The organism is Ensifer sp. ENS03 (assembly GCF_014852035.1).
In the GTDB taxonomy this organism is placed as follows: domain Bacteria; phylum Pseudomonadota; class Alphaproteobacteria; order Rhizobiales; family Rhizobiaceae; genus Ensifer; species Ensifer adhaerens.
In genome coordinates, this window is sequence record NZ_JACVAV010000005.1 from 282,739 (window position 1) to 338,699 (window position 55,961).

At 63.5% G+C, this 55,961-nt stretch carries 55 protein-coding genes (2 of these 55 only partly in view); 27 read left to right on the forward strand and 28 right to left on the reverse strand.

The genetic code is table 11. The annotated features are described in order from the left end of the window. From glgB to nudI, 8 genes are all read left to right on the forward strand, one after another. Positions 1-1,788, forward strand: the 3' portion of a protein-coding gene (gene glgB / locus IB263_RS19785; RefSeq protein ID WP_192438895.1) for a 1,4-alpha-glucan branching protein GlgB. 423 nt of this gene lie to the left of the window's left edge; only the last 1,788 of its 2,211 coding nucleotides appear in the window; its start codon lies off the left edge, out of view; it ends in the stop codon at positions 1,786-1,788. Between the two features lie 112 nt (positions 1,789-1,900). Continuing rightward, positions 1,901-3,163, forward strand: a complete 1,263-nt coding sequence (gene glgC, locus IB263_RS19790) for a glucose-1-phosphate adenylyltransferase (protein WP_034786853.1) — start codon at positions 1,901-1,903, stop codon at positions 3,161-3,163. Between the two features lie 6 nt (positions 3,164-3,169). After that, positions 3,170-4,612, forward strand: coding sequence for a glycogen synthase GlgA (gene glgA / locus IB263_RS19795; RefSeq protein ID WP_192438896.1), 1,443 nt, complete (start codon positions 3,170-3,172; stop codon positions 4,610-4,612). Positions 4,613-4,618: 6 nt separating this feature from the next. Beyond that, positions 4,619-6,247, forward strand: a complete 1,629-nt coding sequence (locus IB263_RS19800) for an alpha-D-glucose phosphate-specific phosphoglucomutase (protein ID WP_192438897.1) — start codon at positions 4,619-4,621, stop codon at positions 6,245-6,247. A gap of 289 nt (positions 6,248-6,536) precedes the next feature. Next, positions 6,537-8,501 (forward strand): glycogen debranching protein GlgX, encoded by a 1,965-nt coding sequence (gene glgX / locus IB263_RS19805; protein ID WP_192438898.1) that lies wholly within the window; start codon positions 6,537-6,539, stop codon positions 8,499-8,501. Positions 8,502-8,575: 74 nt separating this feature from the next. After that, a complete protein-coding gene (locus IB263_RS19810; RefSeq protein WP_034786863.1) occupies positions 8,576-9,064 on the forward strand; it encodes a MaoC family dehydratase in 489 nt (162 codons plus the stop codon). A gap of 23 nt (positions 9,065-9,087) precedes the next feature. Next, positions 9,088-9,627, forward strand: coding sequence for an N-acetyltransferase (locus tag IB263_RS19815; RefSeq protein ID WP_192438899.1), 540 nt, complete (start codon positions 9,088-9,090; stop codon positions 9,625-9,627). Positions 9,628-9,664: 37 nt separating this feature from the next. Beyond that, complete coding sequence (gene nudI, locus IB263_RS19820) at positions 9,665-10,114, forward strand: nucleoside triphosphatase NudI (RefSeq protein WP_210338286.1); 450 nt, start codon at positions 9,665-9,667, stop codon at positions 10,112-10,114. Positions 10,115-10,181: 67 nt separating this feature from the next. Here the strand turns inward: nudI and soxG are convergent, their stop codons facing one another. From soxG to IB263_RS19840, 4 genes are read right to left on the reverse strand one after another with little or no spacing between them, the layout of a single operon-like run. Then, positions 10,182-10,733 carry a sarcosine oxidase subunit gamma family protein gene (soxG, locus tag IB263_RS19825; protein WP_112985146.1) on the reverse strand — a complete coding sequence of 184 codons (552 nt, stop codon included), beginning with the start codon at positions 10,731-10,733 and terminating at the stop codon, positions 10,182-10,184. Beyond that, the gene (locus IB263_RS19830) at positions 10,726-13,719 is read right to left on the reverse strand and encodes a sarcosine oxidase subunit alpha (RefSeq protein WP_060581280.1); all 2,994 of its coding nucleotides are present in this window, start codon (positions 13,717-13,719) and stop codon (positions 10,726-10,728) included. Before IB263_RS19830 ends, soxG begins: the two co-directional genes overlap by 8 nt. Then, on the reverse strand, positions 13,716-14,051 hold the full coding sequence (locus tag IB263_RS19835) for a sarcosine oxidase subunit delta (protein ID WP_034786877.1): 336 nt from the start codon (positions 14,049-14,051) through the stop codon (positions 13,716-13,718). The genes IB263_RS19830 and IB263_RS19835 overlap by 4 nt, the downstream gene beginning before the upstream one ends. A 10-nt stretch (positions 14,052-14,061) precedes the next feature. Continuing rightward, entirely contained in the window at positions 14,062-15,315 is a 1,254-nt protein-coding gene (locus IB263_RS19840) for a sarcosine oxidase subunit beta family protein (protein WP_034786880.1), read from the reverse strand. A gap of 324 nt (positions 15,316-15,639) precedes the next feature. Here IB263_RS19840 and rpsU point away from each other — a divergent pair, with 324 nt between their 5' ends. From rpsU to IB263_RS19855, 3 genes are all read left to right on the forward strand, one after another. Continuing rightward, positions 15,640-15,852 carry a 30S ribosomal protein S21 gene (rpsU, locus tag IB263_RS19845; protein WP_034786884.1) on the forward strand — a complete coding sequence of 71 codons (213 nt, stop codon included), beginning with the start codon at positions 15,640-15,642 and terminating at the stop codon, positions 15,850-15,852. Positions 15,853-16,115: 263 nt separating this feature from the next. Then, entirely contained in the window at positions 16,116-17,003 is an 888-nt protein-coding gene (locus IB263_RS19850; RefSeq protein ID WP_034786887.1) for a tetratricopeptide repeat protein, read from the forward strand. Positions 17,004-17,138: 135 nt separating this feature from the next. Beyond that, positions 17,139-17,615, forward strand: a complete 477-nt coding sequence (locus IB263_RS19855) for a DUF992 domain-containing protein (protein WP_034786890.1) — start codon at positions 17,139-17,141, stop codon at positions 17,613-17,615. Positions 17,616-17,727: 112 nt separating this feature from the next. Here IB263_RS19855 and IB263_RS19860 read toward each other — a convergent pair whose 3' ends face one another. From IB263_RS19860 to IB263_RS19885, 6 genes are all read right to left on the reverse strand, one after another. Beyond that, a complete protein-coding gene (locus IB263_RS19860; RefSeq protein ID WP_060517565.1) occupies positions 17,728-19,128 on the reverse strand; it encodes an NAD(P)(+) transhydrogenase (Re/Si-specific) subunit beta in 1,401 nt (466 codons plus the stop codon). Positions 19,129-19,138: 10 nt separating this feature from the next. Beyond that, positions 19,139-19,549: an NAD(P) transhydrogenase subunit alpha gene (locus IB263_RS19865; protein WP_034786897.1), complete on the reverse strand. Its 411-nt coding sequence runs from the start codon at positions 19,547-19,549 to the stop codon at positions 19,139-19,141. Beyond that, the gene (locus tag IB263_RS19870) at positions 19,549-20,694 is read right to left on the reverse strand and encodes a Re/Si-specific NAD(P)(+) transhydrogenase subunit alpha (RefSeq protein ID WP_060517563.1); all 1,146 of its coding nucleotides are present in this window, start codon (positions 20,692-20,694) and stop codon (positions 19,549-19,551) included. Before IB263_RS19870 ends, IB263_RS19865 begins: the two co-directional genes overlap by 1 nt. Before the next feature lie 387 nt (positions 20,695-21,081). Then, positions 21,082-21,306 carry an aa3-type cytochrome c oxidase subunit IV gene (locus IB263_RS19875; RefSeq protein WP_034786900.1) on the reverse strand — a complete coding sequence of 75 codons (225 nt, stop codon included), beginning with the start codon at positions 21,304-21,306 and terminating at the stop codon, positions 21,082-21,084. A gap of 235 nt (positions 21,307-21,541) precedes the next feature. After that, positions 21,542-22,315: a hypothetical protein gene (locus IB263_RS19880; protein ID WP_060517561.1), complete on the reverse strand. Its 774-nt coding sequence runs from the start codon at positions 22,313-22,315 to the stop codon at positions 21,542-21,544. 232 nt (positions 22,316-22,547) lie between these two features. After that, complete coding sequence (locus IB263_RS19885) at positions 22,548-24,857, reverse strand: bifunctional diguanylate cyclase/phosphodiesterase (RefSeq protein WP_192438900.1); 2,310 nt, start codon at positions 24,855-24,857, stop codon at positions 22,548-22,550. A gap of 429 nt (positions 24,858-25,286) precedes the next feature. Between IB263_RS19885 and IB263_RS19890 the strand changes: the two genes are divergently transcribed. Further along, positions 25,287-26,045, forward strand: a complete 759-nt coding sequence (locus IB263_RS19890) for a gamma-glutamyl-gamma-aminobutyrate hydrolase family protein (RefSeq protein WP_034787271.1) — start codon at positions 25,287-25,289, stop codon at positions 26,043-26,045. A gap of 42 nt (positions 26,046-26,087) precedes the next feature. Here IB263_RS19890 and IB263_RS19895 read toward each other — a convergent pair whose 3' ends face one another. From IB263_RS19895 to IB263_RS19905, 3 genes are all read right to left on the reverse strand, one after another. Continuing rightward, positions 26,088-27,053: a 2-hydroxyacid dehydrogenase gene (locus tag IB263_RS19895; protein ID WP_134886230.1), complete on the reverse strand. Its 966-nt coding sequence runs from the start codon at positions 27,051-27,053 to the stop codon at positions 26,088-26,090. 27 nt (positions 27,054-27,080) lie between these two features. After that, on the reverse strand, positions 27,081-28,103 hold the full coding sequence (locus tag IB263_RS19900; RefSeq protein ID WP_034786913.1) for a LacI family DNA-binding transcriptional regulator: 1,023 nt from the start codon (positions 28,101-28,103) through the stop codon (positions 27,081-27,083). Between the two features lie 169 nt (positions 28,104-28,272). Continuing rightward, positions 28,273-28,770, reverse strand: coding sequence for a MarR family winged helix-turn-helix transcriptional regulator (locus IB263_RS19905; RefSeq protein ID WP_034786917.1), 498 nt, complete (start codon positions 28,768-28,770; stop codon positions 28,273-28,275). 113 nt (positions 28,771-28,883) lie between these two features. Between IB263_RS19905 and IB263_RS19910 the strand changes: the two genes are divergently transcribed. From IB263_RS19910 to IB263_RS19920, 3 genes are all read left to right on the forward strand, one after another. Continuing rightward, positions 28,884-29,675 (forward strand): creatininase family protein, encoded by a 792-nt coding sequence (locus IB263_RS19910; protein ID WP_192438901.1) that lies wholly within the window; start codon positions 28,884-28,886, stop codon positions 29,673-29,675. Positions 29,676-29,754: 79 nt separating this feature from the next. Next, a complete protein-coding gene (locus IB263_RS19915) occupies positions 29,755-31,149 on the forward strand; it encodes a hypothetical protein (protein ID WP_060517553.1) in 1,395 nt (464 codons plus the stop codon). Between the two features lie 77 nt (positions 31,150-31,226). Further along, positions 31,227-32,105, forward strand: coding sequence for a glycosyltransferase family 2 protein (locus tag IB263_RS19920; RefSeq protein ID WP_192438902.1), 879 nt, complete (start codon positions 31,227-31,229; stop codon positions 32,103-32,105). 15 nt (positions 32,106-32,120) lie between these two features. Here the strand turns inward: IB263_RS19920 and IB263_RS19925 are convergent, their stop codons facing one another. Further along, a complete protein-coding gene (locus IB263_RS19925; protein WP_192438903.1) occupies positions 32,121-33,212 on the reverse strand; it encodes a glycosyltransferase family 1 protein in 1,092 nt (363 codons plus the stop codon). 187 nt (positions 33,213-33,399) lie between these two features. On the opposite strand from IB263_RS19925, the gene IB263_RS19930 reads away from it, so the two are divergent. Genes IB263_RS19930 through cysE form a run of 3 tightly spaced genes read left to right on the forward strand, consistent with a single transcriptional unit; the run spans position 33,400 to position 36,341 of the window. After that, the gene (locus tag IB263_RS19930; protein WP_090297959.1) at positions 33,400-34,515 is read left to right on the forward strand and encodes a GTP-binding protein; all 1,116 of its coding nucleotides are present in this window, start codon (positions 33,400-33,402) and stop codon (positions 34,513-34,515) included. After that, a complete protein-coding gene (locus tag IB263_RS19935) occupies positions 34,515-35,504 on the forward strand; it encodes a WD40 repeat domain-containing protein (protein ID WP_060604675.1) in 990 nt (329 codons plus the stop codon). Before IB263_RS19930 ends, IB263_RS19935 begins: the two co-directional genes overlap by 1 nt. 9 nt (positions 35,505-35,513) lie before the next feature. Continuing rightward, positions 35,514-36,341 (forward strand): serine O-acetyltransferase, encoded by an 828-nt coding sequence (gene cysE / locus IB263_RS19940; RefSeq protein WP_192438904.1) that lies wholly within the window; start codon positions 35,514-35,516, stop codon positions 36,339-36,341. 16 nt (positions 36,342-36,357) lie between these two features. Here the strand turns inward: cysE and IB263_RS19945 are convergent, their stop codons facing one another. From IB263_RS19945 to IB263_RS19955, 3 genes are all read right to left on the reverse strand, one after another. Beyond that, positions 36,358-37,542 (reverse strand): metal transporter, encoded by a 1,185-nt coding sequence (locus tag IB263_RS19945; RefSeq protein WP_060581269.1) that lies wholly within the window; start codon positions 37,540-37,542, stop codon positions 36,358-36,360. After that, positions 37,539-38,666, reverse strand: coding sequence for a multicopper oxidase domain-containing protein (locus IB263_RS19950; RefSeq protein WP_192438905.1), 1,128 nt, complete (start codon positions 38,664-38,666; stop codon positions 37,539-37,541). The genes IB263_RS19945 and IB263_RS19950 overlap by 4 nt, the downstream gene beginning before the upstream one ends. 310 nt (positions 38,667-38,976) lie before the next feature. Beyond that, on the reverse strand, positions 38,977-39,423 hold the full coding sequence (locus IB263_RS19955) for a glyoxalase superfamily protein (protein ID WP_089044937.1): 447 nt from the start codon (positions 39,421-39,423) through the stop codon (positions 38,977-38,979). A 274-nt stretch (positions 39,424-39,697) separates the two neighbouring features. On the opposite strand from IB263_RS19955, the gene IB263_RS19960 reads away from it, so the two are divergent. The 3 genes from IB263_RS19960 (at position 39,698) to IB263_RS19970 (ending at position 41,456) form a co-directional block, all read left to right on the forward strand. Further along, positions 39,698-40,330 carry a LysE family translocator gene (locus tag IB263_RS19960; protein ID WP_060581266.1) on the forward strand — a complete coding sequence of 211 codons (633 nt, stop codon included), beginning with the start codon at positions 39,698-39,700 and terminating at the stop codon, positions 40,328-40,330. A 1-nt stretch (position 40,331) separates the two neighbouring features. Beyond that, the gene (locus IB263_RS19965; protein WP_089044935.1) at positions 40,332-40,904 is read left to right on the forward strand and encodes a hypothetical protein; all 573 of its coding nucleotides are present in this window, start codon (positions 40,332-40,334) and stop codon (positions 40,902-40,904) included. Between the two features lie 144 nt (positions 40,905-41,048). Next, positions 41,049-41,456 carry a VOC family protein gene (locus IB263_RS19970; RefSeq protein ID WP_034786961.1) on the forward strand — a complete coding sequence of 136 codons (408 nt, stop codon included), beginning with the start codon at positions 41,049-41,051 and terminating at the stop codon, positions 41,454-41,456. Between the two features lie 6 nt (positions 41,457-41,462). On the opposite strand, the gene IB263_RS19975 is transcribed toward IB263_RS19970, so the two are convergent. The 3 genes from IB263_RS19975 to odc2 form a co-directional block, all read right to left on the reverse strand. Continuing rightward, complete coding sequence (locus IB263_RS19975) at positions 41,463-42,089, reverse strand: LysE family translocator (RefSeq protein WP_034786964.1); 627 nt, start codon at positions 42,087-42,089, stop codon at positions 41,463-41,465. Positions 42,090-42,286: 197 nt separating this feature from the next. After that, positions 42,287-42,877, reverse strand: a complete 591-nt coding sequence (locus tag IB263_RS19980; RefSeq protein WP_034786966.1) for a GNAT family N-acetyltransferase — start codon at positions 42,875-42,877, stop codon at positions 42,287-42,289. 88 nt (positions 42,878-42,965) lie between these two features. Continuing rightward, positions 42,966-44,105: an ornithine/lysine decarboxylase gene (gene odc2 / locus IB263_RS19985; protein ID WP_218686560.1), complete on the reverse strand. Its 1,140-nt coding sequence runs from the start codon at positions 44,103-44,105 to the stop codon at positions 42,966-42,968. 695 nt (positions 44,106-44,800) lie between these two features. Here odc2 and IB263_RS19990 point away from each other — a divergent pair. The 3 genes from IB263_RS19990 to IB263_RS20000 all read left to right on the forward strand — a co-directional run bounded on the left by IB263_RS19990 (position 44,801) and on the right by IB263_RS20000 (position 47,486). Further along, positions 44,801-45,694, forward strand: a complete 894-nt coding sequence (locus IB263_RS19990) for a LysR family transcriptional regulator (RefSeq protein WP_060517532.1) — start codon at positions 44,801-44,803, stop codon at positions 45,692-45,694. A gap of 101 nt (positions 45,695-45,795) precedes the next feature. After that, the gene (locus tag IB263_RS19995; RefSeq protein WP_192438906.1) at positions 45,796-46,440 is read left to right on the forward strand and encodes a DUF1007 family protein; all 645 of its coding nucleotides are present in this window, start codon (positions 45,796-45,798) and stop codon (positions 46,438-46,440) included. After that, positions 46,434-47,486 (forward strand): nickel/cobalt transporter, encoded by a 1,053-nt coding sequence (locus IB263_RS20000; RefSeq protein ID WP_113293568.1) that lies wholly within the window; start codon positions 46,434-46,436, stop codon positions 47,484-47,486. Before IB263_RS19995 ends, IB263_RS20000 begins: the two co-directional genes overlap by 7 nt. A 22-nt stretch (positions 47,487-47,508) precedes the next feature. Here the strand turns inward: IB263_RS20000 and IB263_RS20005 are convergent, their stop codons facing one another. The 4 genes from IB263_RS20005 to IB263_RS20020 all read right to left on the reverse strand — a co-directional run bounded on the left by IB263_RS20005 (position 47,509) and on the right by IB263_RS20020 (position 50,132). Next, positions 47,509-47,715 (reverse strand): hypothetical protein, encoded by a 207-nt coding sequence (locus tag IB263_RS20005; RefSeq protein WP_034786975.1) that lies wholly within the window; start codon positions 47,713-47,715, stop codon positions 47,509-47,511. Positions 47,716-47,757: 42 nt separating this feature from the next. Beyond that, positions 47,758-48,453: a GNAT family N-acetyltransferase gene (locus tag IB263_RS20010; RefSeq protein ID WP_192438907.1), complete on the reverse strand. Its 696-nt coding sequence runs from the start codon at positions 48,451-48,453 to the stop codon at positions 47,758-47,760. A 120-nt stretch (positions 48,454-48,573) separates the two neighbouring features. Further along, positions 48,574-49,287 carry a tellurite resistance TerB family protein gene (locus IB263_RS20015; protein WP_192438908.1) on the reverse strand — a complete coding sequence of 238 codons (714 nt, stop codon included), beginning with the start codon at positions 49,285-49,287 and terminating at the stop codon, positions 48,574-48,576. A 206-nt stretch (positions 49,288-49,493) separates the two neighbouring features. Beyond that, positions 49,494-50,132 (reverse strand): 2-dehydro-3-deoxy-phosphogluconate aldolase, encoded by a 639-nt coding sequence (locus IB263_RS20020; RefSeq protein ID WP_034786978.1) that lies wholly within the window; start codon positions 50,130-50,132, stop codon positions 49,494-49,496. Positions 50,133-50,333: 201 nt separating this feature from the next. Here IB263_RS20020 and IB263_RS20025 point away from each other — a divergent pair, with 201 nt between their 5' ends. The 3 genes from IB263_RS20025 (at position 50,334) to IB263_RS20035 (ending at position 52,778) form a co-directional block, all read left to right on the forward strand. Beyond that, positions 50,334-50,807 carry a CYTH domain-containing protein gene (locus IB263_RS20025; RefSeq protein WP_034786982.1) on the forward strand — a complete coding sequence of 158 codons (474 nt, stop codon included), beginning with the start codon at positions 50,334-50,336 and terminating at the stop codon, positions 50,805-50,807. After that, positions 50,804-51,712 (forward strand): CHAD domain-containing protein, encoded by a 909-nt coding sequence (locus IB263_RS20030; protein ID WP_060604654.1) that lies wholly within the window; start codon positions 50,804-50,806, stop codon positions 51,710-51,712. Before IB263_RS20025 ends, IB263_RS20030 begins: the two co-directional genes overlap by 4 nt. Before the next feature lie 109 nt (positions 51,713-51,821). Continuing rightward, on the forward strand, positions 51,822-52,778 hold the full coding sequence (locus IB263_RS20035) for a rhodanese-related sulfurtransferase (RefSeq protein ID WP_060604650.1): 957 nt from the start codon (positions 51,822-51,824) through the stop codon (positions 52,776-52,778). Positions 52,779-53,041: 263 nt separating this feature from the next. Here the strand turns inward: IB263_RS20035 and IB263_RS20040 are convergent, their stop codons facing one another. The 4 genes from IB263_RS20040 to IB263_RS20055 all read right to left on the reverse strand — a co-directional run. Then, complete coding sequence (locus tag IB263_RS20040) at positions 53,042-53,449, reverse strand: GFA family protein (RefSeq protein ID WP_034786992.1); 408 nt, start codon at positions 53,447-53,449, stop codon at positions 53,042-53,044. A gap of 113 nt (positions 53,450-53,562) precedes the next feature. Then, the gene (locus IB263_RS20045; protein ID WP_034786995.1) at positions 53,563-54,339 is read right to left on the reverse strand and encodes a MetQ/NlpA family ABC transporter substrate-binding protein; all 777 of its coding nucleotides are present in this window, start codon (positions 54,337-54,339) and stop codon (positions 53,563-53,565) included. Positions 54,340-54,375: 36 nt separating this feature from the next. Next, positions 54,376-55,041: a methionine ABC transporter permease gene (locus tag IB263_RS20050; protein ID WP_034786999.1), complete on the reverse strand. Its 666-nt coding sequence runs from the start codon at positions 55,039-55,041 to the stop codon at positions 54,376-54,378. Then, on the reverse strand, positions 55,031-55,961 hold the 3' portion of the coding sequence (locus tag IB263_RS20055; protein ID WP_034787001.1) for a methionine ABC transporter ATP-binding protein. Its footprint extends 152 nt past the window's final position; only the last 931 of its 1,083 coding nucleotides appear in the window; its start codon lies beyond the right edge, outside the window; its stop codon occupies positions 55,031-55,033. The genes IB263_RS20050 and IB263_RS20055 overlap by 11 nt, the downstream gene beginning before the upstream one ends.

The window sequence follows — 55,961 nt, forward strand, 5'->3', positions numbered from 1 at the left end:
CATGACGGTGCCAGCGGCTACCATTTCGCCGTCTGGGCACCCAATGCGAAGCGTGTTTCGGTCGTCGGCCAGTTCAACGACTGGGACGGCCGTCGCCACGTCATGCGGCTGCGCACCGACACCGGCATTTGGGAAATCTTCATTCCCGGCGTCGATGCGGGCCTTGTCTACAAGTACGAGATCCTCGACCGCAACGGCACGCGTCTGCCGCTCAAGGCCGATCCCTTTGCCCGGCGCTCCGAACTGCGCCCGAACACGGCCTCGATGACCACGCCGGAAATCGCGCAGACCTGGGACGACGAGGCACACCGCAAGCATTGGGCCTCGGCCGACGCAAGACGGCAACCGATCTCGATCTACGAAGTGCACGCTGGTTCCTGGCAGCGCCGCGACAATGGCGAGATGCTCTCCTGGGACGAGCTTGCCGACCGGCTGATCCCCTACTGCGTCGACATGGGCTTTACTCATATCGAGTTTCTGCCGATCTCGGAGTTTCCTTTCGACCCCTCCTGGGGCTACCAGACAACCGGTCTTTATGCGCCGACCGCCCGTTTCGGCGAGCCCGAAGGTTTTGCCCGCTTCGTCAACGGCTGCCACAAGGTCGGCATCGGCGTCATCCTCGACTGGGTGCCGGCACATTTCCCGACCGACGAGCACGGCCTGCGCTGGTTCGACGGCACCGCACTCTACGAACACGAGGATCCGCGCCAAGGCTTCCACCCCGACTGGAACACGGCGATCTACAATTTCGGCCGCCAGGAAGTGCTGTCGTTCCTCGTCAACAATGCGCTCTACTGGGCGGAAAAATTCCATGTCGACGGCCTGCGCGTCGATGCGGTCGCCTCGATGCTCTACCTCGACTACTCGCGCAAGCACGGCGAGTGGGTGCCGAACGAATATGGCGGCAACGAGAACCTCGAGGCCGTCCGTTTCCTGCAGACGCTGAACACGGAAATATACGGCTCTCACAGGGGTATCCTGACGATCGCCGAGGAATCGACCTCCTGGCCGAAGGTCTCCCATCCGGTCCATGCGGGGGGTCTCGGGTTCGGCTTCAAGTGGAACATGGGCTTCATGCACGACACGCTGCAATATCTGTCGCGCGAGCCGGTGCACCGCAAGTTCCACCACAACGACCTGACATTCGGCCTGCTTTATGCCTTCAACGAGAACTTCGTGCTGCCGCTGTCCCATGACGAGGTCGTGCACGGCAAGGGCTCGCTGATCGCCAAGATGGCCGGCGACGACTGGCAGAAGTTCGCCAATCTCCGGGCCTACTATGCCTTCATGTGGGGCTATCCCGGCAAGAAGCTCTTGTTCATGGGTCAGGAGTTCGCGCAATGGCGCGAATGGTCCGAGGATCGAGCGCTCGACTGGAACCTGCTCGAATACCATCTGCACGAGGGCATGCGACGGCTGGTGCGTGACTTGAACGGCACCTACCGCGCCAAGCCGGCGCTGCATGCGCGCGATTGCGAAGGCGAAGGTTTCGAATGGCTGCTGGCCGACGACCGCGACAACTCGGTCTTTGCCTGGCTGCGCAAGGCGCCCGGCGAAAAACTCGTCGCCGTCATCACCAATTTCACCCCCGTCTACCGGGAAAGCTACGCCATCCCGCTGCCAGTCAAGGGTCGCTGGAAGGAGATCCTCAACAGCGACGCGGAAATCTATGGAGGAAGCGGCAAGGGCAATGGCGGCGCGGTTTTTGCCGAGAAGAACAGCACGGGAGCGATCATGGCCAACATCACCCTGCCGCCGCTCGCGACACTGATGCTGGAACAGGAGTAATTTATCCGATCCGCCAGCCGAAGGCGGCGGAAGACTGCAAATATCGAGGGCCGCAAGGCGTCGCAGAAGGCCGCCGTGACGACCCCTTAAGGTCAATGAATGGGGAGGACAAATGGTGGAAAAGCGTACGCAACCTCTGGCACGTGATGCCATGGCCTATGTTCTCGCCGGCGGTCGCGGCAGTCGCCTGAAGGAACTGACCGACCGACGGGCGAAGCCGGCGGTCTATTTCGGCGGCAAGGCCCGTATCATCGACTTCGCGCTGTCGAACGCGCTCAACTCCGGTATCCGCCGCATCGGCGTCGCCACCCAGTACAAGGCGCATTCGCTGATCCGCCACCTGCAGCGTGGCTGGAACTTCTTCCGCCCGGAGCGAAACGAAAGCTTCGATATTCTCCCGGCCAGCCAGCGCGTTTCCGAAACGCAATGGTACGAAGGCACGGCCGACGCCGTTTACCAGAACATCGACATCATCGAGGACCATGGCGTCGAATACATGGTGATCCTTGCTGGCGACCATATTTACAAGATGGACTACGAATTGATGCTGCAGCAGCACGTCGATTCCGGCGCCGACGTCACCATCGGCTGCCTCGAGGTGCCGCGCATGGAAGCAACCGGCTTCGGCGTGATGCATGTCGACGAAAAGGACCGCATCATCGCCTTCGTCGAGAAGCCGGCCGATCCGCCGGGCATTCCCGGCAATCCGGAGATGGCGCTTGCCTCCATGGGCATCTATGTCTTCCACACGAAGTTCCTGATGGATCTTCTGCGCCGCGACGCCGCCGATCCGAAATCGAGCCGCGACTTCGGCAAGGACATCATCCCCTACATCGTCGATAACGGCAAAGCCGTCGCCCACCGTTTCGCAGAGTCCTGCGTGCGGTCGGACTTCGAGCGCGAGGCCTACTGGCGCGACGTCGGCACGATCGATGCCTATTGGCAGGCCAATATCGACCTGACCCACGTGACGCCGGAGCTCGACATCTACGACAGCACCTGGCCGATCTGGACCTTTGCCGAGATCAAGCCGCCGGCGAAATTCGTGCATGACGATGAAAACCGCCGCGGCTCGGCAACCTCGTCGCTGATCTCCGGCGACTGCATTATCTCAGGCGCCGCGCTCAACCGCAGCCTGTTGTTCACAGGTGTCCGCGTAAATTCATATTCCCGTCTGGAGAATGCCGTAGTTCTTCCCGATGTGAAGATCGGTCGCCACGCGACGCTGCGCAACGTGGTCATCGACAGCCGTGTCGTGATCCCCGAGGGCCTCGTCGTCGGGGACGATCCGGTGCTCGATGCCAAGCGTTTCCGGCGTTCGGAAAACGGCGTCTGCCTGATCACGCAAACGATGATCGACAAACTGGGAATGTAGGCATCCATGAACGTCCTCTCCGTTGCGTCCGAAGTCTATCCGCTGATCAAGACCGGGGGGCTTGCCGATGTCGTCGGCGCGCTTCCGGCAGCGCTTTTGCCGCACGGCGTCAAGACCCGCACGCTGGTGCCCGGCTATCCGGCCGTGCTGCAGAAGCTGAAGAAGAAAAAGAAGGTCGGCAGTTTCGAAAACCTGTTCGGCAATCCGGCGACAGTTCTCGCCGCCGAAATCGACGGGCTCGATCTGCTGGTCCTCGACCAGCCTGAACTCTACGCCCGAGACGGCGGCCCCTATGTCGATGCCACCGGCCGCGACTACGTCGACAATTTCCGCCGCTTTGCCGCACTCTCGCTTGCGGCGGCCGAAATTGCCGGCGGCGATGTCGTCTCGGGCTGGAAACCCGATATCGTTCACGCCCATGACTGGCAGACGGCGCTGACGCCGGTCTACATGCATTTCGGCCCGGCGGCCGCAACGCCGACGGTGATGACGATCCACAACATCGCCTTCCAGGGCCAGTTCGGCGCCTTAATCTTCCCCGAGCTTGCCCTTCCCGCCGAAGCCTTCTCGATGCAGTTCGTCGAATATTACGGCGACGTCGGCTTCCTGAAGGGCGGCCTGCAGACCGCCGACGCCATTACCACCGTCAGCCCCTCCTATGCGCAGGAAATCCTGACGCCCGAATTCGGCATGGGCCTCGAAGGCCTGTTGAAGAGCCGCGTCGCCGACCTCTCTGGCATCGTCAACGGCATCGACGCCGACATCTGGGATCCGCAGACCGACCCGCACATCGCCCAGCATTTCAGCGCAACGAGCCTGAGGCAGCGCGCTGCCAACCGGCGTGCGCTCGAGGAACGCTTCGGCCTTGAAAAAGGCAACGGCCCGATCTTCTGCGTCGTCAGCCGGCTCACCTGGCAGAAGGGCATGGATCTGGTCGCCGAGATCGCCGACGAGCTCGTCTCCATGGGCGGCAAGCTCGTGGTGCTCGGCTCCGGCGACGCGGCGCTCGAAGGCGCGCTGCTCGCCGCTGCCTCCCGCCATCGCGGCCATATCGGCATGGTCACCGGCTACAACGAGCCGCTGTCGCATCTGATGCAGGCGGGCTCCGACGCCATCCTCATTCCGTCGCGCTTCGAGCCCTGCGGGCTTACCCAGCTCTATGGCCTGCGCTACGGCTGCGTGCCGGTCGTCGCCCGCACCGGCGGGCTTGCCGATACCATCATCGACGCCAACGAGGCCGGGCTTGCGGCCAAGGTCGCGACCGGCTTCCAGTTCACGCCTGTCAATGCCGATGGGTTGCGGCTTGCGATCCGGCGGGTGCTGCGTGCATACAGCGAGCCCAAAGTCTGGTCGAAAATTCAGACCCAGGGCATGAAATCGGACGTTTCCTGGGCCACAAGTGCCGAGCGTTACGTCTCTCTTTATTCCGGACTTCTCGGGAAAGGTTAAGTCAGCATGATAAGAACGGTTACCACAACTCCCTACGGCGACCAGAAGCCTGGCACGTCAGGGCTGCGCAAGAAGGTCCCGGTCTTCCAGCAGAAGAACTATGCCGAGAACTTCATCCAGTCGATCTTCGATTCGCTCGAAGGCTTTCAGGGCGAAACGCTTGTCATCGGCGGCGACGGTCGCTTCTACAACCGCGAAGTCATCCAGATCGCCATCAAGATGGCGGCGGCCAACGGCTTCGGCCGCGTGCTCGTCGGCCGCGGCGGCATCCTGTCGACGCCGGCTGCCTCCAACGTCATCCGCAAGTACAAAGCCTTTGGCGGCATCGTGTTGTCGGCCAGCCACAATCCTGGCGGCCCGACCGAAGACTTCGGCATCAAGTACAACATCGGCAATGGCGGCCCGGCACCGGAGAAGATCACTGACGCGATCTTCGCGCGCAGCAAGGTGATCGACAGCTACAAGATCTCCGATGTCGCCGACATCAACCTTGATGCCGAAGGCACGCAGGACATCGACGGCATGACGATCACCGTCATCGATCCCGTCGCCGATTATGCCGAGTTGATGGAAAGCCTGTTCGACTTCAGCGCGATCCGCAAAATGATTGAAGGTGGCTTCCGCGTCGTCTTCGATGCGATGAGCGCCGTTACCGGTCCCTATGCCAAGGAGATCATCGAAAAGCGACTCGGCGCGCCTAAGGGCTCGGTGATGAACTTCATCCCGCTGCCCGATTTCGGCGGCCACCACCCGGACCCGAACCTGGTTCATGCCCGCGCACTCTATGAGACGATGATGGCGCCCGACGCACCGGATTTCGGCGCCGCTTCCGACGGCGACGGCGACCGCAACCTCGTCATCGGCCGCGGCATCTTCATCACACCGTCCGACAGTCTGGCCATGCTCGCCGCCAACGCGCATCTGGCACCCGGCTATGCCAAGGGTCTTGCAGGTATCGCCCGTTCGATGCCGACCAGTGGTGCTGCCGACCGTGTCGCCGAAAAGCTCGGCATCGGCATCTACGAGACGCCGACCGGCTGGAAGTTCTTCGGCAACCTGCTCGACGAGGGCATGGCGACGATCTGCGGCGAGGAAAGTGCGGGCACCGGCTCCAACCACGTGCGCGAGAAGGACGGGCTCTGGGCAGTCCTGCTGTGGCTCAACATTCTGGCCGTGCGCAAGGAAAGCGCGCTCAACATCGTCAAGAACCATTGGGCGACCTACGGCCGCAACTACTATTCGCGCCACGACTACGAAGAGGTCGATTCTGATGCGGCCAATGGCCTGATCGCCAACCTGCGCGACCAGCTTGCCACGCTGCCCGGCAAGTCCTTCGGCGCGCTCAAGGTCGCGACCGCGGACGACTTCGCCTACAACGATCCGGTCGACCATTCCGTCAGCAAGAACCAGGGCATCCGCATCTTGTTCGAAGGCGGCTCCCGCGTCGTCTTCCGCCTGTCGGGCACCGGCACATCGGGAGCAACGTTGCGCGTCTATATCGAGCGCTTCGAGCCGGACGCCTCGCGTCACGATATCGAGACGCAGACGGCGCTCGCCGATCTCATCGCCGTTGCCGAAGAGATCGCCAGCATCAAGACCCGCACCGGCCGCACCGAGCCGAGCGTCATTACCTGAGATACCGCACTATCGGGGCCGCTTGATGCGGCCCTTTTTCGTTTGCCGCTTACCCCCCTCTGCCCTGCCGGGCATCTCCCCCACAAGGGGGAGATCGATCTGCGGCACGGCCTTGCCCTAAGATGGCGTTGACGTCGCAGGGATCCCCTCGCCCGTAAACCAACGCATCGGTTTATCGGTGGAATGGGAGGATGCCACAAGTCGACCTCCCCCTTGTGGGGCAGATGCCCGGCCGGGCAGAGGGGGGTGGGTCACACACACCGACGACACCACGAAGAGGGCCGCCTTCATGCCGACCAAAGGAAACCCACCCCTCGGTGCCACCATCACCTCCGAAGGCACCGTGTTTTCGGTCTGGTCGCACAATGCCGCCCGTATCGATCTCTGCCTTTTCGACAAATCAGGCGCCAAACAGCTGCGCCAGCTGCCGATGACGCGGAACGGCGACATTCACAGCTTGAAGGTTGCCGACGCGCCGAAAGGAACGCGCTACGGCTTCCGGGCCGATGGCGTCTATTCGCCCGATCACGGTCTCTGGTTCGATCCATCCAAGCTTCTCGTCGATCCCTATGCCATCGAACTCGACCGCCCGTTTGGCCATGATCCGCGCCTGACGATCTTTGGCGAAGACACCGCCGACCTCGTACCGAAAGCGATCGTCACCGAGGTGAAGGCTGCCAAGGTGAAGGCGCCGCTCTTTCGCGCCGGCGGCCTTGTCTACGAAATCGCCGTCAAGCCTTTCACCATCCTCCATCCCGACGTACCCGAAGCCAAGCGCGGCACGGTGGCCGCCCTCGCCGAGCCCGCCATCATCGAACATCTGAAGCGCCTCGGTGTCTCGGCCATCGAGCTGATGCCGATCGTCGCCTGGATCGACGAACGCCATCTGCCACCGCTCGGTCTGAAGAACGGCTGGGGTTACAATCCGATCGCCCCTATGGCACTCGATCCGAGCCTGGTGCCGGGTGGCATCAAGGAGCTGCGAAAGACCGTCGAGGCGCTGCGCAAGGCCGGCATCGGCGTCATCCTCGATCTCGTTTTCAACCACTCCGGTGAAAGCGATCGCTTCGGCACAACGCTGTCGATGCGCGGCCTCGACAACCTGACTTATTATCGTCACGCCACCGACCGCCCGGGCGAGCTGATCAACGATACCGGCTGCGGCAACACGATCGCCTGCGACAATCCGGTGGTCGAGGCACTGATCCTCGACAGCCTGCGCCACTTCGTCAGCGCTGCCGGCGTCGACGGCTTCCGCTTCGATCTCGCTTCGATCCTCGGCCGCGACATGGGCGGCTTCCACCGCGATGCCCCACTCTTCCAGGCGATTGCGGCCGATCCGCTGCTTGCCGACCGGGTGCTGATCGCCGAGCCCTGGGATATCGGTCCCGGTGGCTACCAGCTCGGCAATTTCCCCGCGCCCTTCCTCGAGTGGAACGACCGCGCCCGCGACGACCTCCGCATCTACTGGCGCGGCGACCGCCATTCGATCGGCGCGCTGGCGACAGCGCTTGCCGGCTCCTCAGGCAGTTTCGTCCGCTGGGGTGAGAGCGGCACGCGCACGGTCAACTTCATCGCCGCCCATGACGGCTTCACGCTGGCCGATCTCGTCTCCTATGCCGGCAAGCACAACGAGGCGAACGGCGAGGAAAATCGCGACGGCCACAACGAGAACCATTCCTGGAACAATGGCGCCGAAGGGCCGACCGCGGATCCGGAAATCAAGGCGGCTCGCCGCCATGACGTAATGGCGCTCATCGGCACGCTCTTTGCCACCCGCGGCACGATCATGCTGACCGCCGGCGACGAAGCCGGGCGCAGCCAGCAAGGCAACAACAACGCCTACTGCCAGGACAACGCCATCACCTGGCTCGACTGGACGGCGATGGACGACGAGATCGTCGCCCGTACTGCGGCCCTGTCAGCCATGCGCTCACGCTTCGGCGTTTTCGACGAGACCACCTTCCTGACCGGAAACGGCGACGTCGAGTGGTGCCGTCTCGACGGTCACCCGATGACCGTGAGCGACTGGGAGCATCCGGCAACGGACAATCTGACAATGGTGTTGACCACCCCCGACCGCACCCAGAAGCGGGCAACGCGGCTTGCCGTCGTCATCAATCGCAGCCATGCGCCGCATCCCCTCCGCCTGCCCGACAGCGTCAATGGAAAATGGCAGGATGCGCTCGCAGCGTCATCCCCCGCCGATCACGTGGCGCCGCGCTCCGTTGCCTTCTTCGTCGAGGTTTTCTAAAGCTTTTCCACCACTTGCAGGTTGCAACGGGCGAGCCTATAGATCGCTTGGGGGGCTTGTTTCGAGGCGTTTACATGCTGCACGACATTTCACTTTCTGAGATCAAGGTGCTGGTCGGCAAGGAGGTCGGCGTTTCCGACTGGATCACGGTCACGCAGGAAACAATCGACAAATTCGCCGAGGCAACCAGCGACTATCAGTATATTCACGTCGACCCGGTGCGGGCCGCTGCCGAAACGCCCTTCGGCGGCACGATCGCGCATGGCTTCCTATCGCTCTCATTGCTCTCGGCGATGAACTACAATTGCCTGCCGAAAATCCGCGAACAAACCATGGGCATCAATTACGGCTTCGAGAAAGTGCGCTTCATCGCGCCGGTGAAGAGCGGCGCCAAGGTGCGCGGCCACTTCACCATGGCCGATGCCCGCTTCCGCGGCGCCAGCATGCTGATGATCACCTACGACGTCAGCGTCGAGATCGAAGGCGAGCGCAAGCCGGCGCTGACGGCAACCTGGCAGACGATCATCCAGTTCGATCCCAAGGATCGCCCCGCCGATGCCTGAGGCGGTTTGAGCAGGCAGATCCCATGACAGCAGCAGTCATCGTCGAGCCGGCCGACGGGCGTTTCGTCAGCGACTTTGCCGGCTGCGACTTTTCCTTCGAGGTCACGTCCGAGGCACTGCCGCCCTTCACCGGCCCCGGTCTCGGCGACGTCGCTCCGGTCGAGAGCTACATCAAGACCTATGGATCCGACCCGGACGAGCTTGTGGAGACCGCGGCTGGGCCGGATGCCGCCCTCTTCACAGCGCGTCTCGACGGCCAGCTCGCCGGTTACATTGCACTCTCGAAGGCGTGGAACGGCTATGCCGAGGTGGACGATATCGCCGTCGACAAGGACGCGCGCCGCGCCGGCGTCGCGCGAGCTCTCATGGACAGGGCAGTGTCATGGGCGCGGGAACGGGGCCTGCCGGGGATCAGGCTTGAGACCCAATCGAACAATGTCGCCGCCTGCCGCTTTTACGAGCTCTACGGCTTCGAGCTCGCCGGCCACGACCGACACCTCTATTCGGCATTGACGCCGGGAGCGCACGAGATTGCGCTCTTCTGGTACTTGCGCTTCGCGTAAAAAAGCAAGGCGGCTGTCGTGGTCGCAAGATCAGTAAATGGAGAAGTCATTGCGCCAGCGTATCATCGTCTGCCCGCTCATTCAGAACAAGGGCGCCTACTTGCTCTGCAAGATGCCGCCCGATCGCGGCGTGTTTCCCGGGCAATGGGCGCTTTCGGGTGGCGGCCTCGAGCCGGGCGAACGTCTCGATGAGGGCTTGCGCCGTGAAATCCGGGAAGAGCTCGGAGACCGTCTGGAGATCGGAACGATCAAGCCCTGGACCTTCCGGGACGACATCCGGACAAAGTCCTATGCCGACGGCTCAACCGAGCAGCTTCATATGATCTATCTGATCTTTGACTGTGAGGCCGAAAATCGCGACGTCAGCCTCAACGACGAGTTCGTCGAACATGCCTGGGTCGAACCCGAGCACCTTCAGGATTACGACCTGAACGAAGCGACGAAGCGCACGCTCCTCGAAAAAGGCATCTTGCTCGCTCGGCAATGAGAGCGAGCTGTTTCAAACAGTCTTCGAATGCCGGGAGGTGCTTGCTCGCACCTCCCGGCTTTTTCATTTAGTGGCCGGCGTCAGCAGCACCCTCGGAAAGCAGTCCGAAGACGAAGGGCGAGAACGACCGCCAGCACTCGACCCGGAACTGATCCTCAGCAGTGCGGAAGAGGATGATCTCCGCCTTGCCGAGGATCGTGCGCGAGCAGCCACCAACCGGGAAGATCGCCAGCGACAGATCCTGCGGGCAGCCGCTGTTGATAGCCACGTCGGCGCCCGGACCGCTGACAATGACGGCGACGTTGCGATGAGAAATGTCGACCGCCGAATGCAGCGTGCCGCTCGACGCCGCGGCCGCCAACAGGTCGGCCTCGCTTTCGTCGATGACCAGCCACTCGTCCGGGCCGATCCACAGCGCATGGCGCTGGCCGGAAGAGGCCGAGGTCTTCGGCCGGGTCGGCAGCGTCACGCCAAGTGCGGCCGAAAGGGCCGGCAGTGCGTCGGCGCCGGCGCGCAGCGAAATGCGCGTTGCTGCCGGTGCAGGCGTCAGGATCGCCTCGGCCGAGCCCCCGCGCGCGGTGAGTGCCGCCTTGCGGCTTGCAGTAACCTGGTCAGCCATGGAGGCGGCCCCCTTCCTTGTCAAAGAACACCATGTCGCTCACTTCGACGGCAATGGTGCGATCGGTCATCGGCACGTAGAGCGTCTGGCCGAGGCGCTCGCGGCCACCGGCCACCATGGCCAGCGCAATCGAGCGACCGCAGTTTGCCGACCAGTAGGACGACGTCACGTGACCGAGCATGGTCATCGGCTTCGGCTGGTTCGGGTCGGCGACGATCTGCGCGCCTTCCTCCAGCACCACCTTCGGATCCTTGGTGAGAAGACCGACGAGCTGCTTGCGGCCATCCTTGACGAGATCCGGGCGTTTCAGGCCGCGGATACCGACGAAGTCGGGCTTCTTCTTCGAGACGGCCCAGGAGAGGCCGGCATCGTCCGGCGTCAGCGTACCGTCGGTGTCCTGGCCGACGATGATGTAGCCCTTCTCGGCGCGCAGCACGTGCATGGTTTCCGTGCCATAGGCGCAGGCGCCCATCGGCTCGGCCCGCGCCCAGATCGCTTCCCATACCGCCTGGCCATAGTCCGCCGGCACGTTGACTTCGAAGCCCAGCTCGCCGGTGAACGACATGCGGAAGAGCCGTGTCGGCACGCCGCAGATCCTGCCCTCGGCGACGCTCATGTGCGGGAAGGCCTCGTTGGAGAGGTCGATGCCCTCGACGAGCGGCGCGATGATCTCGCGCGCCTTCGGTCCCTGCACGGCGATGACGGCCCACTGTTCCGTCGTCGAGGTCAGCCACACCTTCAGGTGCGGGAACTCGGTCTGCAGATAGTCTTCCATGTGGTTCATGACGCGCGGCGCACCGCCGGTCGTCGTCGTCACGTGGAAGCGATCCTCCGCCAGGCGACCGACCACGCCGTCGTCATAGACGAAGCCGTCGTCGCGCAGCATGATGCCGTAGCGGCAGCGGCCGGGCTTCAGGTTGTCCCAGGCGTTGGTGTACATGAGATTGAGGAACTGCGCCGCATCCGGGCCAACAACCTCGATCTTGCCGAGCGTCGAGGCGTCGAAGACACCAGCCACGTCGCGCACCGTCTTGCACTCGCGCGCGACCGCCTCATGCATGTCTTCGCCAGAGCGCGGGTAGAACCAGGCGCGCTTCCAGTTGCCGACATCCTCGAACTCGGCGCCATGCGCCTCCTCCCAGGCATGGATCGGCGTCTTGCGCGCGGGGTCGAACAGGGCACCACGCGAGTGGTTGACGATCGCTCCGAAGGTCACCGGCGTGTAGGGCTGGCGGAAGGTCGTCAGACCCACCTGCGGAATGTCCTTGCCAAGCGCTTCGGCGGCGATCGCCAGACCATGCATGTTGGAAAGCTTGCCCTGGTCGGACGCCATGCCGTTGGTGGTGAAGCGCTTGATGTGCTCGATCGAGTGCATGCCTTCGCGCACCGCCAGACGAATGTCCTTGGCGCAGACGTCGTGCTGGAAGTCGATGAAGGCCTTAACCGTGGTATCGGGACCAGCGCCTTCTGCAGCGCCGATCATGCCGCCGGTCCAGCCGTAGCGGTTTTCGCCCGAAAGCGTCACCTGCGCACCGCCCTCTGTACCGGCCGCACGCGCGGTCAGTTCGCCGGCCGCAAGCGCCTCGTCGATGGTTGCCTGCAGGTCGTCGGTGCCGTTGCAGGCGCCGATCGACAGGCAATCCTGCAGGTACGTGCCTGGCAGGAAGCGCTGCGTCGCCGCATCGAACTTCACCTTGCCGCGCGACTGCGAGAACAGGTGCACCGACGGTGTCCAGCCGGCCGAGACCAAAAGCGCGTCGACGGCGAACTTGCGGGCCGAGCCGCCGCCATTGCGGGCGACACTGATCGAGTTGACGCGGAGCTTGCCGCCGGCCTTGATCACCGAATGCCCGGTCAGCACCTCGATGCCGAGCTTGCGCGCTTCGGCCAGCACCGCCTCGCCCGGATTTTCGCGGCAGTCGACGATAACAGGAACCGAAACACCGGCCCGCTTCAGGTCGAAGGCCGCTTCATAGGCCGAGTCATGCGCCGTGTAGACGCCAACCTTGGAGCCGACTGCGACGCCGAAGTGATTGAGATAGGTGCGGCCGGCCGAAGCGAGCATGATGCCCGGGCGGTCGTTGTTGGCGAACACCATGTGCCGCTCGATCTGGCCGTTGGCGAGGATCACCTTCTTGGCGCGCACCTGCCACAGCCGCTCGCGCGGCAGCGACTTGTCGAGGGCCGCCAGATGATCGGTCACGCGCTCGACGAGACCGACGAAATTGTGGTTGTAGTAGCCGAAGCCGGTGGTGCGAGTGAGCACCGTGACGTTGTCCATGGAGGCAAGCGTCTTGCCGGTCTCCTGCGCCCAGTCCCAGCCATCCTTGCCGTCGATGGTCGTGCCGCTCTCGTAGCGAAGCGCACCACCGACTTCCGGCTGCTCGTCGCAGATGATCACCTTGGCGCCGGCCTTGGCAGCGGCAAGTGCTGCGGATAGACCGGCAACACCCGCACCGATGACAAGCACATCGCAATGCGCGTAGCGGCTGGCATAGTGATCCGGATCGGCTTCCGTCGGCGTAACGCCGAGGCCGGCAGCACGGCGGATGAAGGGTTCGTAGATCGCGTGCCAGGCGGCCTTCGGCCACATGAAGGTCTTGTAGTAGAAACCGGCGGCGAAGAACGGTGACATGAGATCATTGAGACCGCCTACGTCGAAGGCGAGCGACGGCCAGCGGTTCTGCGATTCCACCTTCATGCCGTCGAAGACTTCCTGCACCGTGGCGCGCACGTTCGGCTGGCGGCGGGCGGCATCCCGCGAGACGTCGAGCAACGCGTTCGGCTCCTCGGCACCGGCCGAAAGAATGCCGCGCGGGCGGTGGTACTTGAACGAGCGGCCGACGAGATGGATGCCGTTGGCAAGCAGTGCCGAGGCGACCGTGTCGCCCTCGAGCGCCGTCAGCGTGCGGCCATCGAAGGTGAAGCGCGCGGTGCGGGCGGGGGTCAGGCGGCCGACGCCTGGAATGCGATTGGCGCCCATCATTTCGCGGCTCCCTTATCCTGGCCGTTCTTGTCCTGCTCGCTTTGAAGAATGGTGGCGATGTCAGGCTTCGGTTCGCCAGCCTTGTAGGTGGTGTAGAAACGGTCGCTGACCGTGTCGCGGGCGGCGTTGAAGAATCGGCCGCAGCCATGGATGTGGCGCCAGCGTTCGAAGATCAGACCCTTGGGGTTCTGACGCAGGAAGAAATATTCCTCAAACTGTTCGTCGGTGATGTCGGCGATGTTTTCCGGGCGGGCGATATGGGCGTCGCCGGCACCGCGGAACTCGAGCTCGGAACGCTCTTCCTCGCAATAGGGGCAGTAGATCAGAAGCATCTCGAAATCCTCAGTGCGCAACGGCGGCGGCAGCCGCTTCGTCGATGAGCCGGCCGGTGCGGAAGCGCTCCAGCGTCAACCCTGCGGCGAGACGATGCGGCTCGCCCTTGGCGATCAGATGGGCGAAGAGATGGGCCGAGCCCGGCGTCGCCTTGAAGCCGCCCGTACCCCAGCCGGCGTTCAGGTAGAGGCCCGGAACCGGCGTGACGCCCTGGATCGGCGAGCGGTCCTGGGTGACGTCGACGATGCCGCCCCACTGCCGCATCATCTTGACGCGGCGGAACATCGGGAAGAGCTCGCAGATCGCATCGAGCGTATGAGTAATGATCTGCAGGCCGCCGGTCTGCGAATAGGAATTGTACTGGTCGGTGCCGGCGCCGATGACGAACTCGCCCTTGTCGGACTGCGAGATATAGGCATGCACCGAGTTCGACATGACGACGCAGGGGAAGATCGGCTTCAGCGGTTCGGAGACCAGCGCCTGCAGCGGCTGGCTCTGCAGCGGCACGCGCACATCGGCCATCTGCATCAGCACCGAGGTGTGGCCGGCGGCGGAAATGCCGACCTTCTTAGCGCCGATATAGCCGCGATTGGTGTCGACCCCGACGACCCGGCCGGTCTCGTCGCGGCGGATCCCGGTCACTTCGCAGTTCTGGATGATGTGCACGCCGCGGTCGGAGGCCGCACGCGCATAGCCCCAGGCAACCGCATCGTGGCGGGCCGTGCCGCCACGGCGCTGCAGGGCCGCCCCGTTGATCGGGTAGCGCGCAGTCTTGGCGATATCGAGCGGCGGGCAATAGGCCTTGGCCTGCTCCGGCGTCAGCCACTCGTTGTCGATGCCGTAGAGACGGTTGGCATTGATGTGGCGCTTGAACGACTGCTGGTCATGGATGTTGTGCGACAGCATCATCACGCCGCGGGGCGAATACATGACGTTGTAGTTCAGATCCTGCGAGAGGTTTTCCCAGAGCTTCAGCGAATGCTCGTAGATGTCCATGCTCTCTTCATAGAGATAGTTGGACCGGATGATCGTCGTGTTGCGGCCGGTATTGCCGCCGCCGATCCATCCCTTTTCGAGCACCGCGACATTTGTGATGCCGTGCTCCTTGGCAAGGTAATAGGCTGCTCCCAAGCCATGGCCGCCGCCGCCGATGATGATGGCGTCATACTCCTTGCGCGGCTCCGGCGATGCCCAGTGCGGGCCCCATCCCTTGTGGCCGCGCAGCGCCTCGCGCGCCACGGCGAAAACTGAATATTTGCGCATCGGCCCGTTACTCCCGGTGATCATTCTCGTTGGAGTTAGAAATCGCAAATCCGAGACCTGCGCAACGTTTCTTTTGCGACGCATTTGCGTGGACTTGCGCGCAGTTGCGACATGACTATGGATCGGTTAAGCGGCGGGGGATAAGTCGCGCGACACTCGTATCTCAGGTTTTTTTCAGCGCCGCCTCATGTCGTCGCTGGACTTTCGCCTGATGATCTGGTATCCGCTCATCTAATCGTAAAGCTTCCAGCTTAGCGAATGTCACTCTTTTGCCTCCGCACCTGACGGAGCAGCAAACAACACGAACCAAGGAACGGGATTCACGTGCAGGTACTAGTCCGCGATAACAATGTCGATCAGGCGCTCCGCGCTCTCAAGAAGAAGATGCAGCGCGAAGGCATTTTCCGCGAAATGAAGATGCGTGACTACTACGAGAAGCCGTCCCAGAAGCGCGCTCGCGAAAAGGCTGAAGCCGTTCGCCGCGTCCGCAAGCTGGCACGCAAGCGTGCACAGCGCGAAGGCCTCCTGGCTCGCTGATTTGTCGTTTTTTCGACGCTATTCGATGTAAGTCGTGGCGGGGGCGAAATATCGCCACCGCCTTTTTTTGGTATGGACATCTTTTCCGCCGACAGGCTAGCGTGCTCGACGCTGCCACCGACGGACGACCGACCGGAGTGTTTGGACCGGTGGTCTGCCAAGGCCGACTTTGGCCCGGCTTGAGGAGCCCGCAGGGAGTTCAGCGGCTCCAGAAACGGAAAGCCGATGGCTTTCGAGACCTTGTCGATTTGAGGGATCAACCTTTGACACTTGCTGCCATGACTGCGGACGTCTCCGGTTTTAATGTCCATGAGGCGTCTCGCCGCCACCAGCGCAAGCCGAGGCTTGCCGCCATGCTGCTTCTCGGCTCGGCCCTCCTCATCGCCGGCTGCACGACCGACGGTCCGGACTCCGTCACCAACAAGGTCGAGCGCGAACAGGGCTCGCAGGAAAACATCGCCTCGCTTTCGAGCGTCATCGCCTCCAACCCGAGCGATCCGGAAGGCTACAATGTCCGCGGCTCGGCTTACGGCCGCGCCGGCGAATACCGCCGCGCGATTGCCGATTTCGACCAGGCGATCAAGCTGAACCCGCGCTTCTACCAGGCCTATGCCAACCGGGCGCTCGTTCATCGCAACATGGGCAATACCCAGGCAGCGCTTGCCGACTACAACACGGCCCTGCAGCTCAACGCCAACTACGACGTCGCCTATATCGGCCGCGGCAATCTCTACCGCCAGGCCGGCCAGCTCGATTCCGCCTTCAACGATTTCAACAAGGCCATCCAGCTCGATACCACCGATCCGCGCGCCTATCACAATCGCGGCCTGATCTACCAGGCACGCAACCAGCACGGTCAGGCGATCGAAGACTTCTCGACCGCGATCTCGCTGTCGCCGAGCTCGCCGGAACCCTATAACGGCCGCGGCATCTCCTATGTCGCACAAGGCGACGACGACAACGCCTTCTCCGACTTCAACACCGCGATCAACCTGAACGGCAAGGTCGCCGAATCCTGGGCCAACCAGGCGCTGATCTACGAGCGCAAGGGCGACAAGGCCAAAGCGTCGAAATCCTATTCGCACGCGCTGCAGCTCGACCCGAAATACGAGCCGGCCCGCGCAGGCCTTGCCCGCGTCAAGGCATCCTGAGCCAACCCGATCACGCATTTCGAAACGCCCGCGACCGCATCGCGGGCGTTTTCGTTTGCAGGCATTGCCCCCTGCACAGCGGAACCTTCCTGCCCGCCATCCGTTTGCTTGAAGCATCAAGAACGGAGACTAGCCATGATCAAACGAACCCTCGTCACTGCGCTGGCGCTCGCCGCGCTTGCCACGGGCCCGGCCGCCGCGCAAAACTATGTCGCCCTTGGCCGCCTCGTTTGTGGTTCGGAAGGCGGCACTGGCATGATCCTGACCTCAACCAAGAACCTGATGTGCACCTTCACGCCCACCAATGGCGCACCGAAGGCCGTCTATGCCGGCACGATCCGCAAGATCGGCATCGACATCGGCAAGACGGGAAAGAGCACGATGATCTGGGACGTGCTTGCCAAGACAGGCACACCGATCAGCGAATTCGCGCTTGCCGGTGAGTATTACGGCGTCGGCGCCGATGCGAGTCTCGCCGTCGGCGGTGGCGCCAAGGTGATCGGCGGCGGCACCAACAAGGCGTTTATGCTACAGCCGGTCAATGTCCAGGTGCAGGAAGGCCTGAACCTCGCCGTCGGCATTGACGAGCTGACACTGGCACCGGCTGGCTAAGTCGACCTGGACTAAAGCTCGACACATCGCCGCATACGGCGCGCGCATCTCCTTCAACGCAAAACGCCCGCCGAAAGGCGGGCGTTTCTTTATCGGTCGATGCGAGCAGCCCTCAGGCGTGCAGCGCCTTGACGATGTCTTCCGTCACCTTCTTGGCGTCGCCGAGCAGCATCATCGTGCCGTCCTTGTAGAACAGCGTGTTGTCGATGCCGGCATAGCCGGAGCCGAGCGAACGCTTGACGAACAGGCAGGTCTTGGCCTTGTCGACGTCAAGGATCGGCATGCCGTAGATCGGCGAGGACTTGTCGTCGCGCGCCGCCGGGTTGGTAACGTCATTGGCGCCGATGACATAGGCGACATCGGCCTGCGCGAACTCGGAATTGATATCCTCGAGCTCGAACACTTCGTCATAGGGAACGTTTGCTTCCGCCAGCAGAACGTTCATATGGCCGGGCATGCGGCCCGCGACCGGATGGATCGCATATTTGACCTCGACGCCGGCCGCCTTCAGCTGATCGGCCATTTCGCGCAGCGCATGCTGCGCCTGAGCAACCGCCATGCCGTAGCCGGGCACGATGATCACTTTGGAGGCGTTCGCCATCAGGAAGGCCGCGTCATCGGCCGAGCCCTGCTTGACCGTGCGCTGGACGCCGTCGTCACTGCCGGCCGCTGCTGTCTCACCGCCGAAGCCGCCGAGGATGACCGAGATGAACGAGCGGTTCATGCCCTTGCACATGATGTAGGAGAGGATCGCACCGGACGAACCGACGAGCGCCCCGGTGATGATCAGCGCCAGGTTGCCGAGCGTAAAGCCGATGCCGGCCGCCGCCCAACCCGAATAGGAGTTGAGCATCGAGACCACCACCGGCATGTCGGCGCCGCCGATCGGAATGATGATCAACACGCCGAGCGCCAGCGACAGTACGACGATCAGCCAGAACACCGTCGTGCTTTGGGTCAGGACCAGCATGATCACCAGCACGACGAGCGCGGCGGCCAGGCCGGCATTGATCGCATGCCGACCCGAAAGCATGATCGGCTTGCCGGACATGCGACCGTCGAGCTTTAGGAAGGCGATGACCGAGCCGGTAAAGGTGATCGCGCCGATGGCGACGCCGAGCGACATTTCGACCAGCGCCTGCGCGTGGATGTCACCGATCGTACCGATGCCGAAGCTTTCCGGCGCATACATGGCGGCAGCCGCCACCATGACGGCCGCAAGACCGACCAGCGAGTGAAAGGCAGCAACAAGTTGCGGCATCGACGTCATGGCGATGCGGCGGGCGATGAACGCACCGATACCGCCGCCGATGGCAAGGCCGAGCACGATCAGCATCAGGCCACCGAAGCTCGGCTTGGCAAGCAGCAGCGTCGTGACGATGGCAATGCCCATGCCGACCATGCCGTAGGTGTTGCCCTTGCGGCTGGTGGTCGGATGCGAGAGGCCGCGCAGCGCCATGATGAACAGGACGCCGGAGACGAGATAGAGGAAGGCTGCGAAGTTGGCGTTCATCGGGCCGGCCTCACTTGTCTTTTTTCTTGTACATGGCGAGCATGCGCTGGGTGACGAGGAAGCCGCCGAAGATGTTGACCGAGGCGAGCACCAGCGCGATGAAGCCAAAGCCGGTCGCCAGCCCCGAGGCGGAAATGCCGACCGCCAGCAGGGCGCCGACGACGATGACCGAGGAGATCGCGTTGGTGACCGCCATCAGCGGCGTGTGCAGCGCCGGCGTCACCGACCAGACGACGTAATAGCCGACGAAGATCGCCAGCACGAAGATCGCCAGGCGAAAGACGAAGGGGTCGATCGCCCCGCCGGTGGCGCCATGGGCGACGGCACCGGCCGCATCCGGCACGTATTCGGCGGCGGTGCGGACCGCTTCCACAGCCCTGTCGAGATCGGCGAGCGCCTTGTCGAGAAGTTCATTCGCCATCACTTGTCCCCCTTGCTGGCGCCGAAGTTCGGATGCACGACTTGACCGCCATGGGTGAGCGCCGTCGCCTTGACGAGCTCGTCTTCCATGTTGAGCGCGAGCGCCTTGGTCTCCTTGGAGACCATCGTCTCCAGGAAGGTGACGAGGTTCTTGGCATAAAGCCCGGAGGCGGAAGCGGCGATGCGGCCCGGCACATTCAGATGGCCGATAACCTTGACGCCTTCGACCTCGGCGACCTTGCCGGCCTCTGCCCCCTCGACGTTGCCGCCGCGCTCGACCGCAAGATCGACCGCGATCGAACCGGGCTTCATGCTCTTCAGCATCTCGCGGGTAACGAGCCGCGGCGCCGGGCGGCCGGGGATAAGCGCCGTGGTAATAACGATGTCCTGCTTGGCGATATGCTCGGCGACAAGTGCTGCCTGCTTGGCCTGATAGTCCTTGGACATTTCCTTGGCGTAGCCGCCGGCGGTCTCAGCCGCCTTGAACTCGTCGTCCTCGACGGCGATGAACTTGGCCCCGAGCGAGGCGACCTGCTCCTTGGCGGCGGGACGCACGTCGGTTGCCGAGACCACAGCCCCGAGACGGCGGGCCGTCGCGATCGCCTGCAGACCGGCAACGCCGGCGCCCATGACGAAGACCTTGGCGGCAGGAACCGTGCCGGCCGCCGTCATCATCATCGGCAGCGCCCGGTCATATTCGTAGGCCGCGTCGATGACCGCCTGATAGCCGGCGAGGTTGGCCTGGCTGGACAGCACGTCCATCGACTGCGCGCGCGTGATGCGCGGCATCAGTTCCATCGCAAAAGCGGTCAATCCGGCATTCGCCATCTCGGCGATCGCCGCCTCGTTGCCGTAGGGATCCATGATGGCGATGACGATGGCGCCGGACCTGTAGCCGGCAATCTCGGCACTCGTCGGCCGACGGACCTTGAGCACGACATCCGCCGTCCTGGCGTCTGCCGTCGTGCCGATCCGGGCTCCGGACTTTTCGAACTCGGCATCCGGAATGCGCGACAGAAACCCGGCGCCCGCCTCGACGACGACGTCGAAGCCGAGACCTTTCAGTTTCTTCACAGTATCCGGTGATGCGGCAACGCGACCCTCGTTCGGATCCGTTTCCTTGGCGACGAAGACGATCTCGCTCACAAGTCCCCCCTCCTGGCCGCAATCGAGCCAGGGCCGGAATGCGGGCATTCTCTCCGACTGCAAAGCGGGTGGCCTACCGGGCCGACACGCCCTCATGTGCGCGGCACACCTGTGCCCGGCGCAATCGTCTGGAGCAAGCCATCGCCTGGATGCGGGACCTTTGGCGATCCACCGGCATCGAGCCGCAATCGGGCTCTGCGGGCCTGCTGTCCACTCCTCCCTCACTCGGGTGAGGATTATCCACCCCTGCCCTACGACGGGCATCCGGGCCTCAAGCCATATGCGTCGGCACCTCCAGCCGGCGACATGCAGCTTCTTCCGGGCAAACGCCCGGTCGCCGAGGAAGCACGGTCTGCGCTCCCTCAACAGTCGGTTTGGTCGCGCCGATTAGCGAAGGAAGAAGAAACCGGCGACGTTGATCAGAATGAAAAGCACGATCGAGGAGATCAGGCCCATCGTCGTGAAGAAGCCGGCAGCCATCGCGATCAGCAGGGCGACGCAGAAAAGCGTGCCGTACTTCGAGGCACTCAGGAACATGAGGTAGGTCTTCTCGTGTTCCGGATAGTCCATCGGAGCGCCCACATCGACCGGTCCAGAATGATGCTCAGCCATCGTTCAAAATTCTCCCTGAATGCCGCGGCGCCACCTTGGGGTCATCGCCGCCCCTATCGAAGCATGGTCTCGCGAAAAGCCGCGAAACCCTTATAGCTGCCCTTACACAATGCGCACGGCTGGCGCAACGAAAACCCGTTCTTTAGCCGTACCTGATGGGGCGAAATGTCACGCCACACAGCAAGGTGCGGCGCGCCTCGACGCGCCCCGAATTCGCATGCGCAATCAAGGCCGCTTACCGGAAGACGGACATCCGGTAGGAGCGGCCGTAGCCGGTCTGCGCCATGCGCGCGGTCGGCAGGATCGTCAGCGGCGCAAACGGCACCTCGCTGCGGTCGGCAAACATCATGCGGCGTTCGAACGGTTCGGAATCGAAGACCGGGTAGCGGTCGAGGATCGACGGCCGCTGCCCCCGCACCTGTGCCACCAGAAGCGCGCCGTCGGCATTGTAGACACCGAGGTTCTCGCGCTTGGCGACAACCGTCTCCGACGCAAAGATGCGCTTGTAGAAAGCCGCGTGGCGCGGACGGCAGGCCGTCAGGCAGCGGTCGGCAGCGAAATACTCGCAGGCCATCGCGACCGGTCGCAGCGTCAGATAGGGAAGCGCCCGCATCTCGTCGCCGATCACGTCAGGATCGACCGCCAACCGGCCGGGATCGACCAGCACCATGCCGGCATCGAGGAACGCGTCGATCTCAGGAGCGAAGATCATGCCCGACGTGCTGGCGCGATGATCCGGCGTCACATGATGAACGCGCACGGTGCTGACAAGCACTTCGTCTAGATAGAGACCGAAGACATAGGCGTGACTGTCGAAATCGAGATCGTCGATCAGCGTCGAGCCGGTCAACTCCATCAGATTGACGGACTTGTAGGACTTGTAGCGCAGCCGCGCGATGTCCTCCATGTCCTCGCCGGTTTCGACCCGCCTGTATTCGACGCGATCGAGCAATTGCATCAGTTTTTCAGAAAAGCGCCCAGGCTCAGCCTGGTGAACCGTCTCACCCATACTCAACACCTCATGGTTAACAAATCGTTAACCTATTGACGGGTGATGGGGCGGCAACCGCAAATCGAAACAGTTCACCGTTAACTTTTCGTTAACCATAAAAATTCGTGAACTTATTTGCTCGATTTGAAATCAAGCGCACCAAAGCGGGATCAATTTGGCGCACCTAATCAATGACTTGCTACCGGAAAACCAGTAGTAAAACAGGACAGTTTCAAGAAGATTTCAGGGGTTAGGCGATGCGCTTGCTGGTGGTTTTTGTGCCTCGTTTTGGCACACCATTCTTGCAAAGCGTAGCAATGGCCGAAGCCGGCATGGGTGCGGCAAAGACGAAGCCCTGTATCAGATCGGCACAATTGTGCTCGTTGATAAGTTGTAGCTGGTCCGCCGTCTCGACACCTTCGACGACGATGCGCAGGCCGAGCGCGCGGGCAAGGTTGGCGGTCCCGCGCAGAAGCTTGAAGCGCCGAGAATCCTCGCGGATGTTGCGCACGAAGGAACGGTCGATCTTGATGATGTCGACCGGCAGGGCATCGAGATAGCTGAGGCTCGAGTAGCCGGTGCCGAAATCGTCGATGGCGATCGTGATGCCCAGTCCGCGCAGTTCGCGCAGGATCGCCTGCACCTTCAGCGGCTCGTCCATCAGGCAGCTTTCCGTCACTTCCAGATGCAGCCGCGCGGCATCGAGACCGGTTACGCGAAGTGCGTCCGTGACCATGACCACGATTTCGCTGCTGCGAAGGTCGAGCACCGACAGGTTGACCGACACCGATACGTCGCCCGGCCAGTTCATGCAGTCCCGGCACGCCTGGTCGAGAACAAAGCGGGTGATTTCCGTGACCAGCCCGAGCTCTTCGGCAAGCTGGATGAATACGTTCGGCGGCACCGGCCCGCGTTCGGGATGGGTCCACCGCGCCAACGCCTCGCAGCACTCCACGCGCCCGCCGTTCGGGGCGAACATCGGCTGGTAGGAGAGCGTCAGGCTGCGGGCGTTGATCGCCTCGCGCAGGTCCGCCTTCAGCTTCTGGCGATCGACGTAGCGCGCATCCATCTCGGCCTCGAAGGCCGTGCAGCCACCGCGGTTGCGCAGCTTTGTTTCCGAAAGCGCAAGATCCGCCTTGATCTGCAAGTCCTCGAGCTTGAGGTCGAGGCTCGAAGCGATGACGATGCCAGCGCTCATCGTCATGCTGAAGGTGAAGCCGCCGGCTTCGTAAGTATCGCGCAGATCGGCATGAAGTCCGCGCATCCGCTCTTCGAGTGCAATAGCGTCACTGCCACCGGGAATGAACACGACGAACTCGTCGCCCATCAGCCGCGCGACGATCGCATCGTCACCGGCAAGCACCCTTAGCCGGCCGGCAATCGCATGAAGCAGTCTGTCGCCGACGATATGGCCGCGCATGTCATTGACGTGCTTGAATTCCGTTACGTCGAGAACCATCAACCCGACCAACCGTTCGGCCGTGTCGTCCGCGCTCACCGTCGCCTGCACCAGCTCCCCGAAATAGTCGCGGCTCGGCAGCTGCGTCAGCTTGTCGAACCGCACCATATGCAGGATCTGCTTTTCCGCCTGGACGCGCGCGGTCACGTCTTCAAAAATCAGCACCGTGTCGCCGTTATCGCGGCGGCTCGCCGAAAATTCCAGATGCAGCTCTTCGCTGACGGGGATCAGCACCTGCGGCCGCTTGCCCTTGAGCAGGAGGTCGAGCTGGCGCGAAATGACCTTGGTCTTGTCCGGATCGAGCCGCATGCGCCGGGCGCCGCGCCGGATCACATCATCGAGCAACCAGCCCTTGAGTTCGGTGCGGTCGCCGAGGGCCAGCAATTCGCAGGCCCGCTCGTTGGCGACGACCACCCGGCCATCGGCATCAAGCATGAACAGCCCATGCGTCATGTTGTTGAGCGCCGTGTCGAACTGGCCGGCGATCGTGGCGATCTCGCGCGCTGCCATCACGTTTTCATAGAGGAAGGCGCGCACATTGTTGGCCATCATCCAGGTGGACAGGATGAAGGGCAGGATCAGCACGGCAAGCGCCAGCATGAACACGTCCTGCAGCGTGATCAGGCCGATGACGATCGGCAGGCAGGCCGAGGAAGACAAGAGGAGCACGGCCCGCTCGGAGCCGTAATTGCGCCCGACGAGCGAAATCATCGACGCAAGCGTCACCGAAATGGTGGCGAGCTCGGAAAAGGAGTCCTGGCTGATGGCGATGGCGTAGCCACAGGCAATACCGCAGGTGAGCGTGACGCTGACGCCGCCGACGATGTAGCGGTTCTCCCACTTGCGGACCATCGCCCGATCGGCATTGGAGAAATCCTGCCGGTCGAACCGCGCCATGTCGAGATTGCGCAGCGCCCAGAGGACGAAGATCACACCGGAGCAGGCGAGATAGAGCGGATCACTGGTTTTCAGATAGACGAGCAGGAACGTCACGACATGCGACAGCATGCCGATCACCAGCGTTTTGCGATGTTCGTAGAGCGAGCTCACGGATGACAGATACACGTCAGTCGGAAGAGCGCTCTGTCCAAGTCGCATCATGAACCAAGCTCCGGTTTACCGGATTGTTAGGGGTGATGACTTAACGAAAGATTTCGTCTAACGCCCCGAAAAATGTACCGAATCCCAGCAAAACCACGGGTCTTCACCGGCATCGCCCAAGAGTTCAACTCAGTAGTGCGAACCGCACGGGACAATACTCGGTTTCTACAACCAAACATAGGCATTCGCACAATAAAACGGCTTGATCGCAACTTCGACAATTCTGCGACGCCCGTAGATGATCCCAAACTTGCGCCTGTGATGGTTACTCGTTCTTGAAGAAATACCTGCGATTTCCTGCCGTTTCGGATCGCTCCTCCTGTCTCGCTGCCCGGGATCGGCGCGACGATCGCGCTCACCACCTTCTCAGTTGACTTTCATCTGCAACTGAAGGCAAGGCTTTTCTCAAGCATCCAACGGAGCCTGATGATGTCGAAACCTGTCGTTGCCATCCCGTGCGATTTCCGCGAATTCGACGGCAATGTCTGGCATGTCGTTGCCCATCAATATGTCCGCGCCGCCGTCGAAGGCGCCGGCGTCATGCCCTTCCTCATCCCGGCACTCGAGACCGGCAACGACATCGACGAGATCCTCGACCGGGTCGACGGCGTGCTGGCAAGTGGCGCCCGCTCGAACGTCCATCCCTCGCTCTATGGAGCCGAGGCCAAGGAGAGTGATGGCCCCTTCGATCCCGGCCGCGACGCGACCAGCCTGCCGCTCATCACCCGCGCGCTGGAGCGCGGCGTGCCGCTTCTTGCCATCTGTCGCGGCATTCAGGAACTGAACGTCGCACTCGGCGGCACGCTCGCCTCCGAAATTCAGGACCAACCGGGCATCTGGGATCACCGCAAGCCCGACGTGAAGGAACTCGACGTCGCCTACGGCATCCGCCAGGACGTGATCGTCAAGGAAGGAAGCTGCCTCGCACCGGTGCTCGGCGCCGGCCGCATCCGCGTCAACTCGCTCCATCGCCAGGCGATCGGCGCTGCCGCGCCCCGTCTTGCGGTCGAAGCGGTTGCCGACGACGGCACGATCGAAGCCGTCTCGGTGATCGGCTCCAAGGCCTTTGCCGTCGGCGTGCAATGGCATCCGGAATATTGGGTGCGCACGGACACGCCGTCCGCGAGCCTGTTCAAGGCGTTCGGCGATGCGGTCAGAACCTACGCCGCCGGTCGTCTGGCCGCCTGAGCTATCTGTTTGACCGTGCGCCTGGCGCGTCGACGTCGGGCCTTAGTCCGCGCGTCGCGTGAACGGTGTTTCCGGCACGGGCGTCAGCGCTTTGCCGGTCGAGAACCACGCCACGACGTTGTCGGCGACGAGGTCGGCCATGGCGTTGCGCGTCACCACCGAGGCAGAGGCCACGTGCGGCAGGAGCGAAACATTCGGCAGCGCCACAAGCGCCTCCGGCACCTGCGGCTCGTTCTCGAAGACATCGAGACCGGCACCGGCGATCACGCCCGCCTGAAGCGCCGCGATCAAGGCCTGTTCGTCGACCGTCGAGCCGCGTCCGACATTGATCAGCACCCCATTGCCGCCAAGCGCGGCAAGCACCTCCGCATTGACCGTCCGCCGCGTCGCCTCGGTGCCGGGTACGATGACAACAAGCGTGTCGACCGCAGCTGCGAGCCCCGTCAGCGTCGAATGGTAGGCATAGGCAAGGCCTTCGCGCGGGCTGCGCGTATGATAGGCGATCGATACGCCGAAGGCTTCGAGCCGCTTGGCAATCGCAAGACCGATGCGTCCGAGACCGTAAAGACCGACGCTTCGACCCCGCAGCGACAGCGGCGATAGCGGGAACGCGCCCTCGCGGCTCCAGCGACCCTGGCGCAGCCATTGCTCCGCCTGCGGCAATTGACGGAGCGTGTTGAGCAGCAGCCCGACCGCGGTATCGGCCACTTCTTCCGTCAGGACGTCGGGCGTGTTGCTGACGGCAATTCCCTTGGCCGCGGCATGCCCGACCTCCACCCCGTCGTAGCCGACGCCGAAATTGGCGATGATCTCAAGTTCAGGCAGGGCGTCCATCAGTGCAGCCGGCACGCGCCCGGAAACGGCGATCGCCTTGACGTCCTGCATCTGCGGCGTCACCAGCGTCGCATCGGCACCTTCGATCCGCACCACGTCGAACCGTTCCGCCAGACGATCGATCACCCGCGGATTGATTTTTCCGGGCACGAGAACGCGAATGCGGGCAGACATGGCAATTTTCCTTGCGGGTGATGGGCCTCAGGCGATGACCCGCAAGGGGCCGGTCGACTGCCGGATGCGCATCTCCGGCTTGATCAGGTGAATTCCGTCCGGCTCATGGCTGCCGGAGAGCTTGTCGAGTAGTGCGCGGGCAGCACTGCGGCCGACATCGGCCTGCCCATTCCAGACGGTGGTGAGCGCCGGCGTCGCGATCGACGCCTCTTCCAGGTCGTCGTAGCCGGTAACCGAGATGTCGACGCCCGGCACGAGACCGGCGCGCGCGATGCCGTTCATCATGCCGATCGCCACGAGGTCGTTCCAACAGACGACCGCGGTCGGCTTCTGCGGCAACGAAAGCAGGTGCACTGCGGCCTCGAAGCCGCCCTGCTTCGTGCGGGGCCCGGGAATGCGCAGTTCCGGATCGACCTCGATGTTCGCCTTGCGCAGCGCGTTGACGTAGCCCTGGTAGCGGTCGCGTCCGGTGGAGGTCTCGTCCGTGCCGCCGACCATGGCGATGCAGCGGTGGCCAAGGCCGATCAGGTGGTTGGCGGCAAGCGAGATGCCGTAGGCGTCGTCGCCGCGGAAGATCGGCACGTCCACACCCTCGATCGAGCGGGCGATCAGGATCGCCGGCATGCCGTTGTCCTCGGCAAGCTGGATATCCTCCAGCGGCGTGCCGATCGCCGGCGACATGATGACGCCGTCGCCGCCGAGCTGCAGCAGCGTCTCGATGAAATCGCGCTGCTTGTCGACGGAATCGTAGTGATTGGAAAGAATGAAGGTCTGCTTGTCGCGGTCGAGTTCGGCCTCGATCGCCTTGAGGATTTCCCCGTAGAACGGGTTCATGATGTCGTGCACGACGACGCCGATGATGCCCGATCGCGATGTCCTGAGACTGGCAGCGCGGCGGTTGTAGATATAGCCGAGCGCGCGCGCCTGTTCCTTGATCTTGTCGCGGGTGACGGTCGCCACCAGCGGGCTGTCACGCAGGGCCAGGGATACCGTCGCCGTCGAAAGACCGAGTGTTTCCGCGATCGTCGAAAGCTTCACCTTTTGCGCCACGATGCCACCTGTAAGCCCTGTTTCGCCCCATCCGCACGAACCCCAGCCAGGAGCGGTGCGTCAAGCCGTTCGACATCCTTCGCGCGCCTTTGAGACGGCACGCGTGCCATAAATTTAAATCCCTATTTAAACTGTTTAAATCGCCGCGGCAATATGCGGCAAATCCGGTTCAATCGGCCGCGCGCGCAGCCTGAAGATTGCTGTCGACGGCGCGCAGCAGCTTCATCAGCGTGCGAACCTGCTTATCGGTCAGGCCGCGGGTCGCGAGCTTTTCCGAGTGCTGTCCGGCCTCGGCGATCGTCTGCAGCCGGTTGCGGCCGGGCTCAGTGAGATAGACCTTCGTGAGCCGGGCATCATCGTCGTCCGGACGCCGCTCGAGAAAGCCCTGCGCTTCCATGCGGCCGATGGTGCGGGTCATGGTCGGCGCCTTGACGCCGAGCTTGACCGCGAGCCCGCCGGCCGTCAGGCCATCGGTCTCGGCCAGCGCCAGCATGACGCCATCCTGTCCGGCATAGAGGCCGCTTTCAAGCAAATTGCGGGAGAGCACGGTGCGCATGGACCGCGCAGCCTGGACAAGGACGGCGGCAAGATCGTGCGGCTCGATCAGGAGCTCGTCCTTCTTCTTGCCGTTCTTGCCCTTCTTTTCGGCCTTGTTCTTCTTGCCCATTGGACCTCCTGCCGAATCCCGTCTCGAACACTTATAACAATACAGCTTGCGATTACGAACTGTATGACTCAAATAACAATTTTACGACAATTGACGTGGAGGATCGAAGAGAAATGTCGATGCCCGAGCCGCGATGGCAGGACAATCCGGCCGATCTTCCGCCTGACGCCCGTCGCGACTGGATCGCGGTGCTGCCGCTCGGCGCGCATGAGCAGCACGGACCTCACCTGCCCTTCGAAACCGACACGCTGATTGCCGAGGGGATCGTCTCCCGCACCATCGCCGTCCTTCCCGCCGATCTGCCTGTAACCTTCCTGCCGGCCGAGCCGGTCGGCTACTCGATCGAGCACATGGATGTCGCCGGCACCCGCACGCTCGCCTATGACGAGGCCGTGGAGCGCTGGCTCGGCATCGCCGGGGATCTCCATGGCCTTGGTATTCGCAAGCTCGTGATGCTGAACGCCCACGGCGGCAATTCGCCGTTGATGACGATCGTCGCGACCGAAGCGCGCGTGCGCTTGAACATGCTGGCGGTCGCGACCAGCTGGACCCGCTTCGGCCAGCCGGACGGCTGGATCGCGCCAGAAGACAAGGCCTTCGACATTCACGGCGGCGATATCGAGACTTCGGTGATGCTGGCGCTGCATCCCGACAAGGTGGACACGACAAAAGCGTCCGATTTCCCCTCGCGTCAGCGCGACTTTGCCGGTCGCTTCAAGCATCTGCGTGCCTACGGCCCGCATGCCTTCGGCTGGAAGATGCGCGACCTCAACGCCGATGGCGTTGCCGGCAACGCGTCAGCCGCAACGGCTGCGCGCGGCGAGGCGCTGCTTGCCCATGCCGTCAAAGGCCTTGTCGAACTGCTCGAAGACGTCAGGGATTTCGACCCGTCTGAACTCGCCTGACGCGTGAACCGACGCCCGGCAAACACTTTCTTTGCGGTTTTGCGCTATCAAGGACGTCCGTTGGAAGAGCAGAGAACCCATGGCGAAGATCATAGCGCTCGGCGCCTATTTTTATCAGGCCGTCATCGCCTTCGGCCTGCTGATCATCGTCGCCCATTGGCTGGCGCCTGCGGACTACGCCAGCTATTCGCTGTTCGTCTCGATCTGCCAATTCGCAGCGATCGCCGCTTTCGAATGGGTGCGCTTCGCCTGCACCCGCTTCTATCCGGGGCCGGACGCTGACAGCGAGGCGGCTGAGCGGCGCACGATCCTCGTTGAAGCGACGGTCTGCGCAGCACTCTGCCTGGCCGCAGCCTCGATAGCCGTGTTCTTCGGCGTGCCGCCGGTCGTCGCCCTTGTCGGCGGTCTAGTGTCGATCGCGCAAGGGGGCAGCGACCTGCATCTGACGATGCTGCGGTTTCGTCAGGACTTTCGCGCCTTTTCCGTGTTGCAGGGATCACGCGCCACAATTCTCGCAGTCGGCACGCTCGCCGGGGCATTGGCCTCGCCCACCTTCCTCTCAACGGTCACGGGGCTTCTGGCCGGCTACGCTGCCTACGGCCTGCTCGCCTCGGTTCTTTCCCGCAGCCCGGCAGCGCGACCGACCGTTGCACTGGAGACTGCGCGCTTCCGCAAGCACCTCGTCTATGGCAGCGTTTCGGCCGGCGCTGCAACGGCCGCCATGTTCGCGCCGCTCGCCCTCAAGACGCTGCTGACATCCGTTCTCGGAGCGACGGGTGCCGCCGGCGCGCTGTTGGCGCTCGACCTTTTGCAGCGGCCCTTCGTGCTCATCGTTTCGGCGCTTCAGGCGATCCAGTACCCCGAAATCGTCGCCGCCCACGACCGGACCGACAACCGCGCGGACCTCGCCCGGACGCTCGGGCAATACTATGCCCTGCTTGCCAGCTTCGCGCTGATGATGGCGGCCGGCATCTTTGCAGTGCTCCTGCCGGTCACGTGGGTCGTCATCAGCCCGGACCTGCAGCAGGGGTTCCTCGCCACGGCGCCCGCGATCATCCTCATTTCGCTTGCCCGCACGCTGACGCAGATCATGTTGCCGACGCCGCTGCACCTGAAGCAGCGTCTTGCGCTGATCCTTCTGCTCGCCGTCATCGACTGCCTGCTGCTGAACCTCGGGGCGCTCGCGGCGCTGGTTGTCGCAGGCCCGAGCGATACGGCGCTTGCGACCGGTGGTGCGATCGGCGCGGTCCTTGCGACCGCCTTCGGTCTGCGCCTGATGGCGGTGCTTCCCTTCGACCTCCCCTGGTCGCCGGTGCTTCTTGCCGCCGCAGGGCTCGCCACGGCTGGTTTCGCCTTCGCGCTCGCCGGCGAAACCAGCTATCTCGCGATCGGCGCCGGCATCCTCGGGGGCGGCGTCCTGTGCCTGCTCGCACTCAACCAATTGCGGCTGATGATGCGGGCTCCGGCCCCATAGGGCTGGAAACAATTGCGCTAAGAAAAACTGCACGAATTTCCGGTTAGATCGCCGCCGAAACGTTCGGAGAGTCCGCCATGAACATCGTCGTCGGCATAGCGACCGCAGGCCGCCGCGAAGTCCTTTCGGAGACCCTGCTGCATCTGACGCGGCAGACCCGCTTGCCGGACTCCATCCTGGTCTGCCCGAGCGCGCCCGAGGACATCGACGAAAACCGCCTCAGTGCCCTCGCAGTCGACGTCCGCGTCGTTAAGGGCAGCAAAGGCTCGAGCGCGCAGCGCAATGCGATCCTCGACCACGCGACGACCGCCGACCTGATCGTCTTCTTCGACGACGACTTCCTGCCACACCACGACTTTCTCGCAGAGACCGAGCGATTGTTTGCGCGCGAGGCGGATATCGTCGTTGCAACCGGCCTGGTTCTGGCAGACGGCATTCACGGACCCGGCATTTCGGTGGCCGATGCGAAGGCGATCCTCGATGGCGACGCCGGTCCCGCGCCCGAGGATCAAATCACGCCCGCCTTCAATGCCTACGGCTGCAACATGGCCTTCCGTGTTGCGGCGATCGCCGTCGAGCACACCCGCTTCGACGAGCGCCTGCCGCTCTACGGCTGGCAGGAGGACGTCGATTTCTGCCGGCAGCTTGCGTCACGCGGGCGCATCGTCAAGTCGCCGAGATTGCGCGGCGTCCATCTCGGCAACAAGCGCGGCCGCACCTCGGGTTTGCGTTTCGGCTACTCGCAGGTCGCCAATCCGCTCTATCTGCGCAACAAGGGCACGGTCGGCCTCAAATGGGCGCTGCGTCTGATGGGGGGCAACGTCGCTGCCAACATCCTCGGCAGCGTCAGGTCGCAAGGCCTCATCGACCGCCGCGGTCGGCTGAAGGGCAACGTCATCGCCGTCTTGGATATGCTGCGCGGACGGTTGGACCCGATGCGCGTGCTCGACCTCTAACGCCCTCCGCAGCCATCAAGCCCGGCTGGCAGCCAGCATGTTGAGCAGCAGGACCGCGCTTCCATCCCAGGAAAAGCGCTTGGCATTGTCGTAACCGGCATGCGTCAACTCACGGCGCAAAGTCGCGTCGACGGAGATCGTCCGCATGGCCTCGACCAGCGTTTCCGTCTTCAACGGATCGAAGTAGCGCACCGCATCGCCGCAGGCCTCGCGCACCGGTGGAATGTCGGCGGCCAGCACCGGGCAGCCTTGCGTCATCGCTTCGAGCGGCGGGATGCCGAAACCTTCGTAGAGGCTCGGAAAGACGAAGGCGACAGCGCGGCGTTGCAGCCCGGCGATCTCCGCGTCGGTCAGGCGCCCCGGAAAGATCAGATTGCCCTTCGACGTCGGCGCGATCGCGCGAAACACGTTGGGATCGGTGCCGCCCACCACGACCAGCTTGTGGTCACCGGCACCCAAGGCCTCGAAGGCGCGCACGGCAAACTCGACATTCTTGTTGGGTTTCAGCGTGCCGACCAGAAGGAAGAAGGGTGTATCGGTCAGCCCGAGCCGCGCGATGACACCGTCGTCCGGCTGAAGGCCGGCGAAGTGATCGGTTGCATTGTAGATCACGTCGATACCGGCCGAAGGCACGCGGAAGACGTCGGCTAGTTCCTTGCGCGAGAAGTTCGAGACCGTGCCGATCTTCGCCCTCCGCGCAAGAAGATAGCCGAGCGTTCCGTGGAACAGTCGGTAGCCGCGGCCAAAGGAGGCCGGATGGCGAAATAGCGTAACGTCGTGGATCACCACCACCTGGTCGCCATGCAGCACCGGCCCGCTGCCGCCGAAGCCGATGAGCGTGTCGCGGCGTGACCGCCAGAAGAGTGGCCCCTGCTCCCACAGATGGCCCGGGCCGGAGCCGAAGTGCTCCACCGAAATCGCCTTGAGGCCGAGATCATCGACAGCCTTGCCGGGAGAAAGGAGCCGCCAGCGCACGCCCTTCAGCGCATGCGGCACGGCACCCGAAGCGATGCGCTGATCGAGCGCCCGGATCATCTCGCGGGCGAAGCGCTGCACGCCCGTAAGCGGCTGGGTCAGGAACCGGCCGTTGATGGAAATCGTCTTCACGTGCGCACCCCTTCGATGTGCTGCGCACTCTCGCCGATCTTGATGAAAGGAGGGTTATCGGGATCGCAGCGATCAACGCCGCCCGACCGGCAAAATCGCCTGCGCCATTTGCGCATCGCCGCCGCATCTCCTATATGAGACGCGACTAGGATGCCTGCTCCCGCATCCGGAAATCCCAGAGGTTCCCATGACCGAAACATCCCCGCAGAAGCCGATCCCCGTCACCGTGCTCACCGGCTATCTCGGCGCCGGCAAGACGACGCTTTTGAACCGCATCCTCAGCGAGAACCATGGCCGCAAATACGCGGTCATCGTCAACGAGTTCGGCGAGATCGGCATCGACAACGACTTGATCGTGGAATCCGACGAGGAAATCTACGAGATGAACAACGGCTGCGTCTGCTGCACCGTGCGCGGCGACCTGATCCGCGTGGTGGAAGGCCTGATGCGCCGCCCCGGCCGCTTCGATGCGATCATCGTCGAGACCACGGGCCTTGCCGACCCGGTCCCGGTCGCCCAGACCTTCTTCATGGACGACGACGTGCGCGCCAAGACCGAGCTTGACGCCGTCGTCGCGCTGGTCGACGCCAAGCACCTGCCGCTGCGCCTCAAGGACAGCCGCGAGGCCGAAGACCAGATCGCCTTCGCCGATGTCGTTCTGCTCAACAAGACCGACCTCGTCACGCCCGAGGAACTGGAGCGCATCGAGGCGACCGTGCGCGTCATCAATCCGTCGGCCCGCATCTATCGCACCCAGCGCTCCGAGATCGATCTCGCCAAGGTCCTCGACCAGGGCGCCTTCAATCTCGAAAAGGCGCTGGAAAACGATCCGCACTTCCTCGACCAGGACGATCACGAACACGATCACACCTGCGGTCCGGATTGCGGCCACGATCATCACCATCACCACCATGATCATGATCACGACCACCATCATCATGATCATGACCACGATCACGACCATCATCACCACCACGATGCCCCCTCGCCGATCCACGACGTGACGGTGCAGTCGATCTCGCTGCGCGGCGGCGAGATGAACCCGGATCGCTTCTTCCCCTGGATCCAGAAGATCACCCAGACGGACGGCCCGAACATCCTGCGCCTGAAGGGCATCATCGCCTTTGCTGGCGACGCCGAGCGTTACGTCGTTCAGGGCGTGCACATGATCATCGAGGGCGATCACCAGCGTGCGTGGAAGGAAGGCGAAAAGCGCGAAAGCCGCCTCGTCTTCATCGGCCGTGACCTCGACCGCGAAAAGCTCGAGCGCACCTTCAAGGCCTGCGAGGCGCAGCCGAACTGATGCCGACTGTCGCTCCCCTCGATCTCGAAGGTCACGTCGTCGGCGTGGCCTTTCTCAAAGGCGTCCCCTTCTTCGCCGAAGCCACCGGCGCCATCCACCGCCTCGACCTCGGCCACAAGACGACGGAGGTCCACGAAGGCCTGCTCTCGCTCGTGGTCGACGAAGCCAACGATACGCTGCTGACCGGCGGCGAAGATGGCAAGGTCATGCGCACGGCCGCCGACGGTACCACGGCGCTGGTCGCCGAAGCGCCGCGCAAGTGGATCGCCCAGGTTGCCGCCGGCCCGCAAGGTGCCGTTGGCTATGCCTATGGCAAGACCACGCACGTGAAGCTTGCCGACGGCACGACGAAGGAATTCGCCGAGCAACGCACGGTCGAAGGCCTCGCCTTCGCGCCGAAAGGCCTTCGCGTCGCCGCAGCGCGCTACAACGGCGTGTCGTTGCATTGGGTCGGCACATCGGGCCAGCCGATCGACCTCGAATGGAAGGGCGCCCACACCGGCGTCACCTTCTCGCCCGACGGCCGCTTCCTCGTCACCACGATGCAGGAAAACGCGCTCCACGGCTGGAAGCTCGACGCCAAGCCCGGCGCCGAAGCGCGCCACATGCGCATGACCGGCTATCCGGCCAAGGTGAAGTCCTTTTCCTGGTCGGCCAAGGGCAAGTGGCTCGCATCCTCGGGCGCGCCAGCTGCCATCGTATGGCCCTTCCAGGGCAAGGACGGCCCGATGGGCAAGGCGCCGCTCGAACTCGGCACCCGCGCCGACATCATGGTGACCTCCGTCTGCTGCCATCCGGCTGAAGATATCGTCGCCATCGGCTATCAGGACGGCATGATCCTCGGCGCACGCTTTGCCGACAGCAAGGAAGTGCTGCTGCGCCGTCCCGGCAAGGGCGCAATCACCGCCATGGCGTGGAACAAGGATGGCCGGCAGCTGGCCTTCGGCTCGGCCGAGGGCGACTGCGGCGTCGTCGATATCGCGGGATAAACGGTGGGCATGACCGCATTGATTGAGACGCTACGGTACGAAGGCTCGCTTGCGGCACCGCTCGCCGATGGCGCGGTCTGGAGCCTGATCCGGGCGGAAGCGCGCGCGCTTGCCGCACGTGAACCGGTCATGGCGCCCGCCCTGATGCCGATCATCGATGCCGGATCGGATGCCGAATTGCTGGCCGGCGTGCTCTCAGCCGGCTTGGCCGTCGCGCGCGTCGACGAACGCTCGCTTGCGCAGCTGCTCGCCGACGTCTTCAAGGCAAACCCTCAGATCCTGCTGGCGACCGAAGCCGATCTTCAGGCGGTGAAAGAGCGTGACCCGGCCTGCCCGGGCCTCAAGCATGTGCTGGTGAACCTCAAGGGCTTTCAGGCACTGCAGACCTACCGCGCTGCTCACCAGCTCTGGGTCGACGGCCGCCGTGAGGTCGCGAGCTGGCTTTCGAACCTCGCCTCGCTCGTCTTCGGACCTGACATTCATCCGGCCGCCTGCATCGGCAAGGCTGTCATGCTCGACCATGGCTCCGGCATCGTCATCGGAGAAACCTCGGTCATCGAAGATCAGGTCTCGATCCTGCAGAACGTCACGCTCGGCGGTACCGGCAAGGAAACCGGAGACCGCCACCCGAAGATCGGCCGCGGCGTGATGCTCGGCGCCGGAGCCAAGATCCTCGGCAATATCGAGGTCGGCGCCTATAGCAAGGTCGCCGCCGGCAGCGTCGTCCTCAAGACCGTTCCGCCGCGCACCACCGTCGCGGGCGTGCCGGCAACCGTCGTGCGCATCCATCGCGTCGATGAAATTCCGGCAGCGGAGATGGACCAGACGATCGTCTGACCCATCCTGTTGCCTGTCAGATCTTCACCAGCGCCGCGGTGGCATACATGAATGCCGCACCGGCTGCGAGGCCGGCCAGAACCGGCGGCGTCAGGAACACGTCGCTCCTGCGCTCGCTCTGGCGCATCAGATAGGCGCCCACTTCGACGATCACCTGCAGGATCGCGCCCGCCCCGATCGCCAGCGCCAAGGCGGACCATTGCGCCGAGGCGGCAAGGCTCCCGAGCCACATGCCGATGACGGCCGGGCTGCCCGCCAGCAGCGTCAAACCGACGAAGACCGAGAGCGGCGGCCTCTTCTTCAGGATCGGCGCGGCGATGCCGATGCCTTCTGTGACATTGTGGAGCGCAAAGCCGAGCACGAGGAAGGTGCCGAGCCCGGCCGAGCCGGCCGCAAAGGCGGCCCCGATCGCCAGCCCCTCGCCAAGATTGTGCAGGCCGATGCCGAGCGCGATGTAGGTGGAGAGCGCCAGCCCGGTCGGCGCACCGCTTCGCCGGCCGATTGCCATCAGCAGGAGGAAACTGCTTAAAGCCGCCAGCACCACCATGACTGGCCCCTGGAAGATCGCCGCGGCTTCGCCGGCAAGCTCGAGCGCCTCGCCACTCGCATCGACCAGCAGGAAGCCGAGCAGGCCGATCGTCAGCGACAGCAGAAAGGCCATGCCCTCGCGCCCAACACCACGCAGCACCGGATAGAACATCAGCCCGACGGCCACGGGCACGATGCCGACGATGATGCCGACCAGGGCTTGCAGCCGCAATTGGCCCGTCGTCGCCTGGGGCGTCGGCACGGCAACCGCAATGTCATGCGCAAAGGTGGCGCCGGTGTTGGTCACCACCTTCACGGCATGCGCCTCACCGAGCATCCAGGGAAATGGCAGTTTCAGCCATGCGGCCCCACCGCGTGCGATCGGCCCCGGCGGGTCCTGGGCGAATTGCCAATAGGCGTCGTCCACCTGGACCTGTGCCACCGTCATCGGTTCCGATCCGCCGGCGCGAACAAGCAGACTGAGACCACTATCGTCGAGAACGGTTCTTTCGAAGGTGAGGTTTTCGACCGGCGGCGCACCGTTGCGAAAGCCCGACAACGGATCGGTCGATACGAGCCAGGCAACGGCGATGCCAAAGACGATAAGGGGCAACGCCAGCCACACCAGGTTGGTCTTTGCCGCGCGAATGGCAGCTCTTGGCATCTCGTTCATGCGAGCGCCTCCACCACGTCGAACATGCCGACCCAACCGAGCTCAGTGAACTCGGTCTGGTGCGGGTGGAACATGTAGAGGCCGGGTTCGTGCTCAGCGAAGGTGAATTCGAGGATGCCGCGCTGCGCCTGGCACTGGGTGATGAGATCGACGGTTTTCAAGGTCGGCGTCAACGTCGTGCCCTGGTCGTAATAGTCGAAGAAATTGGCGTGCAGGTGGAAGGAGTTGATCGGGTCGAATTCGATGACGTTGATGAGATAGATGCGCACCGGCCTGCCCTTCACGATCCGGATTGGCCGTTTCATGAAGGCGTGCGCGATGGTGTTGACCGCATAGAATTCGTTCTCGGCATCGAAATTGGTGTCGAAGGCGTTCATCACCATCACCAGTTCCTGCCAGCCGGCATTCTCTGGTGTGCCGAGCAGCCTGGAGCGGGCGACCTCCACATGCTCCGGCCGGCGCTCCGGGTCGGGATCGATCACGAAGGCGCCGTACATGCCCTTGTGGATGTGCCGGCGCAACGGCATCGCATGGCAGTGGTAGAGATGGCAGCCGAAGGGCTTGGCATCGAACTCATAGATAAATTCGTCACCCGGATCGACCACGCCGGCCCCAGGAACGCCGTCCATGCGCGCCGCGTGAATACCGTGGAAATGGATCGAGTGCGGATGCGAAGCATAGTTGCGAAAGACGATCCGCAGCCGCTCGCCTTCTTTGGCCCGCAGCGCCGGCCCCGGCACGCGGCCGTTATAGGTCCAGGCGGGAAATTTGATGCCGGGCGCGATTTCGATCTCTCGATCCTCCGCCGTCATCTCGAAGGTGCGCAGCGTCCGTCCGTCCGGCAGCGTCGAAACCGTGCCCGTGTCCCAATCTGTGAGCATCTCTGTCGGGTCGAAGCCGTTGACGGCGCTATCGACCTCGCCGACCGTCATCATCGCGCCATGCCCCATGGCGGGCATCGGCTCCTGTCCCGCCGCTCCCGATGGCGCGGCATGACCGACATGGCTCGCCTGTTGTTGACCCAAGGCGGCGCTGGTGCAGATCGCCGTTCCACCGGCTGCCGCCAGCCCGCCCATCAGCAGACTGCGCCTTCGCAGCAGGTCCGGTCTTGTCGGCTTGTCCATATTCGCCCCTCTCCCTCATTGGGTAACACGCACCGCACCGCGCCTGACTGGGGCCAGCAACGATCCACCTGCTTCTGCAAATCATTTGCAACAACATCAATAGTGCAAATGCATCCCATTCGCAACTGACTTGGGAAGCGTGATGTCCGAAGGGGCCGGCAGGACCGCGCGCTCAGCACGGCGCGCCCGTCATCATCCCGGAAACCAAAACGTCCCCGGAAGGCGCCGGCCTCGGGGACGTTGGGTTGAACTTCGGCGCCGGACCGGAAACGGACATGTCCGCAGGGCCTCGGAAGGCGGTGCTCGCGCCTCACCATTCAAGTTCGAGTTGCGGGATCCCGTTGGAGGTTTTTTCGATCGTGCGGCCGCTCTCGTCCACCGTCGCGGTAACCCGCTGGCGGAAGGCCGAGAAGCTCTCGAAGGTGACGACGTCGACCGGCTGGTCGAATTTCATCGTCAGACGATAGCGTCCCGGCTGCGCCGCGATCGCCTGGACGCCCAGGATCTCGCCTTCGAAGGCCTGGCCGAGATAGCGCCCCTTCACGCGGGACCCGAGCATCCAGGGATTGAAGGGCGGCCGGTTGCCGGCGGCGGCATGCAGCGTGTTCCAGTCGCGATAGCCGTACTGGGCGGCGATCAGTTCGAGCGAGCGGGAATGGCCGATGGTTTCGCCTTCGGATGCGAGGCGGATGCGCAGACGCTTGGCCTGGTCTTTCAGGGCGTCGAGCGAGGGAAGCGGGATTGATCCGCGCGTCATGAGAAGGTCTCCTGCAGCGGCATGCATTCCTTGAAGATGGGAGCCCGCATTGCCACCGGTTCGCATGCCGTTTCGGCTGACCGTGTCTCAAAAGAAGGACTTCACCAAAGCATGACGCTCGCGGACGGCAGGGACCTTCACCCTGCCGCTTCCATAGGGGATGCCGCCTCGACTGTCAAACCAGGCCCGGAAATGCGGCTGCGTCCGCGCGAAACACGATTGCGCACGCGCAACAGCTGTGGGACGACTGAAGGAGACGACGAGGGAGGAACTCATGACCGAAATGACGATACTCGCATTTGCGCTGGTTGCCTTCATCGGCATCGCGACACCGGGCCCGACGGTCCTCCTCGCACTCACCAACGGATCGCGCTACGGGGTGCGGCGCGCAACCGCGGGCATGGTCGGCGCCGTGCTCTCCGATTTCGTGCTGATCGGCGCGGTCGCGCTTGGCCTCGGCGCGCTGCTGGCGGCCTCCGAATTCTGGTTTACCGTCGTCAAATGGCTGGGCGCGGGCTATCTGGCCTTTCTCGGCATCATGCTGCTGCGGTCGAAAGGGACGATCCAGGTGGCAAACGAAGCCGGCGGCGCGGCTCCCGTTTCCTCTGCCGCGATTTTCCTCAAAAGCTTCCTGGTCGCTGTCACCAATCCCAAGGGTTACCTGTTCTTCACCGCCTTCCTGCCGCAGTTCATCGATCCGACGGCACCACAGGCGTCGCAATACGCCATGCTTGCGCTCGTCTTCGCAGTCGTCGATTTCACCGTGATGTTCGGCTATGCGCTGCTCGGCGCGAAGGCTGCAGCCTTCCTCAAGCGCTCCGGCGCCGTCTGGCTCGACCGCCTCTGCGGCGGCGCGTTGCTGGCGCTCGCCGGCTCGCTCGCCCTCTATCGCCGCGCCACCGCCTGAAATGCTGTTTCGCCAAAACGTGCTCGCTGGCATCGCCAGCGGCGACGTAACCTTGGCCTTCCGGCGTTGGACCAAGCCGACTGTCAAGGCCGGCGGTAGCTTGCGCACCGCAGTCGGTGTTCTCGCCATCGATGCCGTCGACGAGATCGACGAAGGCGCGATTACCGACAGCGATGCCCGCAAAGCCGGCTTTGCCGATCGCGCCGCCCTCGCGAAGGAGCTTACCGCGCGCACCGAAGGGCGCTGCTATCGCATCGCCTTCCACCGTGCCGGCGACGATCCACGCATCGCCCTGCGGGAAGCGGCTGACCTCGACGGTGAAGGACGGGCAGAAATCGACCGCAAGCTCGCGCGCTTCGACGACAGCGCCGGCATGGGCTGGACGCGTCCGGTACTGCAGCTGATCGCCGTCCGTGACGGGACGACCGCAGCGGAGCTGAGCGCCGCCATCGGCATGGAGAAACTGAAGCTCAAGGCGCGCATCCGCAAATTGAAGGAGCTCGGCCTCACCGAAAGCCTCGATGTCGGCTATCGCCTGTCCGGCCGCGGGCGCGCCTATCTCGACGGCGAATAGCCCGCGTGAAAAAGCGGGCGGTGACGCGGACACGATCGGTCATTCCTTCCAATCCCGATCGCCGCTGTTGCGTGCCTAGAGCAGGTGTGAGACGACTTGCCACCGAAACGGACCACCCCCATCAGGCAAGGCGAGGAGACAGGCATGATCGGCTACACCATGGTCGGAACGGCGGACCTGAGGCGCGCAGAGCGCTTCTACGATCCGGTGATGGCGCTGATCGGCCAGGAGCGCTGCTACTGCGACGAGCAGGTTTCCTCCTGGGGTCGAAAGGATGATGACAAGGCGCCGCGTTTCTTTGCCTGCCACCCCTTCGACGGGAAAGCCGCCTCGGTCGGCAACGGTGCGATGACCGCCTTCCTGGTGGAAAGCGCGGAGGTCATCGACCGGCTGTTCGAGACCGCCATGGCGCGCGGCGGCAGCGAAGAGGGAAAACCAGGCTTCCGTCCGCAATATGGCGATGGCTTCTACGCGGCCTATGTGCGTGATCCCGACGGCAACAAGCTGGCCTTCGTCTGCTACGACGCCCGTGAGGTCGAGAGCCCGTCCTGATCGGTCCTAGCGTCGCGTCGACCAGCCGAACCAGATCGCCACGGCCGCAAGCATCAGCGCGAGCACACGCCGCACCAACCGTTCGCGTGCCGGCGAGTTGAGGACCGGCTCCAACGCCCCGGCCAGAAGCACGATCGCGGCATGAACCGCGGTCGCGACCCCCACATAGAGCGCGGCAAGCGTCAGGTTCTGGGGCAAGAGCGGGCGTGTATCGTCGACGAAGGTCGGAAGCACGGTGACGAAGAACAGCGCCGCCTTCGGATTGAGCAGATTTGTGATCAGGCCACGCCGGAAATAGAAGGATGCGGGCTTGCCGCTCGGCCCCGCCTCCTCACCGTCACCGTTCCAGGCCTCGAAGGCGAGATAGAGCAGGAAGCCGACGCCTGCCCAGCGAAGCGCCCCATAGAGCATGTCCGACTGGCCGACGAACTCGGCGACCCCGAAGGATGCGGCAAGGCCGACGATCGCCAGGCCGAGCGCCACGCCGGCGACGGTCGCCATGCCGGGCCTGCGCCCCTCCGAGGCCGCGACCATGGCGAGGTAGGCCATGTTCGGTCCCGGCGTCAGTTCGATGATGAAGGATGTCAGTAGAAAGGGCAGCAGGGTCGCTGCCCCGAAAATGAACGGATCCATGCGCGAGACTTCCATCCGCCTGCAACGAGGCCTTGCCGCAAGGACAGGTCAGCGGTGCCGCATTGTCAAGGAAGATCACAAACCCATCAGCAGGGAGCGCCCGGCATGTCATGCGTCTGCCCCCTCGCCGATCAGATCGGACCAGCGAGGGAGCAGCGAAAAATCCGCCACCGCAGGGTTGGCGGCGGAAAGAGAGCTCAGGCGGCGCGGCGAACCGGCGGCATGGCGAGCTTGCGGCCGCTGGCGACGATCAGGCCGGCAGTGCCCTCGAGCCAGTTGTCCCGAAGCTCGAGCGCCAGGAACCGGTCGCGTTCGAACGGCCCTGGCATCACCAGATGCTGGGTGCGGCTGGCAAAGAAGCCGAAGCGCTCGTAATAGGCAGCATCACCGACGAGCAGGATCGCGCCATGGCCGCGGTTCTTGGCCTCTTCGATCGCGGCCCGCATCAGCATGCCGCCGATGCCCTTGCCCTCATGGGCGGGGTCGACTGCGAGCGGACCGAGCAGCAGCGCCGGCACGGCATGGCCCTCACGGCTGACGCCGGCCTCGACGTTCCAGAGCCGGACCGTGCCGATCACGTGACCATCGACATCGCGGGCGACGAAGGCAAGGCCTTCGGCCGGCAGCCGGCCGCTGCGCAGCTTCTCCGACGACTTGCGGCGGCGCTCCGGCCCCATGGCACGGTCGAGCAGGTTCTCGCGCGCGACGACGTCGCCCGGATTCTCGGCATCGATTACAAATGTAGTGGGCGCGAAAAACGCGCGCAGGGCGTCAACAACAGCGGCCATCGGGGCCTCCCGTCATCAAAACCGCTTCAGGCGGACCGAACGAAAATTGTGAAGTGGCGCTCCCGCCCGAGGACGGGAGCAGGCCGGATCAGATCACATAGGCCTTCAGCGGCTCGAAGCCGTTGAAGGCGACGGCCGAGTAGGTCGTCGTATAGGCGCCGGTACCTTCGATCAGAACCTCGTCGCCGATCGAAAGGGTGATCGGCAGCGGATACATGTTCTTCTCATAGAGCACGTCGGCCGAATCGCAGGTCGGGCCGGCGAGCACGCAAGGCTCCATTTCGTCGCCATCGCGCGCCGTACGGATCGGGTAGCGGATCGCTTCGTCCATGGTTTCGGCGAGTCCGCCGAACTTGCCGATGTCGAGGAACACCCAGCGATGGGCGTCGTTGTCCGACTTCTTCGAGACGAGAACGACTTCCGCCTTGATCACGCCGGCGTTGCCGACCATGCCGCGACCGGGCTCGATGATCGTTTCCGGGATGTGGTTGCCGAAGTGCTTCTTCAGCGCGCCGAAGATCGCCTGGCCGTAGGCTTCCGCCGTCGGCACGTCCTTCAGGTACTTCGTCGGGAAGCCACCGCCCATGTTGACCATCTTGAGCTCGATGCCCTGCTTGGCCAGTTGCACGAAGACGCGCTTGGCATCGGCAAGGGCCTGATCCCAGGCATCCAGCTTCGTCATCTGCGAACCGACATGGAACGAGACGCCGTAGGAAACGAGGCCATGCTGGTGGGCGTAGACGAGCACGTCGACGGCCATCTGCGGGACGCAGCCGAACTTGCGCGACAGCGGCCATTCGGCGCCTTCACCATCGGTCAGGACGCGGCAGAACACGCGAGCGCCGGGGGCTGCGCGGGCAACCTTCTCCACTTCCTCGTGGCTGTCGACCGCGAACAGGTTGACCCCAAGCGCGTGGGCGCGGGCAATGTCGCGCTCCTTCTTGATGGTGTTGCCATAGGAGACGCGGCTCGCGGTCGCACCGGCGTCGAGCGCCATTTCGATTTCGGCGACGGACGCGCAATCGAAGGAAGAGCCCATACCGGCGAGCAGGCGCAGGATTTCCGGCGCCGGGTTTGCCTTGACCGCATAATAGATCGAGCTGTCCGGCATCGCATGGCGGAAAGCCTTGAAATTGTTGCGCACGACGTCGAGGTCGACAACAAGGCACGGGCCTTCCGGTCGTCGGGTGTTGATGAAGTCGATGATGCGAGCCGTGGTCATGGCCATATTCCCCTGATCCAAGATGCCCCGCTTTCGCGGAGGACAAAGGGCATACGCGCACATGCTCTGGAACCAGCCGGTGGAGACCCCGGAACCATGCATGCGCTCGATGCGCGAACGGTGAATCAAAGCCCGCCTAGGCTTCAATTCGGCTTTGTCTGCCATGGATTGGAGGGAATAACCCAACCGCACTTCCGGCAATGAAGGTGTGCCTCTTCAGTAACCCCGGCTGTTGGAAAGCCGGCAGACACCAGAAAGGCCCGCACCGTCGTTGCTTCAAGATGTCCTCGCATTTCCCGGTTGGCCGGAATAGCGACTGGAGGGGTTAGTTCCAGGTACCTTACCGATACCCTCACCTAATCGAGGGTCGGCGGACACCCACAGGCACGTGCGACTTTGGGCAAGGGCGTAGGTAAGAAAAAAGCCCGTCGTAATCAAGAGTTTTTTCACAACCGCGGTTGAATTTTTTTCCAGCCGGGCAAAACTGTCGATGCTCACAAATTTTGAACGCTTGGCGCCAGATCGTCCACAACGCTAAAGCATTGAAAGAAGACTATTATTTATAAGAACAGGCACTGAAGGCAGAACCCGGCGCAATGACGCAAGCGACGGACAATCTGCCGTCTGCATTATCGACGCGGAAAGAGGCCTTCGCCGGCGAATCGGCGAAGCACGATTGAGAGCACGAAAGAAAGATCGCCATGGACACACTCACCCGCATCCGCGCCTTTATCGATGTCGTGGACGCCGAGGGGTTCTCGGCCGCCGCAAGGCGTGTCGGCAAGTCGAAGGCGCTGCTTTCGAAATATGTGCGCGAGCTCGAGGATGAACTCGGTGCGCTGCTCCTCAACCGCACGACACGGCAGTTCTCGCTGACCGAGGCTGGCCACACCTACTATCGCACCGCGTCGGAAATCCTGAAGGAGATCGACAATCTCGCCGATCTCGTGCGCGCCAACAATTCCGACCTGAAGGGACGGCTACGCATCACTGCGCCGCGTACCTTCGTCGATGCCGACATCGGCCAGTCGCTGGTCGATTTCGGCAAGCAGCATCCCGAACTCTCGCTCGAAATCATCTCCGACGACCGTTTCGTCGATCTGGTCGAGGAAGGCTTCGACGTCGCCATCCGCATCACCCGGCTCGAAGATTCGACGCTGATCGCCCGCAAGCTCGACGATTTCCAGGTGCTGATCTGCGCTGCCCCGGAATTCCTGGAAAAATCTGGCCCCATCGCTCACCCGACGGACCTTTCCAAGCTGCCCTGCATTCTCGATACCAATGGCCGCTCCTACTCCAACTGGCGCTTCGTCGAGCCCGATGGTTCGGCCTTCACCGTGCCCGTCAGCGGCCCGATCGAGGTCAACAGCCCGCTTGCAGCCCTCAGAGCCACCGTCTCCGGCCTCGGCGTATCGATCATCCCGGATTTCATCGCCCGCCCGAAAATCGCTACCGGCGAACTCGTCACGCTGTTCGACGATTTCCTCCCCCGCGACCGCGGCATCTATGCGATCTATCCGCATCGCCGCTACCTCCCGGCCAAAGTCAGAACCCTCGTCGACTTCCTGCACGCCTGGTTTCGCAAGCCACGGTGATCGGGCGCCGGCACCTCAAAGTCCCAATTCCGTCCCATTTCCGGTACATTCCCGGAAACGAATCGCGGAGCGATCGCTCCAGCCGAAAGGATTGCCGCCACATGAGAACCAAACGCCTCGTCATGGCCGGCCTTGCCACCCTGGCTGCCCCGTCGCTGGCCTTTGCCCACCCGCACATCTTTGCGGAAGCGCGCCTCGAGGTCGTCTCCGACGACAAGGACGAGATCAGCGAACTCAGGAACGTCTGGCGCTTCGACGAACTGTTCTCCTCCAGCGTGGTGCTCGATTTCGACAAGAACTCGAACGCGACGCTCGATCCGGATGAATTGGCCGAAGTCGGGCAGACGGTGATGGAGTCCCTGTCCGAGTACAATTATTACACGACGATCCTCGACAACGGCAAAACCATCAAGGTCAAAAAGCCGGATCACATCACCGTCGACTACAAGGACGGGCAATTGCTGATGATGTTCGCGGTCAAGCCGGCCGAGCCGATGCCGCTCAAGGGCAAGCTCTCCTTCGGCGTCTACGATCCAACGATGTATACGGCCATGGACTTCGCCACCGACGATGACCTGACCGTCGTCGGCGACAAGATCAATGCCTGTGAGCACAAGGTCGTCCGCCCTGATCCCGACGAAGTTCTCGCCGAGAACAAGGACACCTTGACCGACGCCTTCTGGAGCGACCCGACGGGCACCGACATGTCGAAGCTGTTTGCAACCAGGATCGAGATCACATGCTGAACACCCGCGGGATCGTACGTCTGGTCACGGCCGCGCTCGTCGTCACGGCGCTTTCTGCAACGATCGCCGCGGCGCAGTCGCCCCTCGGCATCGGCACGGCCGAGCCCGCGTTCAAGACGACCGGTTTTCTCGGCGGCTTCTTCGCCTGGATCAACATGGAGCAGCAGGGCTTCTACCGGCTGATGACCAATGCGCTGAAGGGGATGCGTGAGAACCCCTGGCAGCTCTGGTCGCTGGTCGGCCTGTCCTTCACCTATGGCGTACTGCATGCCGCCGGCCCCGGCCACGGCAAGGCGGTGATCTCGTCCTACATGATCGCCAACGAGACGGAACTGAAGCGCGGCGTGCTGCTCTCCTTCCTGTCCTCGCTGCTGCAGGGCGTGGTCGCGATCCTCCTGATCGGCGCCGTTTACCTCATCCTGCGCGGTACCTCGATCAGCATGACGAGCGCAACGCGCTGGCTGGAGATCGCAAGTTACGCGCTGATCGCCGCCTTCGGCGGCTGGCTTCTCCTGCGCAAGCTACGGTCGATGCTGCGTCCGGTTGCCTTGGCTTCCGTTGCCGGCGGCGGGCACGTCCAGCTCGCGGACGATCACCATCACGATCATCACGATCATCATCATAGCCACCATCATGATCACCACGGGCACAGCCATGGCCCGGGCGAAGTCTGCTCAAGCTGTGGCCATGCGCATGCGCCCGACCCGTCGATGCTGAAAGGGGATCGTTTTGCGCTCCGCGAAGCTTGGTCAGCGGTCATCGCCGTCGGCCTGCGCCCGTGCTCCGGCGCACTCATCGTGCTGTCCTTCGCACTCCTGAACGGGCTTTACCTCGGCGGCGTGCTTTCGGTCTTCGCCATGTCGATCGGTACGGCGATCACCGTCTCAATCCTCGCGACCATGGCCGTCACCGCCAAGGGCGTTGCGCTGCGCTATGCGGCAAACGGCGCGGCGGCTGCCCGGATCTCGAACGGCATCGAGATCGCCGGCGCTGCCCTGGTTCTGTTGCTGGGATTGGCGCTGCTCGGCGCGGCTCTGCAGAGCTGACGCACGCGGCCTGATCGGGCCGTCAGAGCCCGCGCTTGCGCTGGTAGCGGGCTCGGAGCCAGAAGAGCAGGAAGAAGCCGAGCACGAAGATCACGCCGAAGGCGGCGGCCAGCCAGGGCGAGATATCGCCGAGCTTGAGCATGATCGACGGCAGAACGAAGAAGCCGAGACCGGCGACGACGAGAATGATCGCAGCGGCGATCGCCGGTGACTTTTCCTTGTTCTGCATGACTTCCCTGTTGTTGTCTGCTGCGGCTTAAGCAGCCTGCGCCTATTTCGACGCCTGCCGCTCCAGATCCGAACGTATATCTTCAAGGCGCCGCTTCTGGCGACCGTCTTCATCGAAATTATCAGCTGCAAGCCAAGTTTCGAATGCGGCATTGAGCAGCGGCCATTCGCTGTCGATCATCGAAAACCAGGCCGTATCACGGTTGCCGCCCTTGGATATCATGTGCTGGCGGAAGATGCCCTCGAAGGTAAAACCGAGCCGGGCGGCGGTCTTGCGGCTCGCCATGTTCTCGCTATGGCATTTCCACTCGTAGCGGCGATAGCCGAGACCCTCGAAGGCGTGCTTCGCCATCAGGTAATGCACTTCGGTCGAGAGCGGCGAGCGGGCCATGGCGGCGCCGTGTGCCACGGAGCCGACTTCGACGACGCCGTTGGCGGGATCGGCACGCATGTAATTGGCCATGCCGACGACGATGCCGGTCGCCTTGTCGCGGAAGACCTCTGTAACCCAGCCGGATTTCTCCTGCGCCGCCGTCAGCCAGGCATCGAAAGCGTCGATATCCCTAAAATCCGGCTGCGTGAAGTATTTGAGCAGCGGGTTGATCGCCATACCGCCGAGGCCGTCCCAGAGGTCCTGCAGATGCCGGTCGCGCTCATAGGCCTCGAGCTTGACGAAACGCCCTTCGAGCGCGACGCCCTTCGGCGCCGGGCACCCTTTCCAGTTCTTCAGATCCTGCATCGGCCGCTCCTCCTTCATCCCTGCCCTTCGGCATAGGCCAGAGTGGCGGCCGACACAAATTCAAACTGGTGATGAACCCTGTTCGAACCGGTGATGAAACCATGCCCGCCGAACGGTATCCTACGCGGTGGCCGGCACCTTGGCGGCCGAGACCGTCGCCTCGATGTGATCGACCAGCGCGTCGGGAAGTCCGAGGCGTCCGGCGAGCAGGTCAAGATAGCCGCGCTCCGCACGGGTTTCCGGCTCGATCGTCAGGCGCGACGCGGTGTAGATCTCCACGCGCTCCTCTTCGGTCTTTGCCGCGCCGACGATCGCGTCGATATCGACCGGGTTGACAAGCTCGCCTTCGAGGAAGGCCGCGGCATCGGCCGAGAGGCCCGAGACCGACAGCTTGTCCATGATGTGCTGGCGCTCGGCCTCGTCGATATGGCCGTCGGCACGCGAAGCGGCGATCATTGCGCGCACGAGGGTCAGCGCAAAATCATGGCTGACGGCTTCGGGAGCAGAGGCGAAGCCGGAATCGGCCGGCGGCGGCAGAAGTTCCGGCTCGCCCTTGGCAACCGTCGCACCGCCCGGCGTATTGCCGGCCTGATAATTCTTGTAGGCTTGGTAGCCGAGACCGGCGATCGCCGCGAGACCGCCAAGCACGGCGGCGTTGCCGGCCAGCTGGCGACCCGACTTGGTGCCGAGCAGAACAGCGGCAATGGCGCCGCTCGCCAGTGGATTGTCCTTGGCAAGCTGCGTCGCCTGGGTGGCGCGATCGCGCACCGTGCCGCCGGCACCGGGCACCTGCGATCCCAGAAACTGATCCAGCAATTTCTTCGCGTCGAACATCGGGTTTCGCTCCTTGTCGGTTCCGGGCGGTTGAAGGCGAGCTCAAGGGTGCGCCGCCCGCGCGCCCGTCGCTGAATGGATTGAGACATAGGAACGTTGCAGGGAAAATACAAATTCGCGCCAGAGGCGAGCGACGCCGTACAGCCAAAGAAAAAGGCCGGGCTCTCCACCCGGCCTTTCAAAAAACGGAAGGCGTTGCTTGCCGCTCAGCCCTTGAGCACGAAGGCTTCTGCCGCAAGCTTGGTGATGCCGGCCCAGTCGCCCTTGGCAACCAGTTCCTTCGGCGCAACCCAGGAGCCGCCGACACAAACGACGTTGGGCAGCGTCAGATAGTCGCGCGCATTGGCAAGGGAAATGCCGCCCGTCGGGCAGAAGAGCGTGCCGGCAAGCGGCGAGGACAGCGACTTGAGGTAGGCGGCGCCGCCGGCCTGCTCGGCCGGGAAGAACTTCATGACGTCGTAGCCTTCTTCACGCAGACCCATGACTTCGCTCGCCGTCGCCGCACCCGGCAAAAGCGGCACCTCGTGGTCGTTGGCCACATCGATCAGCTCCTGCGTCGTGCCGGGGCTGACGATGAACTTCGAGCCGGCTTCGACCGCGGCTTCGAACTGGGCGGCGTTGAGGATCGTACCGGCGCCGGCAACAGCGCCTTCGACTTCGTTGGCAACGGCGCGGATCGCTTCGAGTGCGGCCGGCGTGCGCAATGTGATCTCGATCGCCTTCAACCCGCCGGCAACGAGCGCGCGCGCCAGGGGAACGGCGGTCGCCACGTCGTCGATCACCAGCACCGGAACAACCGGCGCCAGTTTGAGGGTTGAAAGAAGCCTGTCGGATTTCGCGCTCATGCCGATCGTCCTTTTTAAAACGATTGAATATGCCCTCCGCATACTCCCCCGGCCACCGGTTGTCGAGACCCAAGGCGGCGGGAGCGCGGCTTTCGCATGTAAGGCAACGGTAATATGCAACTTGCGACAAAGAGATGACTTGAGCCTTTGCGTGAAAGCGATAGGTTGAAGGCCGCGGGCCCTCGAAATGGCGGATTTTCCATGGCGAAGGAAATAGAGCGCAAGTTTCTGGTCGCTTCCGATGGGTGGCGAGAGCGTGCGGACAAGGGCATTGACCTCAGGCAGGCCTATGTCGTGACCATGGACGACCGCTCGCTGCGCGTGCGCATCCACGGCGACAAATGGGCGCGGCTGACCATCAAGATCGGCAAGTCGGCACTGGTCAGAAACGAATACGAGTACGACCTGCCGATGGACGATGCCCGCGAGATGCTGACCCAGGCGGTCGGGATCGTCATCGAGAAGAGGCGCTACCGGGTGCCGCACAAGGGGTTCACCTGGGAAGTCGACGTCTATGGAGGCGCGCTCAAAGGCCTCGTCGTTGCGGAAGTCGAGATGAAGCGCGAAACCGACATGCCGGCGCTGCCCGATTGGGTCGGGCAGGAAATCACGGGCGATCGCCGCTACTCCAACCAGTCCCTCGCCACAGAAGGACTGACGGAACCGCAACCATGACTTACGCCTTCGAACCTGGACGGCCTTTTTCCGAAGACTTCCGCACGATCGCCGCCGAACAGCTCACACAGGCGGTGATGACACTCGAGGATCGGCCTGACGGGGTGCACGAGGCGATCCATGACGCCCGCAAGAATTTCAAGCGCCTGCGCTCGCTGTACCGTCTCGTCGCAGCGGACGTGCCGCTTTTTCAGAAGCATGAGAATGCGCGCATCCGCGACATGGCCCGCAACCTCTCAACCGTTCGGGACGCGGCCGCACTGGTCGAGAACGCCCATTACCTCAAGGCAGCCGCGTGCAACGAGGAGGAAGAACGGGCGCTCGACCATGTCTGCGAGCGGCTGACGACACGCCGGGACCGCATCACGGCAAGCGCGACCGATATCGAGGACCGCGTGGCAGCCACCATCGTGCGCTGCGAGCAGGCACTGCAGGCCCTCAGCCAAGTGACATTCGACGATCGACGCCGCAAGACCGCAGACCGGCTGACGAAGGGATGGCGGCGCACTCTGAGGCGGGCCAAGCGCGCCAGGCAGGCATGCAGCGAGACTTCGGAAGCCCCGGCGTTCCACGAGCTGCGAAAGCGGGCGCAGGACTACCGCATGCATCTCGGCCTGATGCACGCGGTCTGGCCTTCCGCCCTGCAGGCCAAGCGCGCCGAGGCTAAAGCGCTGGTCGACACGCTCGGGCACCTCAACGATCTCGCGGTCATGACCCAGTTGATCAACGAGGATCCGGGGCTTGCCGGTAACAGTCAGGATCAGGCCCACCTCATCGCGGCCGTCATCGACCGACAGGGAAGCTTGCGCAAGCACGCTCTTGATCTCGCCGCCGAGGTCTTCCAGGAGGAACCGGACGACGAAAGCCGAACGATCCGGTTGCTCTGGCTCGACGCCGCGCGCTGATGTTTCGGCGAAATTTCGGCGGGCGGACCGACTGTCCGCGCCGCGACAGAGTGCCCCTGGGCCCCGCCGCGATTGCGCTTGCGGCGCGAAAGCTGTATTTGCACGGGCCATGACCGACATTTTCACGACCCCGCGCCCTGAGCCCCATGGTGAGACGCATGGCCAGTTTCTGGTGGCCGCGCTCTATCATTTCGCACGCTTCCCGCGTTTCGCCGATTTTCGCGAACCGCTGCAGGCCGTCTGCGACGAAAACGGCGTCAAGGGAACGCTGCTTCTGGCGCATGAAGGCATCAACGGCACGATCGCCGGCACGGATGCCGGCATCGCCGCGGTGCTCTCGTTCCTGCGCGTGCAGCCCGAATTCGGCGCACTGGAGCACAAGGAAAGCCGTGCATCGTCCATGCCGTTCCTGCGCATGAAGGTGCGGTTGAAGAAGGAAATCGTCACCATGGGCGTCGAGGATATCGACCCCAACAAGATCGTCGGCACCTATGTCGATCCGAAGGATTGGAATGCACTGATCTCCGATCCCGAGACGATCGTCATCGATACGCGCAACGACTACGAAACCGCCATCGGCATCTTCAAGGGTGCGGTCGATCCGAACACCAAAACTTTCCGCGAATTTCCCGATTGGGTGCGCAACAACACCGGCCTGCACAACAAGCCGAAGATCGCCATGTACTGCACCGGTGGCATCCGCTGCGAGAAGGCGACCGCCTTCATGAAGGAGCAGGGCTTTGATGAGGTGTACCACCTCAAGGGCGGCATCCTGAAATATCTCGAGGAAGTGCCCCAGGAAGAAAGCCTCTGGGAAGGCGCCTGCTTCGTCTTCGACGATCGCGTCTCCGTCACCCATGGCCTCGAGGAAGGCGAGCACACGCTCTGCCACGCCTGCCGCCAGCCGCTGACCAAGGCGGACCTCGCTTCACCGCACCACGAGGACGGCGTCTCCTGCATCCATTGCCACGAGGTCCGCACCGACGAGGACCGCGAACGCTACCGCCAGCGCCAACGGCAGATCGAACTTGCCAAGAAGCGCGGCGAGCGCCACCTCGGTAGCTGACATACGCTTTGGCATCCGCCCGTCGCTCGTGCGAGCGGGAAGCACCCCTCATCCGCCTGCCGGCACCTTCTCCCCGCAGCGGGGCGAAGGGACTTGTGGCACCGCCCCAGCCGACAACGCTAACTCCAGCTTACGGCTGCGACTTGCACGCAGTTCCCCGGGTACCGAGAGCTGCGTTCCGCGGCGCCCCAGCGTGGCACGTCCCCTCGCCCCGCTTGCGGGGAGAGGGTTGGGGTGAGCGGCGGTTTCACTCGCGAACGCAGTCAGCCCGGCAACGCCTCGCATTCCTCAAGTGCCAATGCACTGCGGTCCCATTCATGGCGGCTGCGGGTGAAAATGGCGTCTGTCGGTCGAAATACCGACGGGTCGTCGAGCGTGCCGGCATAGATCGACACACGCGGATCGTCCGGCGGGCCGGAGCCATAAACCTGGCTGCCGCAGGTTTCGCAAAAATAGCGGATCGAAGGATTGCCGTTTTCAGCGCGCGTCTCGTAACCGCGGCCGGTTCCCGACATCGTCACATCGGCCCGCTCGAAGATCATGTAACAGCAATGACCGGTGCCTGTCGTGCGCTGGCAATCGCGGCAATGGCAGAAACCGGAAAAGAGCGGCTCACGGTTCAGCTCATACCGGATTGCACCGCAGAGACATCCGCCTTTCAAGACGCTCATGGTTCGTCCTCCTCGAAGTGCCAGGAGGATAGCCAAGCAAGCCACACGGTCAAAGAAAAACCGCGCGCCGCAAGTTGCAGCGCGCGTTCCATGTTTCTCTTTACCAGAGACGCTTACCAGCTCGGGATCAGCGCGCCCTTGAAGGTGTCGTTGATGAAGGCCTTCACCTTTTCGTCGTGGTAGGATTCGACCAGGGTCTTCACCCACGGAGCATCCTTGTCGGCCTTGCGCACGGCAATGACGTTGGCGTAGGGCGACTTCTCGCCTTCGATCGCGATCGCGTCCTTTTTCGGGTGCAGGCCGGCTTCCATCGCGTAGTTGGTGTTGATGACGGCGGCATCGACGTCCTGCAGCGAGCGCGGCAACTGGGCAGCGTCAAGCTCGGCAAACGTGATGTTCTTCGGGTTCTCGGTGATGTCGGCCGGCGTGACCTTGAGGCCGACCTCTTCCTTGACCTTGATCAGGCCCTTCGACGCCAGAACCAGCAGCGCGCGGCCGCCGTTCGTCGGGTCGTTCGGAATGGCGATCGTGGCGCCGTCCTTGAGCTCGTCGAGGCTCTTCACCTTCTGCGAATAGACGCCCATCGGGGTGGTGATGGTGGTGCCGACGCTGACGATGTCGAAACCACGATCGGCGATCTGGTTGTCGAGATAGGGCTGGTGCTGGAACGAGTTGGCGTTGAGGTCGCCGTCAGCCAGAGCCTGGTTCGGGACGACATAGTCGGAGAATTCGAGGATCTCGATATCGAGGCCCTTGGGAGCTGCGATTTCCTTCACCTTCTCCATGATCTGGGCGTGTTCGCCCGGCGTGACGCCGACCTTGATGGTTTCGGCGAGTGCCGTGCCGGCGGAAAGAGCGGCAATCGCTGCCGCGATGATAAGCTTCTTCATGGTCGTCTCCTTGTTCACGTTCAGTCTTGGGAGGAATCAGGTCTTGCGGTTTTTCTTGTCGAAGCGCCGCGCCAGCCCGTCGCCGGCGCTCTGGACGAGCTGCACCAGCACGATCAGCACGATGACGACAACGAGCATCACGTCGGGCATGAAGCGCTGGTAGCCGTAGCGGATGCCGAGGTCGCCGAGCCCGCCGCCGCCGACGGCACCGACCATCGCCGAATAGCCGATGAGGCTGACGGCGGTCATGGTGAGCGCCAAGGTGAGCGCGGGCCGCGCTTCGGCGAGCAGCACCTTGAAGACGATCTGCATCGGGGTCGCGCCCATGGCGCGCGCCGCCTCGATCAGCCCCTTGTCGATCTCGCGGATCGCCGCTTCCACCAGCCGCGCGACAAAGGGAATGGTGGCAATCGTCAAGGGCACAATCGCAGCCTTCGTACCGATGGAGGTGCCGGTGAGCAGTCGGGTAAACGGAATGATGGCGACGACGAGGATGATGAACGGCGTCGAGCGCGTGGCGTTGACGATCAGCCCGATGATGCGGTTGAGCGTCGGTGCCGGGAAGAGTTCACCCTTGCCGCTGGTGGCGAGGAAGATGCCGATTGGCCCGCCGATCAGCGAGCCGATCAGGCCGGCGATGGCGACCATATAGATCGTGTCGACGGTGGCCCCGCCGATGCGCAGGAGAATATCAGGCGACATAACCGAGCACCTCCGTGACCAGACCGTTTTCGACAAAGAAGCGTTCGGCGCGGCCGGACGTCTCGGCATCCGCGCCATAGGCGACGACCAGCGAGCCATAGGGCGCGCCGCCGATCTCGTCGATCGTGCCGGCGATGATGTTGACCTCGGCGCCGACAGACTTGATCAGCTGCGAGATCAGCGGCTTCTCGGCCGCAGCCCCGAAGAAGGTGAGCCGCACGACGGCGCGATCGCCGGCCGCGGGTGCAGGCTTCAGGGCGCGGGCGACCGCGTCTGGAAGCTTCGACCCCGGCAGCCCCGAGAGCAGCGCCCGCGTCGTCTCGTGCTTCGGATGGGTGAAGACGTCGAAGGTGTGGCCACGCTCGACGATGCGGCCATGATCGATGACGGCGACGTCTGAGGTCACCGCCTTCACCACTTCCATCTCGTGGGTGATAAGCAGCACCGTCAGGCCGAGATCGGCATTGATGCGCTTCAAAAGCTCCAGGATCGACTGGGTCGTTTCCGGATCGAGCGCCGAGGTCGCCTCGTCGGAGAGCAGGAGCTTCGGCTCGGTCGCAAGCGCCCGGGCGATGCCGATGCGCTGTTTCTGGCCGCCTGAAAGTTCGGCCGGATAGCGCCCGTGCTTGTCGGCGAGACCGACGAGATCGAGCAGCGGCCGAACGCGCTGTTCGATCGCGCGCTTGTCCATGCCGGATATTTCGAGCGGCAGCGCGACGTTTCCGAACACGGTGCGCGAGGACAGCAGGTTGAAGTGCTGGAAGATCATGCCGACGGAGCGGCGAAGGCTGCGCAGCGCCGCCTCGTCGAGCCCGCCGACATCGACGCCGTCAACCAGCACCTTGCCGCCCGTCGGCTTTTCGAGCCCGTTGACCAGTCGGATCAGCGTCGACTTGCCAGCGCCGGAGCGGCCGATGATG

Excerpts from the sequence above, each read along its gene's own strand:
- cysE (WP_192438904.1), top strand. The coding sequence starts at position 35,514 with ATGACCGCATTGATTGAGACGCTACGGTACGAAGGCTCGCTTGCGGCA.
- IB263_RS19980 (WP_034786966.1), bottom strand. The coding sequence starts at position 42,877 with ATGGCCGCTGTTGTTGACGCCCTGCGCGCGTTTTTCGCGCCCACTACA.
- IB263_RS19855 (WP_034786890.1), top strand. The coding sequence starts at position 17,139 with ATGATCAAACGAACCCTCGTCACTGCGCTGGCGCTCGCCGCGCTTGCC.
- IB263_RS19975 (WP_034786964.1), bottom strand. The coding sequence starts at position 42,089 with ATGGATCCGTTCATTTTCGGGGCAGCGACCCTGCTGCCCTTTCTACTG.
- IB263_RS19910 (WP_192438901.1), top strand. The coding sequence starts at position 28,884 with ATGTCGATGCCCGAGCCGCGATGGCAGGACAATCCGGCCGATCTTCCG.
- IB263_RS19995 (WP_192438906.1), top strand. The coding sequence starts at position 45,796 with ATGAGAACCAAACGCCTCGTCATGGCCGGCCTTGCCACCCTGGCTGCC.
- IB263_RS19960 (WP_060581266.1), top strand. The coding sequence starts at position 39,698 with ATGACCGAAATGACGATACTCGCATTTGCGCTGGTTGCCTTCATCGGC.
- nudI (WP_210338286.1), top strand. The coding sequence starts at position 9,665 with ATGGAGAAGTCATTGCGCCAGCGTATCATCGTCTGCCCGCTCATTCAG.
- glgC (WP_034786853.1), top strand. The coding sequence starts at position 1,901 with ATGGTGGAAAAGCGTACGCAACCTCTGGCACGTGATGCCATGGCCTAT.
- IB263_RS20010 (WP_192438907.1), bottom strand. The coding sequence starts at position 48,453 with ATGCAGGATCTGAAGAACTGGAAAGGGTGCCCGGCGCCGAAGGGCGTC.
- IB263_RS19835 (WP_034786877.1), bottom strand. The coding sequence starts at position 14,051 with ATGCTTCTGATCTACTGCCCCTATTGCGAGGAAGAGCGTTCCGAGCTC.
- IB263_RS19950 (WP_192438905.1), bottom strand. The coding sequence starts at position 38,666 with ATGGACAAGCCGACAAGACCGGACCTGCTGCGAAGGCGCAGTCTGCTG.
- IB263_RS19815 (WP_192438899.1), top strand. The coding sequence starts at position 9,088 with ATGACAGCAGCAGTCATCGTCGAGCCGGCCGACGGGCGTTTCGTCAGC.
- IB263_RS20020 (WP_034786978.1), bottom strand. The coding sequence starts at position 50,132 with ATGAGCGCGAAATCCGACAGGCTTCTTTCAACCCTCAAACTGGCGCCG.
- IB263_RS19990 (WP_060517532.1), top strand. The coding sequence starts at position 44,801 with ATGGACACACTCACCCGCATCCGCGCCTTTATCGATGTCGTGGACGCC.
- IB263_RS19965 (WP_089044935.1), top strand. The coding sequence starts at position 40,332 with ATGCTGTTTCGCCAAAACGTGCTCGCTGGCATCGCCAGCGGCGACGTA.
- IB263_RS19810 (WP_034786863.1), top strand. The coding sequence starts at position 8,576 with ATGCTGCACGACATTTCACTTTCTGAGATCAAGGTGCTGGTCGGCAAG.
- IB263_RS20015 (WP_192438908.1), bottom strand. The coding sequence starts at position 49,287 with ATGTTCGACGCGAAGAAATTGCTGGATCAGTTTCTGGGATCGCAGGTG.
- IB263_RS19955 (WP_089044937.1), bottom strand. The coding sequence starts at position 39,423 with ATGACGCGCGGATCAATCCCGCTTCCCTCGCTCGACGCCCTGAAAGAC.
- IB263_RS19885 (WP_192438900.1), bottom strand. The coding sequence starts at position 24,857 with ATGATGCGACTTGGACAGAGCGCTCTTCCGACTGACGTGTATCTGTCA.
- IB263_RS19905 (WP_034786917.1), bottom strand. The coding sequence starts at position 28,770 with ATGGGCAAGAAGAACAAGGCCGAAAAGAAGGGCAAGAACGGCAAGAAG.
- IB263_RS19935 (WP_060604675.1), top strand. The coding sequence starts at position 34,515 with ATGCCGACTGTCGCTCCCCTCGATCTCGAAGGTCACGTCGTCGGCGTG.
- IB263_RS19800 (WP_192438897.1), top strand. The coding sequence starts at position 4,619 with ATGATAAGAACGGTTACCACAACTCCCTACGGCGACCAGAAGCCTGGC.
- IB263_RS20050 (WP_034786999.1), bottom strand. The coding sequence starts at position 55,041 with ATGTCGCCTGATATTCTCCTGCGCATCGGCGGGGCCACCGTCGACACG.
- IB263_RS19890 (WP_034787271.1), top strand. The coding sequence starts at position 25,287 with ATGTCGAAACCTGTCGTTGCCATCCCGTGCGATTTCCGCGAATTCGAC.
- IB263_RS19830 (WP_060581280.1), bottom strand. The coding sequence starts at position 13,719 with ATGATGGGCGCCAATCGCATTCCAGGCGTCGGCCGCCTGACCCCCGCC.
- IB263_RS19945 (WP_060581269.1), bottom strand. The coding sequence starts at position 37,542 with ATGAACGAGATGCCAAGAGCTGCCATTCGCGCGGCAAAGACCAACCTG.
- IB263_RS19880 (WP_060517561.1), bottom strand. The coding sequence starts at position 22,315 with ATGGGTGAGACGGTTCACCAGGCTGAGCCTGGGCGCTTTTCTGAAAAA.
- IB263_RS19930 (WP_090297959.1), top strand. The coding sequence starts at position 33,400 with ATGACCGAAACATCCCCGCAGAAGCCGATCCCCGTCACCGTGCTCACC.
- IB263_RS20025 (WP_034786982.1), top strand. The coding sequence starts at position 50,334 with ATGGCGAAGGAAATAGAGCGCAAGTTTCTGGTCGCTTCCGATGGGTGG.
- IB263_RS19920 (WP_192438902.1), top strand. The coding sequence starts at position 31,227 with ATGAACATCGTCGTCGGCATAGCGACCGCAGGCCGCCGCGAAGTCCTT.
- soxG (WP_112985146.1), bottom strand. The coding sequence starts at position 10,733 with ATGGCTGACCAGGTTACTGCAAGCCGCAAGGCGGCACTCACCGCGCGC.
- IB263_RS19875 (WP_034786900.1), bottom strand. The coding sequence starts at position 21,306 with ATGGCTGAGCATCATTCTGGACCGGTCGATGTGGGCGCTCCGATGGAC.
- IB263_RS20035 (WP_060604650.1), top strand. The coding sequence starts at position 51,822 with ATGACCGACATTTTCACGACCCCGCGCCCTGAGCCCCATGGTGAGACG.
- IB263_RS20030 (WP_060604654.1), top strand. The coding sequence starts at position 50,804 with ATGACTTACGCCTTCGAACCTGGACGGCCTTTTTCCGAAGACTTCCGC.
- IB263_RS19895 (WP_134886230.1), bottom strand. The coding sequence starts at position 27,053 with ATGTCTGCCCGCATTCGCGTTCTCGTGCCCGGAAAAATCAATCCGCGG.
- IB263_RS20000 (WP_113293568.1), top strand. The coding sequence starts at position 46,434 with ATGCTGAACACCCGCGGGATCGTACGTCTGGTCACGGCCGCGCTCGTC.
- IB263_RS19840 (WP_034786880.1), bottom strand. The coding sequence starts at position 15,315 with ATGCGCAAATATTCAGTTTTCGCCGTGGCGCGCGAGGCGCTGCGCGGC.
- glgX (WP_192438898.1), top strand. The coding sequence starts at position 6,537 with ATGCCGACCAAAGGAAACCCACCCCTCGGTGCCACCATCACCTCCGAA.
- IB263_RS20040 (WP_034786992.1), bottom strand. The coding sequence starts at position 53,449 with ATGAGCGTCTTGAAAGGCGGATGTCTCTGCGGTGCAATCCGGTATGAG.
- IB263_RS19970 (WP_034786961.1), top strand. The coding sequence starts at position 41,049 with ATGATCGGCTACACCATGGTCGGAACGGCGGACCTGAGGCGCGCAGAG.
- IB263_RS19860 (WP_060517565.1), bottom strand. The coding sequence starts at position 19,128 with ATGAACGCCAACTTCGCAGCCTTCCTCTATCTCGTCTCCGGCGTCCTG.
- IB263_RS19865 (WP_034786897.1), bottom strand. The coding sequence starts at position 19,549 with ATGGCGAATGAACTTCTCGACAAGGCGCTCGCCGATCTCGACAGGGCT.
- glgA (WP_192438896.1), top strand. The coding sequence starts at position 3,170 with ATGAACGTCCTCTCCGTTGCGTCCGAAGTCTATCCGCTGATCAAGACC.
- IB263_RS20045 (WP_034786995.1), bottom strand. The coding sequence starts at position 54,339 with ATGAAGAAGCTTATCATCGCGGCAGCGATTGCCGCTCTTTCCGCCGGC.
- IB263_RS19915 (WP_060517553.1), top strand. The coding sequence starts at position 29,755 with ATGGCGAAGATCATAGCGCTCGGCGCCTATTTTTATCAGGCCGTCATC.
- IB263_RS20005 (WP_034786975.1), bottom strand. The coding sequence starts at position 47,715 with ATGCAGAACAAGGAAAAGTCACCGGCGATCGCCGCTGCGATCATTCTC.
- odc2 (WP_218686560.1), bottom strand. The coding sequence starts at position 44,105 with ATGGCCATGACCACGGCTCGCATCATCGACTTCATCAACACCCGACGA.